Annotated in this window: 56 protein-coding genes (2 of these 56 cut by a window edge); all 56 read right to left on the bottom strand. The window is 41.0% G+C overall.

Translation table 11 applies throughout. From position 1 onward, the window contains the following. Nucleotides 1–1,189 carry the 5' portion of a translation initiation factor IF-2 gene (gene infB, locus ACQKMF_RS16850; RefSeq protein ID WP_101224678.1) on the bottom strand. 962 nt of this gene lie to the left of the window's left edge, so 1,189 of the gene's 2,151 nt are visible here — the first part of the coding sequence; its start codon is at nt 1,187–1,189; its stop codon lies off the left edge, out of view. A 19-nt stretch (nt 1,190–1,208) separates the two neighbouring features. Then, the gene (locus ACQKMF_RS16845) at nt 1,209–1,514 is read right to left on the bottom strand and encodes a YlxQ family RNA-binding protein (protein ID WP_034313614.1); all 306 of its coding nucleotides are present in this window, start codon (nt 1,512–1,514) and stop codon (nt 1,209–1,211) included. A 4-nt stretch (nt 1,515–1,518) separates the two neighbouring features. Continuing rightward, nucleotides 1,519–1,794 (bottom strand): RNase P modulator RnpM, encoded by a 276-nt coding sequence (gene rnpM, locus ACQKMF_RS16840; RefSeq protein ID WP_061462443.1) that lies wholly within the window; start codon nt 1,792–1,794, stop codon nt 1,519–1,521. Nucleotides 1,795–1,810: 16 nt separating this feature from the next. Beyond that, a complete protein-coding gene (gene nusA / locus ACQKMF_RS16835) occupies nt 1,811–2,941 on the bottom strand; it encodes a transcription termination factor NusA (protein WP_076366463.1) in 1,131 nt (376 codons plus the stop codon). A gap of 43 nt (nt 2,942–2,984) precedes the next feature. Continuing rightward, nucleotides 2,985–3,458: a ribosome maturation factor RimP gene (rimP, locus tag ACQKMF_RS16830; RefSeq protein ID WP_101224677.1), complete on the bottom strand. Its 474-nt coding sequence runs from the start codon at nt 3,456–3,458 to the stop codon at nt 2,985–2,987. Nucleotides 3,459–3,651: 193 nt separating this feature from the next. Further along, a complete protein-coding gene (locus ACQKMF_RS16825; protein ID WP_427574124.1) occupies nt 3,652–7,974 on the bottom strand; it encodes a PolC-type DNA polymerase III in 4,323 nt (1,440 codons plus the stop codon). Between the two features lie 165 nt (nt 7,975–8,139). After that, the gene (locus ACQKMF_RS16820) at nt 8,140–9,840 is read right to left on the bottom strand and encodes a proline--tRNA ligase (protein ID WP_101224675.1); all 1,701 of its coding nucleotides are present in this window, start codon (nt 9,838–9,840) and stop codon (nt 8,140–8,142) included. Between the two features lie 266 nt (nt 9,841–10,106). Then, nucleotides 10,107–11,375 carry an RIP metalloprotease RseP gene (gene rseP / locus ACQKMF_RS16815; RefSeq protein ID WP_101224674.1) on the bottom strand — a complete coding sequence of 423 codons (1,269 nt, stop codon included), beginning with the start codon at nt 11,373–11,375 and terminating at the stop codon, nt 10,107–10,109. A gap of 7 nt (nt 11,376–11,382) precedes the next feature. Further along, nucleotides 11,383–12,543: a 1-deoxy-D-xylulose-5-phosphate reductoisomerase gene (dxr, locus tag ACQKMF_RS16810; RefSeq protein WP_402941851.1), complete on the bottom strand. Its 1,161-nt coding sequence runs from the start codon at nt 12,541–12,543 to the stop codon at nt 11,383–11,385. A 43-nt stretch (nt 12,544–12,586) separates the two neighbouring features. Then, entirely contained in the window at nt 12,587–13,384 is a 798-nt protein-coding gene (locus ACQKMF_RS16805; protein ID WP_260357096.1) for a phosphatidate cytidylyltransferase, read from the bottom strand. Nucleotides 13,385–13,409: 25 nt separating this feature from the next. After that, nucleotides 13,410–14,183 carry an isoprenyl transferase gene (locus tag ACQKMF_RS16800; protein WP_101224672.1) on the bottom strand — a complete coding sequence of 258 codons (774 nt, stop codon included), beginning with the start codon at nt 14,181–14,183 and terminating at the stop codon, nt 13,410–13,412. Between the two features lie 399 nt (nt 14,184–14,582). Further along, entirely contained in the window at nt 14,583–15,140 is a 558-nt protein-coding gene (gene frr, locus ACQKMF_RS16795) for a ribosome recycling factor (RefSeq protein WP_101224671.1), read from the bottom strand. Between the two features lie 3 nt (nt 15,141–15,143). Beyond that, complete coding sequence (pyrH, locus tag ACQKMF_RS16790) at nt 15,144–15,866, bottom strand: UMP kinase (RefSeq protein WP_034313639.1); 723 nt, start codon at nt 15,864–15,866, stop codon at nt 15,144–15,146. A gap of 125 nt (nt 15,867–15,991) precedes the next feature. Further along, nucleotides 15,992–16,876 (bottom strand): translation elongation factor Ts, encoded by an 885-nt coding sequence (gene tsf, locus ACQKMF_RS16785; RefSeq protein WP_101224670.1) that lies wholly within the window; start codon nt 16,874–16,876, stop codon nt 15,992–15,994. Nucleotides 16,877–17,171: 295 nt separating this feature from the next. Then, a complete protein-coding gene (rpsB, locus tag ACQKMF_RS16780) occupies nt 17,172–17,885 on the bottom strand; it encodes a 30S ribosomal protein S2 (protein WP_053345349.1) in 714 nt (237 codons plus the stop codon). A gap of 154 nt (nt 17,886–18,039) precedes the next feature. After that, the gene (locus ACQKMF_RS16775) at nt 18,040–18,678 is read right to left on the bottom strand and encodes a hypothetical protein (RefSeq protein ID WP_427574120.1); all 639 of its coding nucleotides are present in this window, start codon (nt 18,676–18,678) and stop codon (nt 18,040–18,042) included. Between the two features lie 199 nt (nt 18,679–18,877). Beyond that, nucleotides 18,878–19,642, bottom strand: a complete 765-nt coding sequence (locus ACQKMF_RS16770) for a FliA/WhiG family RNA polymerase sigma factor (protein ID WP_101224668.1) — start codon at nt 19,640–19,642, stop codon at nt 18,878–18,880. A 126-nt stretch (nt 19,643–19,768) separates the two neighbouring features. Beyond that, complete coding sequence (locus tag ACQKMF_RS16765) at nt 19,769–20,272, bottom strand: chemotaxis protein CheD (RefSeq protein ID WP_427574118.1); 504 nt, start codon at nt 20,270–20,272, stop codon at nt 19,769–19,771. Continuing rightward, nucleotides 20,272–20,904: a chemotaxis protein CheC gene (locus ACQKMF_RS16760; protein WP_427574116.1), complete on the bottom strand. Its 633-nt coding sequence runs from the start codon at nt 20,902–20,904 to the stop codon at nt 20,272–20,274. The genes ACQKMF_RS16765 and ACQKMF_RS16760 overlap by 1 nt, the downstream gene beginning before the upstream one ends. 4 nt (nt 20,905–20,908) lie before the next feature. After that, complete coding sequence (locus ACQKMF_RS16755; RefSeq protein ID WP_402941844.1) at nt 20,909–21,364, bottom strand: chemotaxis protein CheW; 456 nt, start codon at nt 21,362–21,364, stop codon at nt 20,909–20,911. 108 nt (nt 21,365–21,472) lie between these two features. Next, complete coding sequence (locus ACQKMF_RS16750) at nt 21,473–23,515, bottom strand: chemotaxis protein CheW (protein WP_402941842.1); 2,043 nt, start codon at nt 23,513–23,515, stop codon at nt 21,473–21,475. A gap of 21 nt (nt 23,516–23,536) precedes the next feature. Then, nucleotides 23,537–24,634 (bottom strand): protein-glutamate methylesterase/protein-glutamine glutaminase, encoded by a 1,098-nt coding sequence (locus ACQKMF_RS16745; RefSeq protein WP_402941840.1) that lies wholly within the window; start codon nt 24,632–24,634, stop codon nt 23,537–23,539. Between the two features lie 10 nt (nt 24,635–24,644). Further along, entirely contained in the window at nt 24,645–25,511 is an 867-nt protein-coding gene (locus tag ACQKMF_RS16740) for a MinD/ParA family protein (protein WP_427574113.1), read from the bottom strand. Beyond that, nucleotides 25,495–26,652, bottom strand: a complete 1,158-nt coding sequence (gene flhF / locus ACQKMF_RS16735) for a flagellar biosynthesis protein FlhF (RefSeq protein ID WP_402941836.1) — start codon at nt 26,650–26,652, stop codon at nt 25,495–25,497. Before flhF ends, ACQKMF_RS16740 begins: the two co-directional genes overlap by 17 nt. Further along, nucleotides 26,649–28,685, bottom strand: coding sequence for a flagellar biosynthesis protein FlhA (gene flhA / locus ACQKMF_RS16730; RefSeq protein WP_260357091.1), 2,037 nt, complete (start codon nt 28,683–28,685; stop codon nt 26,649–26,651). The genes flhF and flhA overlap by 4 nt, the downstream gene beginning before the upstream one ends. 40 nt (nt 28,686–28,725) lie before the next feature. Further along, nucleotides 28,726–29,808 (bottom strand): flagellar biosynthesis protein FlhB, encoded by a 1,083-nt coding sequence (gene flhB, locus ACQKMF_RS16725; RefSeq protein ID WP_101224660.1) that lies wholly within the window; start codon nt 29,806–29,808, stop codon nt 28,726–28,728. Nucleotide 29,809: 1 nt separating this feature from the next. After that, a complete protein-coding gene (fliR, locus tag ACQKMF_RS16720) occupies nt 29,810–30,586 on the bottom strand; it encodes a flagellar biosynthetic protein FliR (RefSeq protein WP_402941832.1) in 777 nt (258 codons plus the stop codon). A 3-nt stretch (nt 30,587–30,589) separates the two neighbouring features. Then, complete coding sequence (gene fliQ / locus ACQKMF_RS16715) at nt 30,590–30,859, bottom strand: flagellar biosynthesis protein FliQ (RefSeq protein WP_101224658.1); 270 nt, start codon at nt 30,857–30,859, stop codon at nt 30,590–30,592. A gap of 14 nt (nt 30,860–30,873) precedes the next feature. Further along, on the bottom strand, nt 30,874–31,539 hold the full coding sequence (gene fliP / locus ACQKMF_RS16710; protein WP_101224657.1) for a flagellar type III secretion system pore protein FliP: 666 nt from the start codon (nt 31,537–31,539) through the stop codon (nt 30,874–30,876). After that, the gene (locus ACQKMF_RS16705; protein WP_402941829.1) at nt 31,536–32,195 is read right to left on the bottom strand and encodes a flagellar biosynthetic protein FliO; all 660 of its coding nucleotides are present in this window, start codon (nt 32,193–32,195) and stop codon (nt 31,536–31,538) included. Before ACQKMF_RS16705 ends, fliP begins: the two co-directional genes overlap by 4 nt. Nucleotides 32,196–32,210: 15 nt before the next feature. Further along, nucleotides 32,211–32,573 (bottom strand): response regulator, encoded by a 363-nt coding sequence (locus ACQKMF_RS16700; RefSeq protein WP_063231856.1) that lies wholly within the window; start codon nt 32,571–32,573, stop codon nt 32,211–32,213. Nucleotides 32,574–32,590: 17 nt separating this feature from the next. After that, nucleotides 32,591–33,808, bottom strand: coding sequence for a flagellar motor switch phosphatase FliY (fliY, locus tag ACQKMF_RS16695; RefSeq protein ID WP_427574109.1), 1,218 nt, complete (start codon nt 33,806–33,808; stop codon nt 32,591–32,593). Further along, nucleotides 33,798–34,796 carry a flagellar motor switch protein FliM gene (gene fliM, locus ACQKMF_RS16690; protein ID WP_260357085.1) on the bottom strand — a complete coding sequence of 333 codons (999 nt, stop codon included), beginning with the start codon at nt 34,794–34,796 and terminating at the stop codon, nt 33,798–33,800. Before fliM ends, fliY begins: the two co-directional genes overlap by 11 nt. Nucleotides 34,797–34,849: 53 nt before the next feature. Further along, nucleotides 34,850–35,278, bottom strand: a complete 429-nt coding sequence (gene fliL, locus ACQKMF_RS16685; RefSeq protein WP_101224653.1) for a flagellar basal body-associated protein FliL — start codon at nt 35,276–35,278, stop codon at nt 34,850–34,852. Beyond that, nucleotides 35,275–35,487 (bottom strand): flagellar FlbD family protein, encoded by a 213-nt coding sequence (locus tag ACQKMF_RS16680; protein WP_397315036.1) that lies wholly within the window; start codon nt 35,485–35,487, stop codon nt 35,275–35,277. Before ACQKMF_RS16680 ends, fliL begins: the two co-directional genes overlap by 4 nt. A 52-nt stretch (nt 35,488–35,539) precedes the next feature. Then, on the bottom strand, nt 35,540–36,805 hold the full coding sequence (locus ACQKMF_RS16675; protein WP_402941823.1) for a flagellar hook protein FlgE: 1,266 nt from the start codon (nt 36,803–36,805) through the stop codon (nt 35,540–35,542). 461 nt (nt 36,806–37,266) lie between these two features. Then, entirely contained in the window at nt 37,267–37,902 is a 636-nt protein-coding gene (gene flgD, locus ACQKMF_RS16670; RefSeq protein WP_101224649.1) for a flagellar hook assembly protein FlgD, read from the bottom strand. Between the two features lie 8 nt (nt 37,903–37,910). Then, nucleotides 37,911–39,215 carry a flagellar hook-length control protein FliK gene (locus tag ACQKMF_RS16665; RefSeq protein ID WP_427574105.1) on the bottom strand — a complete coding sequence of 435 codons (1,305 nt, stop codon included), beginning with the start codon at nt 39,213–39,215 and terminating at the stop codon, nt 37,911–37,913. 25 nt (nt 39,216–39,240) lie between these two features. Further along, nucleotides 39,241–39,849, bottom strand: coding sequence for a MotE family protein (locus tag ACQKMF_RS16660; protein WP_427574103.1), 609 nt, complete (start codon nt 39,847–39,849; stop codon nt 39,241–39,243). A gap of 4 nt (nt 39,850–39,853) precedes the next feature. Next, nucleotides 39,854–40,300: a flagellar export protein FliJ gene (gene fliJ, locus ACQKMF_RS16655; protein WP_230177503.1), complete on the bottom strand. Its 447-nt coding sequence runs from the start codon at nt 40,298–40,300 to the stop codon at nt 39,854–39,856. A gap of 2 nt (nt 40,301–40,302) precedes the next feature. Next, nucleotides 40,303–41,622, bottom strand: coding sequence for a flagellar protein export ATPase FliI (fliI, locus tag ACQKMF_RS16650; RefSeq protein ID WP_427574101.1), 1,320 nt, complete (start codon nt 41,620–41,622; stop codon nt 40,303–40,305). A 2-nt stretch (nt 41,623–41,624) separates the two neighbouring features. Next, nucleotides 41,625–42,398: a flagellar assembly protein FliH gene (gene fliH / locus ACQKMF_RS16645; protein WP_427574099.1), complete on the bottom strand. Its 774-nt coding sequence runs from the start codon at nt 42,396–42,398 to the stop codon at nt 41,625–41,627. Next, entirely contained in the window at nt 42,382–43,401 is a 1,020-nt protein-coding gene (gene fliG, locus ACQKMF_RS16640) for a flagellar motor switch protein FliG (protein WP_101224644.1), read from the bottom strand. Before fliG ends, fliH begins: the two co-directional genes overlap by 17 nt. A gap of 13 nt (nt 43,402–43,414) precedes the next feature. After that, nucleotides 43,415–45,013, bottom strand: a complete 1,599-nt coding sequence (fliF, locus tag ACQKMF_RS16635; protein WP_427574097.1) for a flagellar basal-body MS-ring/collar protein FliF — start codon at nt 45,011–45,013, stop codon at nt 43,415–43,417. 93 nt (nt 45,014–45,106) lie between these two features. Beyond that, nucleotides 45,107–45,415: a flagellar hook-basal body complex protein FliE gene (fliE, locus tag ACQKMF_RS16630; protein WP_101224642.1), complete on the bottom strand. Its 309-nt coding sequence runs from the start codon at nt 45,413–45,415 to the stop codon at nt 45,107–45,109. A 23-nt stretch (nt 45,416–45,438) separates the two neighbouring features. Then, complete coding sequence (flgC, locus tag ACQKMF_RS16625) at nt 45,439–45,897, bottom strand: flagellar basal body rod protein FlgC (RefSeq protein ID WP_427574095.1); 459 nt, start codon at nt 45,895–45,897, stop codon at nt 45,439–45,441. After that, nucleotides 45,897–46,292, bottom strand: coding sequence for a flagellar basal body rod protein FlgB (flgB, locus tag ACQKMF_RS16620; protein ID WP_101224640.1), 396 nt, complete (start codon nt 46,290–46,292; stop codon nt 45,897–45,899). The genes flgC and flgB overlap by 1 nt, the downstream gene beginning before the upstream one ends. A 755-nt stretch (nt 46,293–47,047) precedes the next feature. Next, nucleotides 47,048–47,827: a GTP-sensing pleiotropic transcriptional regulator CodY gene (codY, locus tag ACQKMF_RS16615; protein ID WP_057278408.1), complete on the bottom strand. Its 780-nt coding sequence runs from the start codon at nt 47,825–47,827 to the stop codon at nt 47,048–47,050. A 107-nt stretch (nt 47,828–47,934) separates the two neighbouring features. Then, the gene (hslU, locus tag ACQKMF_RS16610; RefSeq protein ID WP_048684871.1) at nt 47,935–49,344 is read right to left on the bottom strand and encodes an HslU--HslV peptidase ATPase subunit; all 1,410 of its coding nucleotides are present in this window, start codon (nt 49,342–49,344) and stop codon (nt 47,935–47,937) included. Nucleotides 49,345–49,356: 12 nt separating this feature from the next. Continuing rightward, nucleotides 49,357–49,884: an HslVU peptidase proteolytic subunit gene (hslV, locus tag ACQKMF_RS16605; protein WP_048684874.1), complete on the bottom strand. Its 528-nt coding sequence runs from the start codon at nt 49,882–49,884 to the stop codon at nt 49,357–49,359. A gap of 20 nt (nt 49,885–49,904) precedes the next feature. After that, the gene (gene xerC / locus ACQKMF_RS16600; protein ID WP_048684877.1) at nt 49,905–50,807 is read right to left on the bottom strand and encodes a tyrosine recombinase XerC; all 903 of its coding nucleotides are present in this window, start codon (nt 50,805–50,807) and stop codon (nt 49,905–49,907) included. 59 nt (nt 50,808–50,866) lie between these two features. Then, complete coding sequence (trmFO, locus tag ACQKMF_RS16595; protein ID WP_427574092.1) at nt 50,867–52,174, bottom strand: FADH(2)-oxidizing methylenetetrahydrofolate--tRNA-(uracil(54)-C(5))-methyltransferase TrmFO; 1,308 nt, start codon at nt 52,172–52,174, stop codon at nt 50,867–50,869. 404 nt (nt 52,175–52,578) lie between these two features. Beyond that, complete coding sequence (topA, locus tag ACQKMF_RS16590) at nt 52,579–54,654, bottom strand: type I DNA topoisomerase (protein WP_230177515.1); 2,076 nt, start codon at nt 54,652–54,654, stop codon at nt 52,579–52,581. A 267-nt stretch (nt 54,655–54,921) separates the two neighbouring features. Next, a complete protein-coding gene (gene dprA, locus ACQKMF_RS16585; RefSeq protein ID WP_230177517.1) occupies nt 54,922–55,788 on the bottom strand; it encodes a DNA-processing protein DprA in 867 nt (288 codons plus the stop codon). A 118-nt stretch (nt 55,789–55,906) separates the two neighbouring features. Next, nucleotides 55,907–56,809 (bottom strand): succinate--CoA ligase subunit alpha, encoded by a 903-nt coding sequence (gene sucD, locus ACQKMF_RS16580; RefSeq protein WP_101224637.1) that lies wholly within the window; start codon nt 56,807–56,809, stop codon nt 55,907–55,909. 18 nt (nt 56,810–56,827) lie between these two features. Next, nucleotides 56,828–57,671 carry the 3' portion of an ADP-forming succinate--CoA ligase subunit beta gene (gene sucC / locus ACQKMF_RS16575; RefSeq protein ID WP_230177519.1) on the bottom strand. The gene runs 317 nt beyond the window's last position, so only the last 844 of its 1,161 coding nucleotides appear in the window; its start codon lies beyond the right edge, outside the window; its stop codon occupies nt 56,828–56,830.

Here is a 57,671-nt window from a genome sequence, read left to right as displayed (position 1 = left end):
CAGTTCCATTTGCTTTACGAGATGGATTAGCTTTATACTCTTCCACTTCACTGACAAGAAGAATCATTTCAAGCAAGCTGTCGATGCCTTCACCGTTTTTAGCTGAAATTGGTACGAAGATCGTATCTCCTCCCCATGCTTCAGAAACTAAACCGTGCTCTGTCAATTCTTGCATGACACGGTCCGGATTGGCAGCTTCTTTATCCATCTTATTGACAGCGACGATGATTGGAACTTCTGCCGCTTTAGCATGGTTGATCGCTTCAATCGTTTGAGGCATAACGCCATCATCCGCAGCGACGACAAGGATGGTGATATCGGTAACTTGTGCACCGCGGGCACGCATTGTTGTAAACGCAGCATGGCCTGGTGTATCCAGGAATGTTATTTTCTTATCGTTAACTTTAACTTGATAAGCACCGATATGCTGAGTGATTCCGCCTGCTTCGCCTTCAGTCACTTTTGTATGGCGTATAGAATCAAGCAATGTCGTTTTACCATGGTCGACGTGACCCATGATCGTCACGACAGCCGGACGTTCAATCAAATCTTCAGAAGCGTCCTCAGTTACAAGTGATTCCAGGTCTGTTAGGTCGATACGAATCTCTTCTTCGGCCACTACACCGTATTCCGCACAAATCAATTCAATTGCATCTTTATCCAAAGTCTGGTTGATTGTTGCCATAACACCAAGCATAAAGAGTTTTTTAATGATTTCAGAAGGTTCACGGTGAAGTTTTTTTCCAAGTTCCATAACCGTCAAAGACTCATAAAACGTAATTTTCTCCGGAAGTTCCCTTTCTTTACGTTTTGTTACAGGTGCCTGAGGCGCTTGTTGTCTTTGTTTATTATTTTTATTCTTGTTATTGCGACCTTTGTTGAACTGACCTGTTGGTTTTTTCGTCCCTACAGGTTTAACTGGTGGTTTCTTCTTCAGTTTTTCTTTATTGACTGTGCTCTTTTCATCCGCCTCAGCTTCGTACTTCGCAACCGTAGCGTTAGCTTTTGGTTCTTGGCTTTTATCTTCGTTTTTAGGTTTGATTGAATCGTTTAATTTATTTACAGTTGAATCGTCTAATGCTGTCATATGGTTTGTTACCTCTATATTCATTTCTTTAAGTTTATTTATTACATCCTTGCTTGAAACGTTCTTTTGTTTTGCATATTCATATACACGCAATTTTGTCATACGTTCACCCCCGTAAAATTTAATCGAGCAGCGTTCGGAGTTTTTGTGCAAAACCTTCATCCAGAACTGCGACGGCAACTCTAGCATCCTTGCCTATCGCATGGCCGAGCAATGACCTGCTTTCGACTCTTTTTAAAGGAACCTGATAAAATGCGCACTTATCAGATATTTTTTTTTCAGTGTTTTTTGAAGCGTCCGCGGATAAAATAACAACTTTGGCATTACCGCTTCTAATCTCTTTAACCACTAATTCTTCACCCGAAATTAGCTTGCGTGCTCGATTGGCCAAACCTAATAGAGACATCCATTGTTGTTGTTGGGTCATGGTGTTAGTTTTTCTCCTTATTCACTAATTCAAGCAATTGTTCATAAAGGGAAGAATCGATTTGGGTACTAAGGTGATTAGCCAGCACATTTTTCTTTTTGGCCAGCTCGATAACATCCCGATCAAGAGTCAAATAAGCTCCCCTTCCAGATTTCTTTCCGGTAGGATCAAGGCTGACTTCCCCTTCTTTAGATCGAACGATGCGAATGAGTTCTTTCTTCGGCTTCATTTCGCCTGTAGCCACACATTTACGCATCGGGATTTTTTTTCGGCTATTCATCTTTTTTCACCTCGAATTACTCGTTATCCTCTTCGAAATCTGTTTCCTCTTCAGTAACATAACTATCTCTGCTCAAAAGGAATTCCTGTTCTTCCACAGGATAAATACCTGCTTCGCGGGCTTCCGTTTCACTCTTGATATCAATTTTCCAGCCTGTAAGCTTGGCAGCTAAACGGGCATTCTGTCCACGCTTACCAATTGCCAGGGAAAGTTGATAATCCGGAACGATTACAGTCGTCGCCTTTTCCTCTTCTTTAACAATAACTTCAAGTACTTTTGAAGGGCTTAAAGCATTCGCAACGAAAATGACCGGATTCTCCGACCATTTAACGATATCGATTTTTTCACCTTTCAATTCATTGACGATGGCCTGGACACGCTGTCCTTTTTGGCCTACACAAGAACCGACTGGATCTACTTCTTCGTTATCGGAATGCACGGAGATTTTTGAACGGTCGCCTGCTTCGCGGGCAACTGACTTAATTTCTACTGTTCCATCAAAAATTTCAGGCACTTCGATTTCGAATAAACGTTTTAAAAGGCCAGGATGTGAACGGGATACAAAAATTTGCGGGCCCTTGGAAGTCTTTTCAACTTTAGTGATGAAAACTTTAATGCGATCATGTGGCTTATACTGTTCATTCGGCATTTGCTCATTCACCGGGAGCAAAGCTTCGATTTTACCTAGGCTCACATAAATGAATCGGGAATCCTGGCGTTGAACGATACCAGTCATGATATCCTCTTCACGATCGATGAATTCGGCATAAATGATGCCCCGTTCCGCTTCACGCACCCTTTGAGTGACGACTTGTTTTGCTGTTTGTGCAGCAATACGGCCGAAATCCTTAGGTGTTACTTCCATTTCGACAATATCCTCTAACTGATAGTTGGGATCAATTGCTCTTGCTTCTTCAACAGAAATTTCCAGACGTGAATCGAACACTTCGTCAACAACGTCTTTTCTGGCAAATACACGCATAGTCCCTTTACCAAGATTCAAGTCGATACGAACATTTTGTGCTTGGTTAAAGTTACGGCGATATGCCGATATAAGGGCAGATTCAATCGCGTCGATCAAAACCTCCCTGGAAATTCCTTTTTCGTTTTCTAAAATATAGAGAGCATCCAATAACTCATTGCCCATGGTGATCCCCCTTACGGATATTTAAATTAATGATTTGCTTGACTTAAGCGAAGGTAATCGCCAATCTTGCTTTCGCTACCTTTTCGAATGGTATGACGATCGTTTTCTTTCTTGTCTTGATTCTGACTTCGAGTGTCACTTCTTCACCATCGAAACTGGTTAAGATTCCTTCGAATTCTTTTTCATCTAAAATGGGCTCGTATGTTTTTATGTAAACATTTTTACCGATAGCATTAAGGAAATCCTTCTCTTTTTTCAGAGGCCTTTCAGCTCCGGGTGATGAAACTTCGAGAAAATAATTTTGTGGAATCGGATCAACCTCATCAAGCTTTTCACTGAGTTTTTCACTCACATTTCCGCAATCATCAATATCTACGCCTGTTTCTTTATCAATGTACACTCGAAGGAACCAGCTTTTACCTTCCTTCACATACTCCACTTCGACTAATTCAAGCTGCAATTCTTCAAGAACTGGTAATGCTAATTCCTCTACGACTTCCGTTACCTTTTTACTCATTTGTTTCCTCCATACGTGCGTTGTATGCGCTTGGTTTCGGATTCAAAATTAAATGGTCAATACAACACGAAAGAGTGGGTTTCCCCACTCTTTCCATTGGTTCCTCTTAGTATTTCCAATAAAAATATACCATAATCAAGATATTTATGCAAATATCATGTCTGTTTCTTCCTTTTTGAAATCAGTTTCCCCTTTAAAATAATGATAACTGATTTTGTTCAGGCAATGATTCCAGACAGCCTTGTTTATCAAGGTATTCAAGGATGGTCTTCGAAACCTTCCCACGTTGCTGAAGATCTTCTTTGGAGAGGAATTCACCATTTTTCCGTGCATTGACAATATTGATCGCCGCATTCGTCCCAAGACCCGGTATCGAATTGAAAGGCGGTATCAAAGTATTTCCTTCAATTAAGAATTGATCTGCACTGGATTTGTACAAGTCAACTTTAGCGAAGGAATATCCGCGTTCACACATTTCCAAAGCAAGTTCGAGAACCGTCAATGTATTCTTTTCCTTGGTGGATGCATCCAATCCCTTTACCATGATTTCTTCCATTTTTGCTTTGATGGCCTGCGATCCCCGTGTCATGGCGTCGATTTCAAAATCATCGGCACGCACTGTGAAATAGGCTGCATAATACAATAAAGGCAGATGGACTTTAAAATAGGCAATCCGGACAGCCATCAAGACGTAAGCTGCAGCATGGGCTTTCGGGAACATGTATTTAATCTTCTTACATGAATCGATATACCATTCCGGTACCTCATTTTTCCTCATTTCCTCTTCGAATTCCTCAGAGAGCCCTTTCCCTTTACGAACAGATTCCATGATTTTAAACGCCAGGGAAGGATCAAGACCTTGATAAATCAAATAGACCATAATATCATCCCGGCAGCCTATAACCTCACTTAGTGTACATATCCGGTTGTGAATCAGTTCCTGTGCATTGCTCAGCCATACATCCGTACCGTGGGAAAGCCCCGAAATCTGAACAAGTTCGGAAAATGTCGTAGGTTTCGTATCTTCAAGCATTTGCCGGACAAAACGCGTACCAAATTCCGGGATGCCAAGCGTACCCGTTTTACACATGATCTGTTCCTCGGTAACTCCTAAAGATTCAGTGCTGCTGAATATTTTCATTACTTCCGGATCATCGGTAGGAACGGTCTTTGGATCGATGCCGCTTAAATCTTGAAGCATCCGGATTACAGTCGGATCATCGTGTCCAAGTATATCAAGTTTCAAAATATTATCGTGAATGGAATGGAAATCAAAGTGAGTAGTTTTCCACTCGGAATTCCTGTCATCCGCAGGGAACTGAATAGGTGTGAAATCATAGATATCCATATAATCCGGAACAACGATGATTCCGCCCGGATGCTGTCCTGTCGTCCGTTTCACACCAGTACAGCCGGCAACAAGGCGATCAGTCTCGGCTCCACGCATATGGATGTTATTATCGGAGGAATACCCCTTTACATATCCATAAGCCGTTTTTTCGGCGACCGTACCAATCGTCCCTGCACGATATACATATTCTTCACCGAATAAGACCTTCGTATAGTTATGGGCCTTCGGCTGATATTCACCGGAGAAGTTCAAGTCGATATCGGGAACCTTATCCCCTTTAAACCCAAGGAAAGTTTCAAACGGGATATCATGCCCGTCTTTTGTATAAGCAATGCCACAATCGGGACAGTCTTTATCGGGCAGGTCAAACCCGGAACCTACAGAACCGTCATTGAAGAATTCGGATTTCTTGCACTCCGGACATACATAATGCGGCGGAAGCGGATTTACCTCTGTAATTTCAGTCATGGTGGCAACGAAAGATGATCCAACCGATCCCCTTGAACCAACTAGATAACCATCATTCAATGATTTTTTAACAAGTTTGTGAGAAATTAAATAAATAACGGCAAAACCGTGGCCAATGATGCTTTTCAATTCTTTTTCAAGACGGGCTTCCACGATTTCAGGCAGGTTCTCTCCATAAATCTTCCTTGCCATGCCATAACTCATTTCACGCATTTCTTCATCTGCACCTTCAATTTTAGGTGTGTATAGCTCATCCTTGATTGGCTTGATTTCTTCAATCATATCAGCGATTTTATTCGTGTTGGTCACCACGACCTCTTTGGCTTTCTCGGAACCGAGGAAGGAGAATTCCCGCAGCATTTCATCTGTTGTCCGAAAATGTACGTCAGGCAGCTTATGACGATTCAGCGGATTGGCGCCGCCTTGTGAATTCACAAGGATTTTGCGGTAAATTTTATCATTCGGCTCCAAATAATGCACATTTCCCGTGGCTACGACTGGCTTATCCAATTTTTCACCAAGCTTGACGATATTGGAGATGATCGTTTCTAATGATTTATCATCCCGTACATATTCAAGCTCAATCAAATGCTGATACACTTCCTTCGGATGAATTTCAAGATAATCGTAGAATTCGGCGATATCGACGACTTCCTCAAAACCCTTCTGCATCATCCCTTCAAAAACTTCCCCTTTATCGCAACCCGATCCCACCAAGATTCCTTCACGATACTTTTTAAGTTGTGAGCGCGGTAACCGGGGCACACGATAGAAATAATCGATGTGTGATATTGAAATTAATTTGAATAGGTTTTTTAACCCAGCCTGTGTTTGCGCGATCAGTGTACAATGTGACGGCCGGGAACGCTGATAAGCATTTCCTTTACCCATATTGTCATTAAGTTGATCATGATGGGTAATCTCCTTTTCCATTGCATCCTTCAGCATCTTCAGCATAAGGTAACCAGTAGCTTCGGCGTCATAAATGGCCCTATGATGCTGGGTCAAATCAATATCGAACTTTTTACATAATGTATTTAACCGGTGATTTTTAAACTCTGGATATAGGAAACGGGCAAGTTCCAATGTATCAAGAACTGGATTGGAAGCTTTAGGATAACCCAAGTTTTTATAACCTATATTCAAAAAGCCCATATCGAAGGCTGCGTTGTGGGCAACCAGGATTGCATCGCCTGCCCAGTCCTTGAACTTTTCCAGTACTTCCGAGACTTCTGGAGCATTTTGTACAAGATCATCAGTTATTCCAGTCAATTCTATCGTCGTATTTGATAGTGGGTGATGCGGATTCGCAAATGACTCGAATCGATCAATGATGTCACCGCCACGAATTTTCACTGCAGCAAATTCAATGATCGTATCATAAACAGCTGACAGGCCTGTCGTCTCTACGTCAAACACAACATAGGTGGCATCTGCCAAAGCGATATGCGCCTCATTATAAACAATTGGTACACCATCATTTACAAGATTCACTTCTACGCCATAAAGGATTTTGATACCATTCTTTTTCCCGGCACTATAAGCTTCAGGAAATGATTGTGCTCCCGCATGATCTGTAATGGCCACAGCCTTATGTCCCCACTTTGCAGCCTGGGCAACAAGCGCAGAAGTAGGTGTCACTGCATCCATCGAGCTCATTGGGGTATGCATATGCAGTTCGACACGCTTTTCCCCTTCTGGAGCCTTATCCTGCCGTCCTTGTTTAGAAATTTCATTTATATCATTTGCGATCATTACAAGGTCACGTACGAATGTATCATTTTGAATGCTGCCTTGGGCACGTACCCACATCCCTTTTTTCACTCGGGCAAGTATGGCGGCATCTTCTTTATCACGCGAAAACATTTTGACCAATATCGAGCTCGTATAATCGGTGACTTTAAAGGTCAGCAGGCTTCGTCCGCTGCGTAACTCACGCACTTCTGCATCAAATACGAAGCCTTCGATGGCAATCCTGCGCTCTTCATCGATAATCTGTTCGATTCTGCGGAAATCCGCATCTTCTTTAATCGTATAGCCAATTTTAACCGGTCCTTCGTAGACGCCATCGTCGCCGCCTTTTTCCGATTCTTTCTTCTGCATTTCCACTAGGGCGGCAAGTCCCTTTTCCGCGTCTTCCTTTTGTTTCTCTTCTAAAAACTTCTGGTAATCAGGATTCGAAACCGTTTCCTTCACTTCCGCTTCAAGTGTCAACGGAGGAAAACCGAATGTTTGGTAGATATTCGAAATGATGCCGGAGTATTTGCGTTTTAACTGACCAGCCTCCGTATCATTTCGGGCGCTTACGATAAGCTTATATCCATTCACCGTTGGCACTTGTTCATTCAGAAGTGATAAAAGTGCTGGAGACATGCCTTCAAGCTCGCCAATGCAGTTTTTCCAATACTCTATCACCAATTGTTCCGTCACCTGCGGATTGGCCACATTCAAGTTGAATGTGACCTTTGCAATATGGGAAAACGTACTTGCTAGATGAGTAGCAAGTCTTGTATGAACACTGCAAGGAATTAATGCAGGTATATTAAAGGCAAAATGCCATGTTTTGGACTCCCTCTCGATCGAGAGTTTATCAATTTCGGCACCTATGAAATAATTCACAAAGGCATCCTCAGTCAAGTCCATTTGCTGGAGCAAGAGTTGAAATCTCTCTCTACCGCTATTTGGATTTTGATCCATTCCCTCTCTCCCCTATCTTCTATCTCTTTAGATATTATTCACTATCATTTTCGTTTTGATATCAGAGGCTATTATAACATATCATGAATGTTTCACTAGTATCCAAATCCATGAAAAGGAAAGGCATCATCCAATTGAATGATGCCTAATACCCCTATTTTTAAATTACCCCAGTATTTCGTGAAGCTTTTGAGTTAATTCAGCTCTTTCAATTTCAAGAACCTCACCCGTTTTACGGATTTTCACTTCGACGATTCCGTCGGATGCCTTTTTACCTACAGTCACCCTGACAGGAAGACCGATCAAGTCGGAGTCTGCGAATTTCACGCCCGCACGTTCTTGACGATCATCCATTAGAACTTCCATGCCTTGTGCCTTTAACTCATTATATAAATCTTCTCCCAGGGCAGCCTGAGACTCATCCTTCATATTGATTGGTATCAAATGGACTTGGTATGGCGCTAAATTCGCTGGCCAGACCAATCCTTTTTCATCGTTGAATTGTTCAGCAACAGCTGCAAGTGTACGGGAAACCCCAATACCATAACATCCCATGATCATTGGCTGCGACCGTCCATTTTCATCTAGGAATGTCGCATTCATAGCTTCGGAATATTTAGTTCCTAGTTTGAATACGTGGCCTACCTCAATCCCTTTGGCAAATTTAATTTTTCCGTTTCCGTCCGGTGATGGGTCACCCTCTTGGATGAAACGTAGATCTATATAATTGGCCACGTTAAAATCACGAGCGGGATTTACGTTCACATAATGGTGGTCTTCCTCATTTGCACCACAAACTCCATTAACCATGGCTTCGACGGCAAAATCCGCAATCACTTCAACCTCGGAAGTGACATTGATTGGTCCGAGAGATCCAATTGTACATCCTAAGACTTCCTTCGTCTCATTTGGATCGACCAAATCAACGATTGAAGCGTTATAGAAATTCTTCAGCTTAATATCATTGACCTCATGATCTCCTCGTACCAAAACAAGCACATACTTTTCATCCACTTTAAACAATAACGATTTTATTAGTTTCTCTGCATCGGTATTCAAGAATGATGCAACTTCTTCAATCGATTTTTGGCCAGGTGTATGAATTTTTTCAAGTGCAATTTGTTCTTCGGAGCTTTTTTCATAGTTTACACTCACAGGTGCCATTTCAATATTAGCTGCATAATCGGAAGTATCCGAATATGCGATGGTATCCTCCCCTATGTCAGACAGGACCATGAATTCATGTGTATCTTTACCACCCATCGCCCCAGAATCGGCAATGACGGCACGGAAGTTCAACCCACAACGGCTAAATATATTGGAATATGCCGCATATAAATTTTTATAAACAGCATCCAGGCTTTCTTGATTAGCATGGAAAGAATAAGCATCCTTCATGATGAACTCACGTCCACGCAGCAATCCGAAACGCGGTCTTTTTTCATCACGGAATTTGGTTTGGATTTGGTAAACCGTTAATGGAAGACGCTTGTAGGACTTCACCTCATCACGAACTAAGCTGGTTATCACTTCTTCATGTGTGGCACCAAGCGCAAATTCACGGTTGTTACGATCCTTAAGACGCATCAACTCTGGACCATAGGTATACCAGCGTCCAGATTCCTGCCAGAATTCGGCTTGTTGTAAAGCCGGCATCAACAATTCTACTGCACCAGCATTCTCCAGCTCTTCCCGAACGATCGCCTCAACCTTTTGAAGCACCTTTTTTCCAAGCGGCATAAAACTATAAACACCGCTGGAGTTTTGTCTCATAAATCCTGCACGTAATAGCAGCTGATGGCTTTTGATTTCAGCATCTGCAGGCACTTCCCTCAATGTAGGGATCAACGTCATACTTTGTTTCATATCTGCACCTCTTCAATATTTCCTATAAATTACTTGCAGCTACGGTAATTTTAATACCGCAACATTAATACGGTCATTTCATACAAAAAAGACTTTCCGCGTTATTCAGAAAAGCTAATTTAATATACTCATTCTCGATTATACTTACGATTTCCCTAGAAAACAAACAATTTCCCCAAAACGGTTAAAAAACTAGGAAATCCTTCAGATAAGAAAACGGCCAACAGATAATTCTGCTGGCCTGTTTTGCGTTATCCAAACATGTCTTACAGGAAGAAGCGCTGGATGTCATTCCAGGTAACGACAATCATCAATAACATCAACAAAGCAAAGCCGATGAAGTGGACCATTCCTTCTTTTTGACGATCGATCGGTTTCCCTCTCAAGAATTCGACGACAAAGAATAACAGTCTTCCTCCATCCAATGCCGGTAGCGGAAGCAGGTTCATGATTCCCAGGTTAATGCTGAGCAGCCCTGCCCATTTCATTAACGTGAATAAACCTTGTTTCGCCACTTCCTCAGTTGATTTATATATTCCTACAGGACCAGATAAACTGTCGATCGTAAACCCACCCGTTACGAGGTCACCAAGGATGATGAAGATTTGTTTTGTCCAAAAATACGTTTCTGTAAAACCATATTGTATAGCTTTAATCGGTGCTTTTTCAACTGGAGGGTAGACACCGATAATCCCGATTTTCTTCCCTTCCCTCTCCACTTCTTGCGGAACAACCGGAACTTCTAATGTTTTCCCGTCCCTATCAACGACGAACTCGATCTCTTGCCCAGGGTTCTTTTGAATGCTTTCCTGAACATCTCCCCAAGTGGAGACTTCCGTCCCTTCTATGGATTGAATGACATCCCCCGATTTTAAACCGGCATTTACTGCCGAGCCGTCCGGTGTCAATTCACCAAGTTTCGCTTCATCCACCACGACTCCTTGAAACAGGCCGATCAATACAAAAATGACAAAAGCCAAAACGAAATTCATTGCCGGTCCAGCCACAATCGTTAGAAAACGGTGCCCAAGCGACTTTGAGGCAAATTGCCGGTCAAAAGGAGCTATCTGGTTCTCTACACCATTTTCAACAATCACCGCTTCTTTATGAATGGCAAACGTTTTTAATGTTTCTTCCTCGCCCTCTTCATAACCAGTAAGGATCAGTTTATGATCAAGGTCGATCACTTCAACTTCCACAAGACGAATATCAGGATATTTATCTTTATTGTTCAAAATGATTTTTGTAACATTCTCTTCATTATCAAACATTAATCCCACTCGATAGCCGGGCTTCAATTCTATATTCTCTGCATCTTCACCAGCCATACGGACGTACCCGCCAAGAGGAAGCAATCGAATGGTATAAACGGTTTCCTTCTTTTTATATGTGAATACTTTTGGCCCGAAACCGATTGCGAACTCACGGCATAAAATTCCTGCTCGCTTAGCAAACACTAAGTGCCCAAGCTCATGGAAAAATACTAGAGCTCCAAAAATGATGATGAACGCTATAATCGTTTCTAAAGTCTGCATGTTCCGGTCACCTATCTTTCACTAAAGATTCTATATACTGCCTTGTCATATAATCGACTTCCTGAATCGTTTCTAAATCTGGAAGGGCTATGACGGAATGCTGATTCAGCGCTTTTTCAATCAATGTTTCAATATCAAGGAAGGTTACCTTTCCAGATAAGAATGCAGATACTGCGGCTTCATTGGCGGCATTCAGCACAGTAGTCATCGTTCCGCCCATTTTACCCGCTTTATAAGCGAATTGCAAACAAGGATATCTGGTGAAATCCATATCGCTAAAATGCAGTTTGCCTGCTTCAGCAAGGTTAAGCCGTTTGCGCCCTGCCAGCGGAATACGGTCTGGATAAGTAAGCGCATATTGTATAGGCACCCTCATATCCGGTGTCCCCAGTTGTGCTATCACGCTGGAGTCATGAAACTCAACCATGGAATGGATGATGCTCTCCTTATGTAGCAATACATCAATTTTATCGTAGGGGAGATCGAATAGCCAGTGGGCCTCAATTACTTCCAATCCTTTATTCATCATTGATGCCGAATCGATCGTGATTTTGGCTCCCATTGACCAGTTCGGATGGTTCAATGCCTCTTCCACCGTTACATCCTTCAATTCTTCCCTGGTTCGATCTCGAAAACTGCCTCCTGAAGCAGTAATGACAAGTCGTTCTATATTTTTTTCCTTTTCACCTTGCAATGCCTGAAAAATAGCGGAATGCTCACTGTCAACCGGCAGCAGTCTAACCCCCGCTTTTTTTGCTTCACTTATGACCAAATGACCTGCCGTCACCAAAGTCTCCTTGTTGGCGATCGCAATATCCTTTTTAGCCTTTATTGCTTGAAGTGTAGGATATAGACCCACGCTTCCGATTACAGCATTGACCAATATCGTCGCTTGACCATAAACGGCAACAGCAGTCAAACCCTCATCACCATACATGAACTCGATATCTTTGCGGCTGGAGAATTCACTTTTCAAAACATGATAATCTTCTTCCGTCTGGACTGAAACCAGTTTCGGTTCAAACTCTTTTATATAAGTCCTGACCAATTCTATATTCTTTCCAGCAGAAAGCGCCACGATCTTGAATTGATCTGGATGGGACCTTACTACATCCGCTGTTTGTTGACCAATCGATCCTGTCGCGCCCAAAAGGCTGATATTTTTCAAATTGTTCATCTCCTAATTCAGATAACACTTGCCTATATTTATATTATAAAACGTGCAATAAATGCAGAATCGGTAAAATGAATATCACGCTATCAAGCCTGTCCAAAATCCCACCATGTCCCGGGAGAAGCGTTCCTGAATCCTTGACGCCATAATGACGTTTATACGCCGATTGGACGAGATCGCCCAATTGGCCGAATACCCCAATGATTAATGAAATCAATAATAATTGTAATAACGTGTAATCCAGGCTGGAGAAGGCGTAAAATAGAACCCCCACTACCATCGCGGAAAATAACCCGCCGATAAACCCTTCCACCGTCTTGTTTGGACTTATTTCTGGCCATAGCTTTCTTTTACCAAGTGATTTACCTATGAAGTATGCCCCGGAATCGGTTGCCCAGATCGTAAATAGGGTAAGCAGGATATAGATCAGCCCCAACCCCAATGAGTCACGTGTTTCAAATAGGTAATAGAAGCCTATCCCCAAGTATAGGATTGAAATCACTAGAAAGCCTGCGTCATCAAAAGTAAAACGGTTTTTTGAAACGACTGTATAAAGCAATAGCAGCAAAACCCCGATTAAAAAGACTTGAACTTTATCGTAATTTATTTCTGCTAAAAAAGCAGTATGCTCATTAGGCAATAAAAGCACCCACAATAATATGTAGGAAAGAAATGCTTCAAAAGACAGTACACGTAACTTTTTCATTTTCATCAGTTCATACAAACCAATTGACCCTAACAGATATACCGTCAGTAAAAAGGGAGTGCCCCCTAAAATGACTAGTGGAATGAAGATAGCGGCAACTACGACCGCCGTAATAATTCGTTGTTTCATTATTCCATTTTCCTCGCCTTCTACATTAAACGCCACCGAATCTTCGTGAACGCTTTTGATACTCCTCAACTGCCTGTAATAAATGCTCTTCACTAAAATCCGGCCATAGCACCTCAGTAAACCACAGCTCAGTATAAGCCGACTGCCAAAGCATGAAATTACTTAAACGGATTTCACCGCTTGTACGGATCAGTAAATCAGGATCCGACAAATGTTTGGTCATCAGGTAACTGGATAGCATTTCCTCAGTTACATTTTCCTTTATTATACCATTCTTAGCATCTTCAATGATGCTATTCACTGCAGATACAATCTCCCCACGGCTTCCATAGTTCAGGGCAAAATTCAGAATCATCCCATCATTGTCTTTCGTGTCCTCCATGGCCCGTTTAACGGCACCTTGAGTATGTGACGGAATGAGTGACAAGTCCCCTATCGTTTCAACTCTTACATTTTCTGAAATGAGCTCTGGTAAAAATGTCCCCAGAAATTCCTGGGGAAGCTTCATCAAAAAGTCGACTTCACTTTTCGGACGTTTCCAATTTTCAGTGGAAAACGCATAGACTGTCAAAGTTTTGACCCCTAATTTATTGGCAACTTTCGTAATTCTACGAACGGTTTTCATTCCTTCATGATGCCCCGCCACACGTGGCAATGCACGCTTTTTGGCCCAACGGCCGTTTCCATCCATAATGATGGCGATATGCTGAGGAACATCAAACTGTTTAATATGCTGAATCCTATTTGTTACATCGGAAGAAGCATCTTTTTTAACGAAACGCTTCCAAAGTGAATACATATGTTAGTCCCCCATCAGGTTGTACTTATCTCTCTACAAAGGCAAAGTTTTCGTGCACTATGTATATCAAGCTTTCTGCCGCTTAAAAAGAATCTATATTATAATATCAAAAAAAAACTGGTTCTCATATTATTTATATGAAAATTATTTCTTCATTAGAAGCTAGAAAGGGAGAAATCATTACTTCTTTTTTTCTAAAACCGGTTATGATTACCATGAAAAATGCAAAAAAAGGACCACCTCCAACGTTTGCATGCAACATACTAACTCAAGGAGTAATCATTATCGGAGAAACCTTATTATAACAGTTTTCTCCTTTAAGCACACCTATATGTTAGAACCAAGACATGACCCAGTATGGATTCGGCCCTCTTTATTTAATCAATTCTTCAGTGGGAATTATACTTCCATAATTTCTTTTTCTTTATCTTTTGTAATTTCATCAATTTTCGTGATGTTGCCATCTGTCATCTTTTGGATGTCATCTGCATAGCCACGTAAATCATCTTCAGTGATTTCACCACTTTTTTCAAGCTTTTTCAAATCATCATTAGCATCGCGACGAACATTACGGACAGCTATTTTCGCTTCTTCCGCTTCTTTTTTAACGACTTTCACAAGCTCTTTTCTGCGCTCTTCCGTTAGAGCTGGGATGGCAATCCTGATGACCGAACCATCATTTGAAGGATTTAATCCCAAGTCTGATTTCAAAATCGCCTTTTCGATTTCACCCAAAACCGTTTTATCATATGGTTGAATGACTAATAGTCTAGCTTCCGGGACAGAAATTCCTGCCACCTGATTGACTGGTGTCGGCGATCCATAATAATCGATCGAGATTCTATCAAGCAATGAGGCATTTGCCCTTCCGGCACGGATGCTTGCTAATTCACGTGTGTATGCTCCAATGGCTTTTTCCATTTTCGTTTTCGCATTCGAAATAACTTGTTTCGGCATCTTTTATTTCCCCCTTACAATAGTACCAAGCGTTTCGCCTAATACGGCCCGTTTAATATTACCTTTTTCCATGATCGAGAAGACGATCAATGGAATATCATTGTCCATGCATAGTGAGGACGCAGTTGAATCCATTACTTCTAACCCTTCTTTAATCACATCAAGGTAGGAAAGTTTATCATACTTCACCGCATTTTTGTCCTTAACCGGATCTGCATTGTATACGCCATCCACATTATTCTTCGCCATCAAGATGACATCAGCTTCAATTTCAGCAGCACGCAGGGCGGCAGTGGTATCCGTTGAGAAGTATGGATTACCTGTACCAGCTGCAAAAATCACCACTCTCTTTTTCTCTAGATGCCTGATAGCACGGCGTCTAATGTATGGCTCAGCGACTTGCCTCATCTCAATGGAAGTTTGCACGCGCGTTTCAATTCCAAGCTGATCAAGGCTGTCTTGTAATGCCAATGAGTTCATGACTGTAGCCAGCATCCCCATATAATCGGCATTAGCACGATCCATGCCCATTTCACTGCCTATTTTCCCGCGCCAAATGTTTCCGCCGCCGACAACAACAGCCACTTCTACATCAAGCTCAGCCACTTCCTTGACTTGTTCAGCAATAGATTTAATTACTGCAGGGTTAATTCCAAATCCTTCTTCACCGGCTAATGCTTCGCCACTTAGTTTTAAAACGACACGTTTATATTTAGCGTTACTCATGAGAACCTCCAACTATGTAATCTTTTCATTCGTTCATCATGCTTTCTTGCAATACTACCAAAAATTCATGACATTTCAAAAAATAGGGAACACCAGAGTGTTCCCCATTATTAATTATCTGACAATTAGTCTTTTTTAACTTGGTTCATTACTTCTTCAGCAAAGTTTTCTTGACGTTTTTCAAGACCTTCCCCTACTTCATAACGAACGAATGATAGGATTTTTCCGCCTTTTGATTCAACGAATTGTCCCACTTTTTGATCTGGGTTCTTAACGAAAGCTTGTTCGTTTACGCAGATTTCTTCGTAGAATTTATTGATACGTCCTTCAACCATTTTTGCAACGATTTTTTCAGGTTTGCCTTCATTAAGCGCTTGTTGAGTAAGAACTTCGCGTTCGCGTTCTAATTCGCTAGCATCTACTTGGTCGCGAGAGATATATTTAGGGTTGATTGCAGCGATATGCATTGAAACGCCTTTAGCTGCCTCTTCGTCAGTTGTACCTTCAAGAACTGATAGCACGCTGATACGTCCACCCATGTGAAGGTATGCACCAAATGCGTCGTTATCTGTTTTAGAAACAACTTGGAAACGGCGTAGAGTTAATTTCTCCCCAATTTTAGCAACTGCAGCATTGATATGATCTGCTACTTTTACTCCATTTTCCATTGTTTGCTCAAGAGCAGCTTCAACGCTTTCAGGTTTGTTAGCAAGAAGGAATCCAGCCAATTCTTTAACAAGAGTTTGGAATCCTTCGTTTTTAGCAACGAAATCAGTTTCTGAATTCACTTCAAGGATTACCGCTTGGTTTCCTTCCACAACGATTGAAGTTAGACCTTCAGCAGCAATACGGTCGCCTTTATTAGCAGCTTTTGCAATTCCTTTTTCACGTAGGAAATCGATTGCCTTTTCCATATCGCCTTCTGTTTGTACAAGTGCCTTTTTACAGTCCATCATACCGGCACCAGTTTTTTCACGCAATTCTTTAACTAATTGTGCAGTGATTGCCATAATATATATCCTCCTCAAATTAAATGCAGTTTATTCAATCTTTACCCATTATTGCCAAAAAATACTTGTTATCATCAAACAAAATAACGAGTCTTGACAATACTTCTGAAAAAACATCCACTTACTCAGTCAATATGACGGAACATTTTCATCCCTGAAAAATCGCCCATACCTTTTTAAAAAGTCATTACGTACAGTGATTTTATGTATGCTTATTTAGTGCAAAAAAAAGGGATAAAAGGCATTATCCTCTTATCACCTTTTTTCTTACTGAATAAGCAACCTTTTTTACTTATTAAGCAGTAGTTGTTTCAGTTGCTGTTTCTTCGCCTTGTTTAGCTTCTAAGATAGCATCTGCCATTTTACCTGTTAATAATTTAACAGCACGGATTGCATCGTCATTCGCAGGAATAACTACATCGATTTCATCCGGATCACAGTTTGTATCAACGATACCAACAAGTGGAATGTGTAATTTGTGTGCTTCCGCAACAGCGATACGCTCTTTGCGAGGGTCGATAACGAAGATCGCATCTGGAAGAGTCTTCATATCTTTAATACCGCCTAAGAATTTCTCTAAGCGATCCCATTCTTTTTTAAGTTGGATAACTTCTTTTTTAGGAAGTACTTCGAAAGTTCCGTTTTCTTCCATTTTTTCGATATCTTTAAGACGAGTGATACGTTTTTGGATTGTTTCAAAGTTTGTTAAAGTTCCACCTAACCAACGTTGGTTTACATAGTACATACCAGAACGGATAGCTTCTTCTTTAACAGATTCTTGAGCTTGTTTTTTAGTTCCAACGAAAAGAACAGTACCACCGTTAGCAGCTAGTTCTTTCACGAAGTTATAAGCTTCTTCAACCTTTTTAACTGTTTTTTGAAGGTCGATGATGTAGATGCCGTTACGCTCAGTGAAGATATATTTCTTCATTTTTGGGTTCCAGCGACGTGTTTGGTGTCCGAAATGTACACCAGCTTCAAGCAATTGTTTCATAGAAATGACTGACATTTTAGTTCCTCCTAAATGGTTTTGTTTTTCCTCCGCACCGATCATTTTCATACAGAAACTGTCATAACAGCACCATCTGCAAGAATCACGGGGCGTGTGTATTAACACCATTTCATAATATATCATAATGGCACTGCACAATCAAGAGATAACTTTATCTATTCATGCGAAACTTTAGTAAAAGCTCTATCTCGGTTTGACCGCAACCTAACTTTTTTGCGATTTCCTCTACTGAATGTCCTTGATCCGCTAACATATCCACTTTTGCATTTAATGATCGTTCATTTAACGAAGCCTGCAGCATGTCCGAAAATTCCATGCCAGCCGGCTTCCCTTCTTTTTTTGGAGAAGCGACTGCCGATGAAAGCTCCAATTTGTCCTCGACTTTTACTGGTAAAGCATTGGTTTCATTTTTTCCAGGCATAATTTTATAGGCGTTGATTGCCTGCTTTTTAGCACCGGCACGGCTTCCCTCTTTATACTCTAGCAGCATGTTTTGTTCCTGTTTTTCTTCTTTATCTTCCTTTGTTTCTTTGATCGAGCCATGTACTTGACCTTTTTGACCATGCTCGTGATTCATTGCCACCGAATTGGTGAATGCCTTTACCAATGCCTCATTATCCTCTTTCATCTCCATTAAATAACCAGACAAAAGTTGTTCCATTTCTCCAATGATGGCTTTTTGGTCTTTTTCCAACTTACTTAAACGATTTTGCCGAAGATATAAAACGATGATGGCGAAAATGGTGAATATGTTTAATACAAACAACAGAAATATAAAAAATGCTGTCATGTTGCCTCCTAATTAACCGAAATAGTCTATCTGTTGCTTTGCTCTTATTGACTAAGTACAGTTCGTACATTCTGTGATTTCGAAGCATTTATTGATGCGGGTACCTTATCAATTCTTTCAAGCTTGCAGGGGGCTTCTTCGTTCAATTGGGATTTTATACTTCCCAAACTCCGTAGCCCTCTTCATTAAACTATCATGATTAATTTTTTTGATCTTGCATCGTGTTTCTTAATTTATATATCGCTTTTGAATGAATTTGGGATATCCGGGACGTAGATAGGCTCATCACTTGCCCGATTTCGGTCAATGTTAGTTCTTCTTTATAAAAAAGCTGTAAAACCAACTGTTCTTTTTCATTAAGAGTTTCTATGACTTTGGCTAATTCAACATACAATTCATCCCTTAACACATGTTCCTCGGGTAAATCCGCCTTTTCATCTTTAATATGAAAATTCGCGCTTTCTTTATCGTCTTCTTGGGGATTTTCATCCATTGATAGTACATTGGCAAAGAAGTTCTCATTTAATGCAGCATATACTTCATCTTCCGGAATATTCAATTCAGCGGCAATCTCGTTTGGCGAAAGGTTCCTCATGTATTGCTGCTCCAGCTTTTCTATTGCAGCTTCAATTTTCTTGGCTTTATCTCTTGCGCTCCGCGGAAGCCAATCCTCTTTTCTTAATCCATCTAAAATAGCACCACGTATTCTAAATGATGCATATGTGTCAAACTTCAGGTCACGCTTCGTGTCGAAACGTTCCAGGGCATCGAATAACCCCATCATTCCTAAACTCCTTATATCATCCCGGCTCACATTTTTAGGAAGACTTACTGAAATACGTTGAACATGATACGATACGAGAGGTATGTATTTCTTCACCAAAATGTCCCCGGCTAGCGGATCTCTGCGATCCACCCAATTCTTCCAACATAACTGCTCTTCTTCGATGGTCAGATGAGACATTGGACATCCTCCTAACATTGTTATACGATTTGTGATCGATACGGCCCCTAAAGCCATAAATGCAATAATAATTCGATTGCAAGTGTACCTGTCATATTTTTGGCTTTTCAAAAGCCAAATCCGATCCTATATGTTTTTAGTCCCTTTTGTAACGGTCCGTATATTTAGCAAACAATCACTTAAATTGAAATCAATCGTTCTTCCGCTATTCCCGCCAACATCTTCAGCGACGACTCTAATGCGCAAGTCAGATAACACCTTTCGGACAGCTTCCACATTCCGTGGTCCTATTCTCATTAAATCCCCTCCGGAGGCAAATTGGAACATTTGTGCTCCGCCAGCCAACTTCGCTTTTAGGAATGGCATTCTTGCGCCTTCTTTGACTAAGAGCTGCACCAATTCCTTTATCGCCGTATCTGCAAATTTGGCAACGTTGATCGGCCCCGATTTAGCTAATGAAGAGTCAGGCAGCATAATATGTGCCAAACCCGCAATCTCTTTTTTCTCATCATAAATCACAACACCAACACACGACCCCAGCCCGGCAGTGCGAATCGTATAGGGAGGTTTTATAATATTCATATCCGCTATTCCAACCTTAACAACCTGGACCTTTAACAATTCAGTCATTAGGTGGACACTCCTAAAGCGGAAAAAATGATATCAAAAAATTCGGGATCAGGTAATAAAAAGAAATGACCATTAATGGATTCAGCGAAAAGCTGGTCTTTTTCAAGCACAGTATCAATGACGATGGCTGCGTCACTTACTTTTGATAATTCCAATAATCCGTAACTGATCGTTGCCCCTACCATATCGATGCTCAAGGATGGAACGGATGGATAGATATTCAATCGGGTGAAATCAGAAAGAGAAGAGAGGTAGGATCCCGATAAGATATTCCCTAATTCCTGAAGGCAAGAAAGCGCCAATTCAGTATGGGGTGCGGATTCCATCAAAAAGGTCTCATCACCAGTCATCTTACGAATCAAGTATTGGGCTACAGGAAGCGAAAGGATAAAAAACATACTCCCTGAAGCATCACCTTCTATTCTAAGGAAAACGCTGGCAACGACTTGATCGGCCACGCCAGCCATTTCCATCATTTCATCAAAGGAAACGATTCTGACATTAGGAACATTCATATCAATTTTCCTATTAAGGATGGCAGAAAACGCAGTTGCTGCGTTCCCTGCACCTATATTGCCGATTTCCTTCAAAATATCGAGTTGAAAAGGGTTGATTTTCTCAATGAACGACATATGATTATCCTTCTCTTAACATATTTTCAGTCATTTCCAGACTTAGAGCCTTCTCCAAATTGATTAGGACGAGCAGTCGCTTGTCAATTTTAGCCACTCCGCTAATGTATTCTGAAGCCAAATGTCCCACAACTTCAGGCTGAGGTTCGATACTCTCCACTGGAATATCCAAAACATCATTGGCAGAGTCCACTATTAACCCAACTTCCATATCATCCAGAATGACGATGATAATCCTTGTTGATTCATTGTATTCCATCTCTTCGAAACCAAAACGCACCCGCAAATCAATAATTGGAGTGATTACACCCCTTAGATTTATGACTCCCTTAACAAACTTTACAGCCTTTGGAACTCTGGTAATATGCAGAATCTTTTCGATACCGCTGACTTTATCCACTGGTATTGCATATTCTTTATCTTTAATTTGAAATACGATTACTTTCATATCCTCCGACATCTATTCCCCTCCTTTTAATAAACTCCTGATTGTTGTGCAGTCTTAACGAAAACTTGAATCGAAACGGTTGAACCAACGTCCCATTCCCCTGTCCCGCTTATCTATCATTCAATGAATCAATGTGTTGCAATCTATAATTAAAGCAACTTGACCATCACCAAGGATCGTTGCCCCCGATATTGCAAAAGCGCTATTTAAATAATTACCTAGTGATTTCAGAACGATTTCCAGCTGCCCGATGAATGAATCAACGACTAATCCGGCTAATTTATCACCTTTTCTTACAATGACCACAGAGAGGGACTCTTCTTCTTCCAGACTGATTGGCACTTCAAATATATCTTTCAAGAACAGAAGCGGCAGGATCTTTCCCCTGAAGTCAATAACCTGTTGATTATGGGCATTCAAGATATCTGCTTTTTTTATGATCGCTGTTTCTATTATCGAAGAAAGAGGTATGGCATATTTTTCGTTTTGGATTGCAACCAGCATGACAGAGATAATGGACAATGTAAGCGGAAGCTGAATAAGGAAGATGGATCCATCATTCTCTTTGGAATCGATCGTGACAGATCCACCGAGAGACTCAATAGTATTTTTAACCACATCCAGTCCAACACCGCGCCCCGATACATCTGAAATGGTTTCCGCTGTTGAGAAACCAGAAGCGAATATCAATTCATAGATTTGCTTATCCGTTAGGGTGTCGGCAGCTTCCTTGGTTAATATCCCATTGGAGAGCGCCTTGTTCAAGACTCGATCTTTATTGATTCCTGCACCGTCATCCTCAATTTCAATGAAAACATGATTGCCGCCGTGGTAGGCTTTTAACAGGATTTTACCTTCTTCTTTCTTTCCTTTCGCCAAACGTTCTTCAGGTGTTTCAATTCCATGATCCATGGCGTTTCTTAATAAATGGACGAGAGGATCACCGATTTCATCAATGACTGTACGGTCAAGTTCCGTTTCTGCACCGTTGATTTCCAAATTGACTTTCTTGTTTAAATCCCTTGCTAATTGACGAACCATTTTAGGAAAACGATTGAATACAGTTTCAACGGGCACCATCCGCATATTCAAAACGATTGTTTGTAAATCACTTGTTATACGGGACATTCTTTCTACTGTTTCATGCAATTCTTGATTATTCAAATCACTGGAAATTTGGTCAAGTCTGCCTCTATCGATTACTAGTTCCTCGAATAGGTTCATTAATATATCAAGCCGCTCAATGTTCACCCGAATGGTCTTGCTTGATGCAGGCTTAACGAGTGCCTGTTTTTTCTTATCATCATTATCAGTTGGAAGCACGGCTTTAATTGTCGCTTGTTCCGGTACTTCAGCAACTTGATCCTCTATAGAATTGGCTGCATGCCTCAAGCCCTCAAGATCAAGGGCATTTACCACAACTTGATCCACTTCGGAAACCTTCATGATTTTTTCCTTTATCTCATCACTCGATTCTGTTGTTACCATCGTGACCGTAAATTGCTGATCGAATTGTTCTTCTTCCAAAAGTTCGACCGGTGGGTGTGACTTGATTACTTCACCTGACTTTTCAAGCACCTCGAAAACCATAAACACCCGGGCAGCTTTTAAAAGACAGTTCTCTCGCAACCCTATCGAGATTTCGAAGCTGTTGAAGCCTTGATCTTTGGACTGCTTAAGCACTGTCCATTCAAATTCATCGTACTCTCCCACAGTCATTTCCTCTTTACCAAAGACGGCAGAAGCTGCTGCAATCTCTGCAATGGTGGAAGAAACGGGCGACTCCCCTTTTTCAATCACTTCCAGCTGATGGACAACCTCTTCCACATTTCTTTTTCCATCTCCACCTTCTGCAATGGACATGACCATCGCTTCTAAATCATCAACCGCTAAAAATATCACATCAAATAATTCTGGAGAGAGGGCGATTTGACTATTTCGGATTGCATCCAACACATTCTCCATTTTATGGGTTAAATTGGTTAAATCCTCATACCCCATAGTCGCCGACATCCCTTTTAAGGTATGGGCGGAACGAAAGATTTCGTTTACGATCGAGAGGTCTTCCGGGTTCTTTTCGAGTACCAGCAACTGTTCGCTGCACGTTTGAAGATGTTCTTTACTTTCTTCTATAAAAACCTCTAAATACTGATTCATATCCATACAATCTCACACCTCCACGTGTTAACAATAGCTCATTATCGTTTTAGCTATTTTTTCTACATCCTCTATGCTATCTATTAACTTGGTATTGATTGCCGCCTTAGGCATACCAAAAACGATTGATGTCTCCTGTGATTCGGCTATCGCTTTTAAAGGACCCTCCTGTTTAAGCTTCATGAGTCCCATCGCCCCGTCCATTCCCATCCCGGTCATGATAACGGCTATTTTCGCAGAATCATTCATTTCACTTACCGATTCAAATAGCACATCAACCGACGGGCGATGTCCATTACGCAATTCGGATTGATCCAAAAGGATTGCCCAGCTCATTCCGACTTTCCTCACTTTCAAGTGAAAACCTCCCGGTGCGATATAGGCGACACCTTTTTGAATCAGTTCCCCCTCTTCAGCTTCCTTCACTTTAATCTTGCACAATGAATCCAGGCGTGTTGCCAAGGATTTTGTGAAACCGGGGGGCATATGCTGGACAATGAGTATGGGAGCATCAACTTCTTCCGGGAGTCCTGCCAAGACGGTCTGCAGAGCTCTCGGGCCTCCTGTTGATGTACCAATGACTATTATTTTTTTGTACCCATAGGACCACTTTTTTTGATTTTTTTTAATTTTTGACGATTCTTTTGAATCTATTTTACTATATTTTTCCCAAACGGATGGGCTTCTTTCAATATTCATCGCATTTTTTTCTAGTTTGTGAACATTTGCCCTGCTGGCAGCCATAACTTTTTCATGGAGTTCTTTCTTGATTTTATGTAAATCCAATGAAATGGCACCAGAGGGTTTAGCCACAAAGTCAAAGGCTCCACTGTTCATGGCGGAAAATGTATTTTCCGTTCCCTTTTTCGTTGTGCTTGATAACATGACAACAGCAGTTGGACATTCATTCATGATCCGGCTTAATGCTTCCAATCCGTCCATAATCGGCATTTCCACATCCAAAGTCACGACATCGGGTTTTAAAGCCTTTATTTTGTCTATGGCATCTCTACCATTCCTCGCAGTCCCGATGACTTCCATCCTGCTATCTTCTGCAAAAAACTCTGAAATTAACTTTCTCATAAACGCAGAATCGTCCACTATCAGCACTTTTACTTTACTCATATAAGGAGACCTACTTTCCAAAAAAATATCTCTTCATATTTTGGAGGAAATGGCTTTTTTGCAAAGTCAATTCTTCCCCAAATGAATGATTTGCATATCTCGAAGCAATGTCCATAATGGCTTTGGATACATCGGCTTCAGAATCGAAAAGAAGAAAGGGCATTTGTTTGTTAACAGAATTGGGTACGGTTCTATCATCTGGCAAGTACCCAAGAGCTACAGTTTCCAATCCCAAAAATTCCACTAATGCATTTTGGAGCCGCTTAATCGTATCTCTGCCGTCCTTACTCGTGAAAACCCGATTGCAAACCAGGAACAATGATATCTCTTTATTTACTGAATGGATATATTTCATTGCGGAATATGCATCCATGATAGAAGTGGGTTCAGGTGTCGTTATAACGACTAATTCATCCACACATAACAGGAATTTCATGGAATCCTGAGTGATGCCAGCACCCATATCAAATAAGATATAATCGTAATTCGCCAACAATAAACCGAACTCCTCATTAAACCGGGTATATTTTTCCTCATCAAGTGAAAAGAGAGCCGTCAACCCCGTTCCACCTGTAATGATTGAAATGTTTCCCGGTCCTGCCATGATGATATCCTTCAAACTACAATCGTTTTCAAAAAAATCAATTATGCTGCAGGGAGATTGTTCCCCGATCAAAATATCAATATTCCCCATACCGATATCCATGTCGAACAACAGTACTTTTTTGCCTCTTTTGGATAAGGCAATCGAAAAATTCAAGGAAAAGTTTGATTTTCCCACTCCACCTTTCCCGCTTAAAACGGCAATCGTTTTGGCCATTGATCGATTTTGGCGGGCTTCCAATCTTCTTCGTAAATTCTCAGCTTGATCTTTCATATTTATTAGCCCCAATAGCCATTTTCAATAGCTGTGAAGATGTAGCTATTTCAATATCGTCTGGCACATTTTGTCCATCTGTTATATAGGCGGCTCCTAATTTATGAGTATGTATAAAATTGAATATTTGCCCGAAAGTGGAGGTTTCGTCCGCTTTTGTAAAAATGACCTGTTTAATAGGTATGGCAGCAAACTGTCGATAAATATCTTCCATATCCTTTTGTTTAGAGGTCAATGACAATACTAAATAGGTTTCCATCTCATCTGTAAAATGGATGATTTCATTAAGATCCTTGACATATTGCGGGTTACGGAAATTCCTTCCGGCCGTATCAATAAAAACAAAATCATAATGGGAGAAGCGTTCAGCAGCCCTTTTGAAGTCTTCCAAATTATAAGCGACTTCAATTGGAACGTTTAAAATCTTGGCATATGTCTTAAGTTGATCTATTGCAGCAATCCTGTACGTATCCGTCGTAATGAAGGCCACCTTTTTATCATGCTTTAACATGGTTTCCGCAGCTACTTTTGCTAAGGTCGTTGTCTTTCCCACACCTGTTGGGCCAACAATATTAATATATTTTTTTTGCAGCCCGGGTTTTCCGTTTCCAACTTCTTCTAAAATCCCGAGCATGGCTTCTTCCAACCAAACTTGAACCTCTTCATCAGTGGATTGCTGTTTAAAAACGAACCATTTTTCAAGCAATTCATCCATGATTTGGGATCGAAGTGATATATCCACTTCCTGCTCGGTTAGGTATTTGTGGATTTTCTCCAGCTTCCCCGGATATTTTTTATCAGTTGAATAGATTTGCAAACTCTTTATCATATCTTTCAAACCTTCGATTTCTTTTAATAAGTCAGCACTTTCCCCATTCCCTTCATTGGGTTCAGGGGCATGACTTGCCATTTCCAGCTTTGATGGCAACTTCTTCGATTTTTGCTTGGTTACGGCTTGGATAGGCTGGGACACAGGGTCTATGGCTGCAATGACTTCAATATTCCTCTTTTTGAATAATCCTAAAAAACCACCATTATATACAGCCTTCGAACTTAAGATTACTGCATCACTGCCTAGTTCCGTCCTTATTCGCTTCATTGCCTCGTTCATTGATGGCGCCAAATATTTCTTTACCTTCAATCGATATTCACCACCCCTACACTTTGTACTTCCACATTCGATTCTAGTTCATTGTATGAAAGAATCGGTACATTAGGAAAATAACGTTCAGTTAATTGCCGGGCATACATCCTTACTGCTGGAGAGCAGAGTAGGATCGGTTGGTGATCCATTAGGGTCAGCTCTTCCAATTTGGCTGCAACTGCCTCCAATATGGATTGCGATAGAGTTGGATCCAATGATAAAAAATTACCATGTTCAGTTTGCTGTACACCATCAGCGATGGTCTTTTCAACTTTCCCCGATAATGTTATGACTTTAATTCTATTTTCATCCGCAATAAAAGAATTTGTTATTTGTCTCGCTAAGTTCTGCCTTACATATTCGGTAAGCAAATCTGTGTCAGTCGATAACTTGCCATAATCAGCAAGCGTTTCGAAAATGATCGGTAAATTCCTTATCGAAACCTTTTCCTTCAATAATTTTGCCAATACCTTTTGTACATCTCCTATAGACAAGGGATTCGGAGTGACCTCCTCTACTAGTATAGGTGCCGATTCGTGAAGATGATCGATCAATTGTTTCGTTTCCTGCCTGCCCAATAATTCCTGCGCATTGGACTTTATGACTTCCGTCAAGTGGGTGGATACAACACTTGGCGGGTCCACAACTGTATAACCCAGCATCTCGGCATGTTCTTTCATATCATCCATAATCCACTTGGCCGGTAAACCGAAAGACGGTTCTATCGTATCGATTCCTTCTATTGAATCATCTTCCATCCCTGGACTCATGGCCAAGAAATGATTTAGGAGCAATTCCCCCTTTGCCATGACACTTCCCTTAATCTTCAGCCGATACTCATTAGGATTCAACTGAATATTATCACGTATTCTGACGACAGGGATCACGAGCCCCAACTCAATTGCAAGCTGCCGGCGGATCATGACGACCCGGTCCAGTAGGTCTCCCCCTTGATTGGCATCCGCAAGCGGAATCAATCCATATCCAAACTCAAATTCGATCGGGTCGACACTTAAAAGGTTAACGACGCTTTCTGGACTTTTCATTTCATCGGTTTCCAGCACTTCCTCCATTTCTTGTATTTCACTTTCGTCCTGCTTCGGTATCCTTGAAATTGTATACCCTCCAACGACTAATAAAGCAGCGATCGGAATGGTGAACAAGTCGGAAATGGGAGTGAATAACCCTAAAAGGAAAATGGTTGCTGCTGTTAGGTAAAGCATTTTGGGAAATTGAAATAACTGTTCAACAATATCCGCTCCGAGGTTTCCATTCGAGGCTGCCCGGGTTACGACAATTCCCGTAGCTGTAGAAATCAATAAAGCTGGTACCTGACTCACGATTCCGTCACCAACCGATAACATGGAAAAATGGACGGCTGCTTCTCCAAAGCTCATGTCCAATTGCATGACGCCAATGATCATACCGAAAATCAAGTTAATGATGACAATGATGATGCCCGCAATGGCGTCCCCTTTAACAAACTTACTAGCCCCATCCATGGATCCATAAAAGTCTGCTTCGTTACTAATTTTTTCCCTTCTGGCACGTGCTTCGTTTTCGGAGATCATCCCAGCATTTAAATCTGCATCGATGGCCATCTGTTTCCCTGGCATCGCATCCAGCGTAAACCTTGCCGCTACCTCCGAGACCCGTTCGGAACCTTTCGTGATGACGATGAAATTGATGATGACCAAAATGATGAATACAACTAATCCTACAAGCACGTTACCGCCGACTACAAACGACCCAAAGGTTTCTACAACTCCCCCAGCATCACCATAGGTCAAAATGGCACGAGTCGTCGAAACATTCAACCCCAGCCTGAACAATGTCAGTAAAAGGAGCAAGGAAGGAAAGATTGAAAATTCGAGAGGTTCTTTCATATTCATCGTAGTCAATAGAACCAGCAGCGCAAGAGAGATATTTAAAAGGAGTAAAATACTTAACAACCATGTTGGCAATGGAATGACCAACATGGCAACGATCATGATGACGCTCGAAATAACAACTAAATCTCTTGCTCGCATGTTTTTTCTCTCCTAACTAGCGGGTTACCCTATTACTTCTTTACAGTTTACCTTTGGTTTTATATACAAAGGCCAGTATTTCAGCGACCGCCTTAAAGAACTCTTCAGGTATCGCTTGGCCTAATTCAGCTTGATCATATAAAGACCTCGCCAAAGGCCGATTTTCCACCATGATCACATCATTTTCTTTGGCAATGAATTTAATTTTCTGGGCAACAAAATCAACGCCCTTTGCCACTACATACGGAGCCTCAGCTTTTTCTTCATCATATTTTAAAGCAATAGCAAAATGCGTCGGGTTAGTGATGACGACATCCGCATTGGGAATTTCCTGCATCATTCTTTGAGCGGCCATCTGCCTCTGCTTTTGCTTTATCTTGGATTTGATGAGCGGGTCCCCTTCGGAATTTTTATATTCATCCTTAATATCCTGTTTGGACATCCGGATGTTTTTTTCAAAGTCATATTTTTGATACAAATAGTCTAATAGAGCAATGAACAATAAAGCCACGGCAGCATAAAATCCTACTTTAATCGTAATATCCGCCAATGTTGCCATCGCTTCTTCCACAGAAATCTGTGATAAAATCATAATCTCGTCCATGCGCTGCCATAGTACATAAAAGGCAACAAAACCAACAAATGATATTTTAAGAATGGATTTCAATAACTCAACAATGGCCCTCATTGAAAAAATACGTTTGAATCCTTTAATGGGATCCAATTTATCAAGTTTGAACTGTATGGATTCAGTCGAAAACAGAAACCCGACTTGCATGACATTAGCCAATATCCCAGCGACTATCGCTGCTGCAAAAACGGGTCCTAGGATAAGGCCCATCTCCTTTAAAACCTCTATCATGATAATTTGCATATTCTCCTCACTGAATCCAGCCAAGGTAAAATGTTGCAGATATTCTTTCGTAAGACCGAGCAAATGATTATACATGTACGGTCCCATAAGCAATAACACAGAAAACACGGCAATTAAATTCACAGAGGTATTTACATCCTGACTCTTTGCCACCTGACCTTTTTTCTTCGAATCCTGACGTTTTTTGGGAGTCGCCTTTTCGGTCTTTTCACCAGCGAAAAACTGCAAATCCAGCTGAAACCTCACCATATCATGCGCCTCCAATCAACTGCATTAGGTTACGCATCGTCAAAAGCAAGAAATTGAAGAGTTGGGTGACAACCGTCATCATCATCCCCATTACCAGTATGATAACCGCTAAGCCGGCAATGATTTTCACTGGAATCCCAACAACGAATACATTTAATTGAGGAACTGTCCTGGCAAGTATCCCTAACGTGACATCCACTAAGAAAATACTTCCCACCACAGGTATGGACATTTGAAAAGCAATCATGAAAGCTTTGCTGAAAGCTTTGGCCAAGTATTCTATCAGCGCATGATCTCCGAATGGTACAAATAATTGGTCAATCGGGATGAACTGATAACTATAAAAAATTCCATCCAAAAGCAAATGATGGCCATTAGTACTCAATAGGAATAATAGAGCGATTGTATAAAGATATTGTCCCATCAACGGGCTTTGTGCCCCCGTTTGGGGATCGATGACATTCGCTATTGAAAAACCCATTTGAAAATCAATCAATCCGCCAGCCATTTGAACGGCCGATAAAATCATATACGCTGCAAACCCAATGAAAAGGCCAACAAGCGCTTCCTTCATGATCAATAAATAAAATGTGACATCCAATTCCAGAACCGGAGCATCAATGGTGTAGTACATGATCCAGGCAAGGAAGATTCCAAGCCCGACCCGATGTTGTACCGGTATAGAACGGTACGAAAAAATCGGCATGGCCACGAAAAACGTAGTGACCCTTACCACAATTAATAAAAAGGCGGGAAAGTGCGGAAATAATTCCTCCATGCCCTACCCTACAAATCGATTCAGATTACCGAATATTTCATTTGCATATGATAATAGGTGGCTCAACATCCATGGAGCCAATAAAATGAGTCCCAATAAGACTGCGACGATTTTCGGAACAAATGCCAAGGTTTGTTCCTGAATCTGTGTAGTTGCCTGAAAGATGCTTACTAATAGTCCTACAATAAGAGCGATTACCATCAATGGGCCAGCGATAATCAATACCATATAAATTCCTTTTTCTGCTATATCAATAACAAAATCTGCACTCATTTTTTCTCACCTGCTTAAAAACTCTGTAATAAAGACTTCACCACTAAATACCATCCGTCTACAAGAATGAAAAGGAGGATTTTAAATGGCAGGGAAATCATGACTGGCGGCAACATCATCATCCCCATCGACATCAGGACACTTGCAATCACCATATCAATAACCAAAAAGGGAATGAAAATCATGAAACCTATTTGAAAAGCTGTTTTGATTTCACTGATTGCAAAAGCAGGTACAAAGGCCGTCAAGGGAATGTCCTGTATCGTTTCAGGCTTATCCACCTTGGCATATTCCAAGAATAGCTCAAGGTCCTTCTGTCTTGTATGGGCACTCATGAATTCCTTAAATGGTATCGAGGCCTGTACATATGCTTCTTCTAAATCTATCTCTTCATTAAATAACGGGGTTAATGCCTTTTCATTCACTTCCTGAAAAGTCGGAGCCATTATGAAAAATGTCATGAAAAGTGCCAGGCCGATCAACACCTGATTCGGCGGCATCTGCTGTGTAGCTAGCGATGTTCTCACAAAGCTCAGGACAATGATGATTCTAGTAAAACAGGTCATCAGGATCAATATGCTTGGAGCCAGCGATAAGACAGTCATCAGTAGAACAAGTTTGACGGAAGTAGAGACATTAGTGGGATCACTGTTATTAAAAAACTCCATGAACTCATTCATTCATTGTCTCTTCCTTTCCTATCAAGCTCCTTTAACAGCTTTTTCCTGCTAGCAGACAATTGATCAAGTTGATTTTTGAACTCTGCAGAGAAACTGGAGGCTTCGGATCCGCTTTTCTTCAACCAATTATTTTTTAACTTCATTGCAAGTTCCCCTGGCTGGATCATTTGATCGATCTTATCGTTGTGATCTTTCAAAAGCTGTTCATATTCCTCTGGATCATCTATTTCTTTCAAGAGCTGAATATTTTCACCGACCCCGATCACCAATATTCTCCCGCCGACTTTAACAAGCTGGACAGAACGATTTGCGCCAAGGCTCGTACCGCCTAAATTCTCCACTGAATTTGCCTTTTGATATGATTTACTTTTTTTATTGATGAACTTTAATAGGATATATAGAAGGGCCACTACAAAAATAGTAGCAAATATCATCCTCAGAAACTCCCAAACGGTTATCCCCACTTTGTCAGGATTCGTTGTCTGTTTGGTAGATTTCGAGCCTTTTGATTCACCTTTATCCACCTTTAAATCATCTGGCTGTTCATAAACATCCTTCACTGTTTTTTCAAGATCTTCCGCATGGGCCTGTATCGCCCCAGAGAAGAATACTGCTATCATCAGTGAGACCTGAAGCCATTTTTTAATTAAAAACAATATGAAGACACCCTCTTAACTTAATGCTTTATTTATGGCTTCCAAAACACGGTCTGCCTGGAATGGCTTCACGATAAAGTCCTTTGCACCCGCCTGGATTGCATCAATGACCATTGCTTGCTGTCCCATCGCTGAACACATGATGACCTTAGCTTGAGGATTTACCTTTTTAATTTCCTTTAATGCTGTAATTCCATCCATTTCAGGCATGGTAATATCCATCGTTACAAGATCCGGATGAGTTTCTTTATATTTTTCCACCGCTTGGGCGCCATCTGCTGCTTCCCCGACTATTTCAAAGCCATTTTTTGAAAGGATATCCTTAATCATCATTCTCATAAATGCTGCATCGTCCACAATTAAAATTCTATTAGCCATAATTTTCGTCCCCCAAATTATCTTATTTTATTTAATCGGTCACTCTGACTCATGATATCCGTAACACGCACTCCAAAGTTTTCATCAATAACCACTACCTCGCCTTTTGCTATCAAGCGGCTGTTTACCAGGATATCCACTGGCTCTCCCGCTAATTTATCCAATTCGATGATCGATCCGGAGGACAGCTCCAAAATATCCTTGACGGAGCGTTTCGTTCTCCCAAGCTCCACAGTTACCTGCAAAGGGATATCCATCAGCATGCTGAGATTTTTCGTTTCAGACTCCTGAAGCTGATAAGGCTGAAAACTGGTGAAACTGGCAGGCTGAACATTTACCGGCTGTCCTGTTGGTACGGATGAAACACCAAAATGTTGTGGTACATTCGGTATTTGGTTCATAGGTTGGGTTTGGTGATCGCCTTGTCCATAAGTTTCATTTGCCGATCGATCAGACCGGCTGTCCTGTAATGGTGCCCGCTCCTGAGTTGGAATGTTTGTTACTGGTTCACTTAGTACTTTTTGCGTTTTCATCTCGTCAGGATCGCTTTCGCCCGTTCCATTTAATAATTCGGAAACTAACCCTTTAGCAAACTCTAACGGCAGCAATTGCATGATACTGGAATCAATTAAGCTGCCGACACGGAGACGGAATGAGATTTTTGCAAATAAATCCTCGTCCGGTATCGCATTTTCACCTTCACCATTTAAAAAGTTAAGTAAATCTATGCTAGGTGGAGAAATATCCACTTTTTTACTGAAAATGGTCGACATGGAAGTCGCAGCAGAACCCATCATTTGGTTCATGGCTTCCTGAACAGCACTCAATTGAATTTCCCCAAGCAGGTCAGAAGGATTCTCCCCATCTCCCCCAAGCATCAAATCCGCAATGATAGCAGCATCACTCTGCTTGATGACCAGCATATTTATACCTGAAAAACCTTCTGTATATTGCACTTGTATCGCTACATACGGATGCGGGAATTCTTCCGCGATCTGTCCCCTTTCAATCAATGTAACCGTCGGAGTGGTGATATCCACTTTCTGATTCAACAAAGTGGATAGGGCAGTGGCCGAACTTCCGAAGGAGATATTACCGATTTCACCGAGGGCGTCGAGTTCCATCATCGATAAATAATCGTCAATCGAGAGAGGGAACACCTCATCTTCTATATCACTTGTACCTTTTAAAAGGGCATCTATCTCGTCTTGCGAAAGCATTCCATCACTTACCATCCTCGTCTCCCCCTTTCAAAATATCAAGAATCTGGATAGCATGTTTTTTTCCTACTTTTCCTGGCTGCCCGCTGTATTTTGGAATCCCTCCAATGGTAATCGTCAAAGGTTCATCGATTGCCTTATTTAAATCGATGACATCGCCAACATCAAGCAGCAAAAAATCCTCGATGGTGATGTCCGTGGAACCAAGTTCGGAAATAATGGGAAGATCTGCGTTTCGGATACGCTTTTCCAAAATCATGATTTCCTCCGGGATTTTTTCCTTTTGGGAATTTTCCATCCAATAATGAGCGGATAACTTTGGTATGATCGGTTCCAATACGACGTGAGGAATGCAAACATTAATCATTCCACTCGTTTCGCCGATTTGTGTATTCAAGGAAATGACCACAACAGTATCGTTGGGTGAAACCAGTTGTAAAAATTGTGGATTCACCTCGAACTCTGTCATCACCGGCTCGATTTCAACAATCGTTCCCCAAGCCTCCTGTAAATTTTCAAAAGCTTTCTCGAATAAATTCGACATGATCTTCGTTTCTATTTCCGTTAAACTATCCACCTTATTCTCGCTTATGCCCCGCCCGCCCAAAACGCGATCCATCATGGAATAAGCGATATTCGGGTTGACCTCAAGAATGATCCGGCCATCCAAGGGCGGCACCTCAAAAACATTCATGATGGTCATTTTAGGAATCGATCGGATAAACTCTTCGTAAGGTATTTGATCTGCCGAAGCAACGGATATTTGGACATATGTTCTAAGCTGAGCAGAAAAGTATGTGGTCAGCAGCCTTGCAAAGTTCTCGTGTATCCTGGTCAAACTCCGGATTTGATCCTTAGAAAACCGAAGCGCCCTTTTAAAGTCGTATACTTTCACTCTTTTTTCTACTTCTTCTTTTTTTAAATCATCTGCATCCATTTCACCTGTGGAAATGGCCGATAACAAAGCATCAATTTCATTTTGCGATAATATTTCCCCGGACATTAACACTCACCTCCAAAGCTTCTCCTTCTTAATTTAATGAAGCAAGGATGTTCTTATTGCAGAATCGAGGAGGTTATATAAACCTTTTCAACTTTTCCTTCTTCCATTAATTCATTCATTCTAGTCTTTAACGCTTCTTGAAGCTTTTCCTTGCCTTTTTTACCGGTTAACTCTTCCGCTTTCATTTCTGATAGTTCGGTAATGATGATATTTTTCACTTGAAAATTTCTTTTTTCCAACTCTTCTTTTGCTTTTTTATTTTCTGTTTGGACCGTAAATGAGATTTTGATATAATCATTGCCGGCAAGATTCGTAGTAATTTCAGGAATCTCAACTGATGATTTGATAATTTCGTCAATGCTAGGTTTATCTTCGGCAGATGTGGGCTCAGATAACTTTGTCACAACTACGACCGCTATGACACCAACAAGCGTTATAGCCACGAGTATAATCAACATAATGGTCAATAGATTTTTTTTCATGAACTTTCCTCCACATCCTTACGAAAACCGAGAATATTAACAGTACGATAAAATTGTATAATACCTTCAACCAGTTCCTCTTCCTTCTCTAGCACAACGATTTTCTTACCATTTGTAAAGGTAATGGTCGTATCTGGCAATGACTCGACTGTGTCTATGTACAATGCATTGATATAAAAGCATTTTCCATTTAGCCTTGTGACTTTGATAATGATATTTAGGAGCTAGGGCAAAAAGCACCTGGCTCCTCCCTCCCTTAACCTATCGTTTTAAGTTAACCAATTCCTGTAGAATTTCATCCGACGTCGTGATGATCCTCGAATTTGACTGGAAACCACGTTGAGCAACGATCATTTCAGTAAACTCTTCGGATAAATCCACATTGGACATTTCCAAAGAACCTGATGCAATCACACCGCGCCCCTCACCTGCGATATTGATATTTGCAGTACCTGAATTTATTGATTCCTGAAAAGTATTGCCACCGGTTTTCGTCAAGCCAGATGCATTGGAAAACTTGGCGACGGCAAGTTGGCCTAAGGTAGTGATCAGACCGTTGGAATAAACGCCATTTATTTCCCCTGATGAACCAATATTAAAACTTTCCAGTTTACCTTCTTTATTACCATTCGGATTTACAAGAGCAGTGGTGGAACCTTTAACTTGAGTAAGATTCGAGAAATCAAAATCCAAATTAACTTTTTGTACGCTTTCATCGACTGCAGTATCCGAGTCATCCTCTTTGCCGCTTGAAATGTTTATGGTTTGACCAGCCTGGGTTTTATCAGCTGCCACTATCTGACCATTAGCGTCGAAATTTATCGTAGTGAACGGTTTTGGTTTAGTAGCTGATGTATCCCCCAAAGGACCAGGTTCTTCATCAAAAACCTCCCATTTATCATCACCGTTTTTTTGGAAAAAGATAGTTGCCGTTTGTTCTTTACCCTTGTCATCCACAACTTTCATTTGCTGGCTAAATACGGTACCATCAATTGCGTCAGCAGCTAGATTTCCACTTACTGATATTTTAGTGGTGGTAATGGCAGGTAAAATCGCATTGACGTTAACAGCAACATCGCCAATCGTTTTTGATCGTTTCCCGTTTTCATCAACCTTGTAAGCCTGCACTTTCAAACCATTCGCGTTGACAAGGGTACCATTATCATCCAGGTAAAAGTTTCCTGCGCGTGTATATGAAAGAGAATCGCCTTGCTTGACGACGAAATAGCCATCACCGGATATTCCTAAATCAAGATCGCGGCCGGTGGTTTGCAGGCTTGACTGTGTATGGATCGTATCAATTGTAGCAATCGTGGACCCCAATCCAATTTGTTTAGAATTGGTTCCTCCTTTATTGGCTGTTGCTGCACTTGCACCAGATACCGTTTGGTTCATTGCATCGCTGAATGTCACACGGCTTTTTTTGAAACCATATGTATTGACATTGGCGACGTTATTACCGATAACATCCAATTTTGTTTGTAAGTTTTTTAATCCGCTTATTCCCGAATACATTGAACGAAGCATGATAAAGCTCCCCTTTCATATATAGACTGCTTCCGTCATTCCACAGTCCAGGCTCCTCTTTCAGGTCCAGCCTATTTATCTAAAATTATGGTTCCGTTGATGTTCGTGAAAATTTGAACGTCGCTTCTTCCCTGTTAGACTTGTGATGACCATATTGTTTTTCGGGCTTACTATCAGTGCCGAATTCTTTGTAATGATAAGAAATTCGGTTACACCCATTTTTTTGGCCTCATTGGCTTTAAGAGCTATTTGTCCCAGGTTTATGACGCTAATTCTCCTTTGACTCATCCGAAATTGAGCATGTTTACTGATGGCCAATTTTTGATTTTGTGCAGACAGCAGCTTGAAAATGCTGTTGGAAGCCTTGCTGGAACATCCGCCTTTGCCTTAACGGCAATTTTCTTGTGGCATCAGCTGAGAGGAATTTGCTTGAAAACCAAGTTTATTCATATTCCCGCCCCTTAAGCTTCAGCGATTTTTATCAATTGCTCTGATGATAACTTGGTTTTGTTTTCATCATCCACTTCAATTTGCAGTTTGCCATTACTCATGGATACCGAGATTACTACAGCTGATGTCTCTCCATTTTTTTCATCCATCCAGGAAACGCGCTTGCCTATTAATTCACTTGCCGCCGTCAAGCTATTCGACGTGGAACTTGTTTGTTTCATTGCCGAGATATTTGCGGGTTCAAGCTTTGTGCCATCTTCTAAAAGAAAATAAACGCCATCACCCTTATATTGGATCGATTTAACCATGCCTGTTCCTTCTTCTATCGCAAGGTCATCATCGCCTTCATCCAGTTTATGCCAAGTGACTTCCTTTCCGACAAAAGAGTTATAGTTCATTAAACTATTTTGTTGATTGATCCCGATTATTTCTTCCATTTGGGCTCCCATATTCATCATCTGTTCCAGAGAAGAAAAAGTGGCCATTTGGGCGATGAATTCCGTATTGTCCATCGGGCTTGACGGATCTTGGTTTTGAAGCTGGGTAAGCAGCAATTTCAAGAAATCATCTTTTCCCAATGCATCCCCGGTTTTTCTGTTTTCAGTTTGAGATTTTGATAATAATAGTGACGTATCGATGGTCGTCATTTTTTCACCTACACTTCCAGATTTAACAAAGCATCGGCAAGGGATCCCGTAAATTCGCTTTCCGTCTCATCATTGCTTTCTTCCTTACTCTCCTGTTGTTCATTATGTTCATCCGCATCTTTCTGGCTGAATTTCTCAGAAAAAGCATTGAAGGTCTGTGATATTTCAATTCTTTCAATTTGAATGTTTTGTCCGCTAAACGCTTGTTTTAAACCATGAATCTGATTCTCCAGCATATCTTTGGCCTGTGCAGTAGTAGCTAGAATCTTGGCTGAAAGCATACCATCCTTTTGAATCAGCTCGATTCTTAGGGACCCTAAATGTTCAGGATTCAATCTGATCAACAGTTTATTTACACCGTTAATTACGCTAAAGTTCGCCTTACTTAGAATATTTTCAAATTGCTTAACGAACTCTCCTTGACTGGCAGTTTGCTCAACTTTGGGAGCTGCCAAGACGAATTGCTCCAGCTTTGTCATGAAAAAAGGCATACCAGACCCTTGATGTTTACCGCTATCCAGGCTTTGCAAAGTCACACTGCTAGCGACTGCTCCGTCTTTATTTACCTTGTCAATCCCAGATGAATGAGGGAATGCGCTTTTAAATGTTTCTATTGCTTTAGTTTGCCCTGTCTCCAAAGTGTTGGATTGGTCAGGTTCTGTTTTTGATTTTGGTTGAATGGACAGCCATTTCTCCAGCTTCCCCGTTATCCCTTCAAGCAGGTGTTTCATTTGTTTCTGCATGGCCGCTTCATCTTGTGTCATGTGCTTATTCTCCGAGAGAAGATCTTGAACTTTCACCAATTTCAAGAGATTCACCACACCAGATAATGGTAGGTCATGCCATTCTTCTTCGCTCAATAAAGTAATTTTTTTCAGGGTGGTATACAGTTCCATCACATTGGCTGATAACAAACTTTGTGGCTTCAGGCTGAAGTCATCACCTTCTTGTTCTAAATCCAGTTCCTCGATGCTCGCAAAGAAATCATCCAGCGCACCCTCATCATTTCCAACTATATTTTTTAGGGCCTGTAAAATAAGGTTGCTGTCTTGTTTGTTTACTGAAGGGTCAACGGCTGGACTCTCTTCCCCTGTATCACTTAACCTTTCAAGCTTCAAAAAACCAAGCAAATTGTTTATTTCAGACATTCGTCCTTCAGGGTTGCCGCCTATATCCGATGGAATGGGAGGTTCTGCCCCTATCGCTGATTGAAGGACTGATCCAAACCCTGAATTAGTTTGCTGATTTGGCTTAATTGGTACCTTTAGACTTAATGATGCCAAGGGAAGTAAAGAATTAATGGCAGAATTCATATATTCACCTCCTAACTCTTTCCACTTAAGGACTTTGTTCCGTTAGTTTCTTCGTTAACCTTGCAGCATCAGCCGTTGTCATTTGCTCCAAAACCTTAGCTAAAGTGGCTGCTTTCATACTTGAGAGAATCTCCAATGCATCTTCATCATTCATTTCGGTAATGATAGGTGCAGCCTTCTTCGGAGCCATGGTTTCATAAGTACGAATTATATCCTTGAACGCTTGTTTACTATTATTCTGACTATCTTTAAGTTGATTCATTTCTGTTTGAAGCTGCTGTTTTTCTGCTTCTGCCTTTTCAATGGCCTTGTCGCGTGTATCGATGATGCTCTCAAGCTTGTCTATCTCTTTTTCCTTGTTTTCAATCTCGGTTTCTAATTTTTCGAGCTTCATGGAAACTTTCTCATCACTCTTGGCTGGTTTATCTTTCTCTTCATCCTTTTGATCCGATTCAATGAAGGGTATTCTCGCAGACATATCCTTTGCCTTTTCCATTACATTCACCCCTGCAACTGTAAAAACGATCAACGCTACAGTTACCGCAAAGATTAATGGAATGAAGATGACAAGAAACCATTGAAACTTACTTATCTTGCTTTCTTCCAATCCATTAGATTCACTTTTTTTACGCATTCCATCACCTTACGCCTTTGCTTAAGAATTGCCGGATTGATATTTCATCCATTTGTTTGTTCTCAGCTTCCTTAATAACATCGAGGAATTTAAGAAAATCATTTTCTTTCATTTTCTCGTACTTTTTAACCTCGATATTTCTTTCCATTAATATATCCCGTTGAATATTCATCTTGTATCGCGCTTCAATGACTTCCTGTTGACAGTGGTTTAAGAGTTTTTCCAAGTTGTCCATAAATAACTGATGATGACGAATTTCCTGTATGGATAATCCATTTCGCAGCTTTTCCTGTTGAAACTCAAGCAACTCTTCTTTTTTCTTTAAAAGCTTATATAACTTTTCTGCCACTTCTTCAAATTTTTTTAAAGCAGCATTATATTTAGCTAGTGCATCGTTTTTTTCTTTTTCTTTGATGGTCAGGATCTTCTCGAATTTATATTGATAAATCATTATTAATCACCTTTCTCCATCAATTCGACAAGGGCATTGATACTATTATCTTTGGTAGCTTTTTCATGGGTTCCTTGCTTCAAAAATGAAATGATTTCCGGATAGCGTGTAATCGAGTTATCAATTTGTTTGGAAGAACCCTTCTTATAAGCTCCTATATTAATCAAATCTTCCGACTCCATATAGGTTGATAAACTTGCCCGTAATTTTTCCGCGGCGTTTTTATGCTTGTCACCAACTATATTATTCATTACACGACTAATGCTCTTTAATACATTGAGCGCTGGAAACTGTCCTTTATTGGCTAAGTTTCGGTCCAGTATGAAGTGACCATCCAAAATTCCCCTGACAGCATCAGCAATCGGTTCATTCATATCATCACCGTCGACGAGTACCGTATAAAAAGCTGTAATGGTACCGAGCTGATTTGTACCCGTTCTTTCGAGTAACCTTGGCAGGATGGCGAAAACGGAGGGGGTATACCCTTTTGTCGTCGGCGGTTCCCCGATGGCAAGTCCAATTTCCCTCTGGGCCATCGCAACCCTCGTGACCGAATCCATCATCAGCATCACATTCAATCCCTTATCACGAAAATATTCCGCGATGGCAGTTGCCGTCAAAGCACCCTTTATCCTCATCAACGCTGGCTGATCAGATGTCGCCACTACAACGATTGATCGTGCCAGTCCTTCCGGTCCAAGATCTTTCTCAATGAATTCACGAACTTCACGGCCACGTTCTCCAATAAGACCGATTACGTTTAAGTCAGCCGTCGTATTCCTTGCTACCATACCAAGCAACGTGCTTTTCCCGACGCCGCTTCCTGCAAAGATACCAACACGCTGTCCTTTACCAACTGTTAATAAACTATCAATCACCCGGACTCCTACATCTATCGGTTCATTAATGGGAGGTCGTTTCATCGGTTTCGGCGGATCTTGATCCACAGAAATTGTCGCCAGACCTTTTGGAAGGAGTGAGTCATCAATGGGATGTCCCAATGGATCGACTACTTTGCCAATGAGCCCGCTTCCCGCCTTTATCTCAAGGCTCCGTCCGCTCCCTTCCACGATACAGCCCGGAGCAATATCACTAACTGCTGTAAAGGGCATTAAAACAACCATTTCATCACGGAAACCGACCACTTCGGCTAAGATTCGATTTTTCTTTTTTTGTATGCCTGTATGGATATAACAAACATCACCTACAGAGCTTTCAGGGCCTTGAGATTCTATCATTAACCCCACGACACGTTTGACCCGTCCATAATGTTTGAATGAATCAACTTCATCAACCAAGGGCAATAGGTCTCTAGTTTTCATCTTTATTCCCCTTCCAGCAATTCAGTTAGTTTCACTTTTATTTCCTGCAGCTGACTGTCGACACTCGCATCCATCCTTCCGTTATCGGATTCGATGATACAGCTGCTTTCTTCAAGCTCATCATCCGGAAAGATATACAGCTCAGTATCTTTCGGAAAGATTGCCATCAACTCATCTTTATGAGAAAGAATCGATTGATATCGGATCGGATGGATATGCAATTGCACTTCACGGCAATCCCTCACTTCTTTGATGGCTCTTTTGACTATGGATAAAAAAGACTCTTCATCTCTTTCAAGCTGTTGCCCGATAATTTTCTCTGCCACCTTCAGGGCAAGATTTAAAATAACGGTTTCAGATGATTCGATATGGTGCCGATAATCTTTTTTAGAGGACTCCACCACTTCTTTTGCGAAAGCTATATCCGCGGCAATCTCGCTATAACCCTTTTGGATCCCATCTTCGACTCCCTGCTGATACCCTTCTTTTTGAGCTTGTTCGATAACCATTGCTTTTTCTTGATTCTCCCATTGTTCTCGGTCTTGCTGGATTTCAGCAGCAATCGCTTGGGCTTTTTGCTTAGCATCGAGCAATAACGTTTCCGCTTCCTGTTTGGCATCTTTGAGAAATTCATCAGATTGAATATAATGAAGTTTTTTTCGCTCATCTGCATCATCATTTTGAAGAAAGTCAAAAGGGCGAACTTTTATCGCTATCTTTTTGCTTTTCTCCTGGTTAGCCTGCTGGGATTTGATAATCCTAGACAATGATATCATCCCCTCCGCCGCGGGCAATCACGATGTCTCCAGTTTCCTCCAGTCGGCGAATGACGGCAACAATTCTTGATTGCGCTTCTTCTACATCACGCAAACGTACCGGCCCCATATATTCCATTTCTTCCTGGAACGTTTCAACCATACGTTTTGACATGTTTCGGAAAACGATTTCCTTCACTTCATCACTAGCCACTTTAAGCGATAGCTTAAGATCTTCGTTATCGGATTCCCTGACAACACGCTGAATCGCTCTGCCATCAAGGGTCACGATATCCTCAAAAACAAACATTCGTTTCTTTATTTCCTCAGCAAGCTCCGGATCTTGGATTTCAAGTGCATCCAAGATCGTTCTTTCCGTTGAGCGATCAACACCATTCAACACATCTACAACGGCTTCCACTCCACCAGTCTGTGTATAATCTTGGGTTACAGTCGCTGAAAGTTTCCTTTCGAGTATTTGCTCCACTTCATTGATGATTTCCGGAGAAGTGCTATCCATTAAAGCAATCCTTCTTGCAATATCGGCCTGCACCTCTTGCGGAAGCTCAGACAATATTTGTCCAGCCTGTGTGGGATCAAGATAGGACAAGATCAATGCAATGGTCTGCGGATGCTCGTTCTGAATGAAATTCAAGATCTGTCCAGGATCTGCCTTTCGAGCAAAGTCGAATGGACGAACCTGCAAGGAAGATGTTAAACGGTTAATGATGGCGGTTGCCTGATCAGTCCCTAATGCCTTTTCAAGTACCTGTTTGGCATATCCTATCCCTCCCTGGGAGATGTAATCCTGTGCTAAAGCAATATTATGGAATTCTTCCAGAATTTCCTCTTTATCTTGGGAGTCCACTTTCCTCACTCCCGAAATTTCAAGTGTCAATCTCTCAATTTCCTCTTCGGAAAGATGCTTATAAACGGACGCAGAAACATCCGGGCCTAAGGAAATAAGGAGGATGGCAGCTTTCTGTTTGCCAGTCAATCCGGCTTTTTTTTTTCTATCTGTCATTTTCTTAAGCCTCCTATTCTTCTGCTATCCAGCTTCTTAATAATTTTGCAAATTCATCCGGCTTTTCTTTTGCCAGCTTCTCCAGTTGTTTTCTTTTTAAAGATGCTTCTGTTTCCTTCTCTTTGTTCAGATCCGGAACATCGAATACGACTTCTTCCTCTTCAACCACGTACTCCTCTTCCATTTCAGCTTGCTTTCGGGAACGGAGGAATAAGATTAAGAGAATGATAATGGCAAGTATTAGCACTCCGCCGACTATGTATGCCCATATTGGTAACGAAGGTTTCGTTTCATCTTTTTGCAACTTCATTTTTCCATTAAACGGCTGAACGGAAATCGCAATTTTATTATTAAGCTCCTCGTCCGTCAGCTCTTCCCCTTCAGCTTTTTTCTCGATTGTCGTGCGTATTATCGTACCTAGGATTTGTGTAATATCATCCATACTCTGTTGAGATAAAGAATTTGGATCGTCAGCTGTGGGCGGTTCGACCATGACCTGAATACCTAAATCTTTGACTTTATATGGGCTTTCGACTATTTCTTTCTTGATTCGATTCACTTCACTATTTATCGTTTCATCCACTTTTTCATAATCACCGGATCCGTTTGTGCCTTCAACGTAACTCGATCCCAATGAATCCGAGGAATCCTCACTTTGCGGAACGCCTCCTGCACCTGCTGCGTCCCCGCTATACGATTCGTTGATCCTTTGCGCAGAAATCTCAATTCCAGCCATATTTTCTTCATCGACCGGTTCCACTAAATTCTCTTCCCGATTTTCTTGAGTGAAATCAATGTCTGTCGTGACTGAAACAACCACCTTGTCTCTCCCCATTATCGTTCCAAGCATATTTTGTACCTGTCTTTGAATATCGCGTTCTATTTCTTTTTTTATTTCGTTTTGGGTAGCAAATGCGGATGCGAAAGAAGAATTTTCATTTTCATAATCGAAGTACTCAAACTCTTGGTTCATAATGACGATATTATCTGTAGGGAGATTCGGAACACTTTTTGAGACCAGATGATAAAGGGAATTGATTTGACTTTCTTCAAATTTATAACCGGGTTTCGTATTCAATACAATGGATGCTGACGCTTCCCCAGCTGAATCACTGACAAAAACTCCTTTATCAGGAAGGGTGATCATAACACTGGCATCTTCTACCCCATCAATCTTTTTTATTAAACTTGCCAATTCCGTTTGCATCGAGTCCAGTTTAATGACATTGAATTCATTTTCAGTCATTCCGATACCGGCACTTTGACTAAAAAAGGAATAGTCGATACTGCCTGATTCCGGAATTCCTTCAGCTGCCAGTTCCACTTTAAGTGAATCCAGTTTTTCTTCTGGAACTTTTATGGTCGTCCCATTTTCAGAAACTTCATTCATAATCCCTTGACTGTCTAAATTTTCTTTAATGCTCCCCGTTTCCGAAGGAGTTAAGTTGGAATATAAGGGCACCAGCGTCGTACGCGTGGTTAAAATTGAAACTGCCGTAATGATGATGATAATTAATGCCGCTGAACCAATCATCATGAATTTTTGTTTTTTACTGCGGCTCGTCCAGTAAGCAGTTATTTTGTTTTTATAGTTCACTAGTACTTCATTCATTTAAATCCCCCGGTCAGTCTATGAATTTATGATTGGGGGACTTCTTTTCCCCCTGGTCATTTTTCTCTATATAATGAGGTTAAAAAATGAATGCTATATACTCATTCTCATCATTTCCTGGTAGGCTTCCACAACCTTATTCCGAACCTCTAATGTAGCCTGCATGGTAACACTGGCTTTTTGTGAAGCTATCATCACCGAATGAAGCTCAACATTCTCCCCATTAACCAATTTGGTTGTAAGATCATCAGATGCCACTTGTGCTTCGTTAACTTTATTCATTGATTCTTTTAATACCGACGCAAAATCTTGCTGCGATTCGTATGGTGTATTAGTATTGTTTTGCTCTTTTTTCAGAACATTACTTGCATTGTTCACTGCTGAAAGAGAAATCCCCTCCATATCAACAATCCCCTTTCAAACTTTCATTTCCCGATTTCCAAAGCTTTCATCATCATTCCCTTTGATGCATTTAATACTGTCACATTTGCTTCGTATGAGCGTGTGACACTCATTAAATCAACCATTTCCCGAAGTGGGTCGACATTTGGCATTTCAACATAACCATCTTCATTGGCATCAGAATGTTCAGGATTGTAATCCAGTTCAAAAGGTGTTTTATCTTTTACTATTCCAGTCACCTTCACTCCATTCCCTACCTCGCTCGTTTTTCCTGATGCTGCGTTTAAGAAACTCGAAAAACCGTTTTCCTTACTTTGCAGCACAACCGATTTTCTTGTATATGGCTTCCATGTTTTTGATTCGGCGTCATATTCCGCCCTGGTAGTATCGGCATTAGCCATATTAGCTGAGATTACGTCCATCCTTACCCTTTGACTCGTCAGGCTAGATCCGGTCATGTTTATACTTTGGAAGATTCCCATCACTTACCTCCTCTAATTACATTCTGCAATGATTGAAACTTACCTGAAAGCCTGTCGGTTACTGCATTATAATAAATCTGGTTGGCAGCAAGATCAGTCATTTCCTTATCAACGTCCACGCTATTGCCATTATTGTTATATCGGACATTTTTCTGCGTCACGATGTTAGAAGCATTACTCCCCTCTGATTTGAAGGTGAAATGTCGTTCATCGGTACGATATGACTCCAGGGAAGATTCCAGTTCTCCCTTAAAGGATTGTGTTTTGTCGACTTCTTTAGCTTTATAATTAGGCGTATCCGAATTGGCTATGTTCTGTGAAATGACTTTTTGTTTGGCATTAGAATAATCAAGGGCATTTTCAAGCGATTGAAAAGTATTCGAAAATAATTCCACATCGATCACCTCTTTCTATAATTAACAAATAATTACTTTATCAATAAATTAACCCAGCGCATTTACGTTTTAATTTTAAAGAAACATTATAACTATGTCCATAAACAATACATAGACTTTAGACCTATTATCGTCGAAAATTGTCACAAATTGCTCAAATTTGTCGTTTTTATTAGTAAAATTACAGGGTTAATATGACGTTATATTACATTTTATTATGATATTCTACATATTAACCAAATTTTACTTCTATTAGCTTATATATCATATCGAAAAACAAATCTATATACCTGATACTTTAGAACTAATTTTCGATTTTACTTTAAATTATTTTTTTCATTTTAGTTGATTTAACCCTTTTAAATAAAGGGTTCTTAAGAAAAATAAATGATTACTGCATTTTTTCTTTTTTTGAAAAAAAGCGGTTTTTTTAACGTACCGATCCATTCGACAAAATTCCCAACTGACTGTACCCCGTTATCCATAGTATTTTTTAAAATCTAAAAGTACATCATCATTCATTTCCATCATATCGACAGTTATAATAATATAATTACCCTTTCAAGAAATATTCAACTATCTTTACTGCTTCTAATAGAAAACATGCCTATATTCACATTTCCATTTAATCCTTATTACCTTTTTTCCTTTCTACACCTGCCATTCACCTGCGTTTGCCTGTTAGTCCCAGAACAGCAACAGATCCAAATATCACAAAAAAGGCAGCCCTTTTTAAGGACTGCCTTTTTAGTATGTTAATTATTTTTAAGCTTTTCTAATTCAAGTAGGAATTTATCGTTCAATACTTTGATATAAGTACCTTTCATTCCAAGAGAGCGTGATTCAATGACTCCTGCACTTTCCAGTTTCCTTAGTGCATTTACGATAACGGAACGCGTGATGCCGACACGGTCTGCAATTTTGGATGCTACAAGCAGACCTTCATTACCTTTAAGCTCCTCAAAGATGTGCTCAATTGCTTCCAATTCGCTGTAAGATAACGAGGATATCGCCATTTGAACGACAGCTTTACTACGAGCTTCTTCTTCTATCTCTTCTGATTTTTCACGCAGGATTTCCATGCCGACTACAGTCGCACCATATTCAGCCAAAATTAAATCATCATCGTGAAATTTTTCTTGTAATCGGGCAAGTACTAATGTTCCTAAACGCTCTCCACCACCCATAATCGGTACGATCGTTGTTAATCCAGTTGCGAAAAGCTCTTTATTTTCGACTGGGAAAGCAGTATATTCGCTTTCGATATCAAGGTTCGAAGAGGTTTCAGGAATATTGAAAAGGTTTTTTGTGTACTCTTCAGGGAATTGTTTATCTTCCAACATTTTGTACATGCGTTCGTTTTCAATTTGCTGGCTCACCGCTATGCCAAGTAATTTTCCGCGGCGGCTGACGACGAATACATTCGCTTCGATAACTTCACTTAAACTTTCAGCCATTTCCTTGAAGTTAACTGCTTTACCTGCTGCTTTTTGGAGCATTGCATTGATTTTTCTTGTTTTTGCTAATAAGTTCATTTGATTTGTTCCTCCTAAAAATACCATGGTTCACAATAACTATGAAGTTGTATTTCCGTAATTTTATGTTCATTGCGTAGGCAAATCATTGCCAAATTGTTTCTTAATTAAAGGATAAACTGGCTTAAATCTTTGTTCCGGGCGATAGAACCAAGCTTACCTTCGACATATTGGGGGGTAATTGTAATCTTCTCCATCGTTATTTCCGGAGCTTCAAACGATAAGTCTTCAAGCAACCGTTCCAAAATGGTATGAAGTCTTCTTGCACCAATATTGTCAGTGTTTTGATTTACTTCGAAGGCCACTTCAGCTATCTTACGAACAGCATCGTCAGAAAATTCAATTTCTATACCTTCAGTTTCTAATAAAGCAACATATTGTTTTAACAAGGCGTTATCCGGTTCATGAAGAATCCGTACAAAGTCGTCTACAGTCAGTTTGTTCAATTCAACACGAATCGGGAATCTCCCTTGTAATTCAGGGATAAGGTCGGATGGCTTAGCCATATGAAAGGCCCCTGCAGCAATAAATAGGACATGATCCGTTTTAACTGACCCATATTTAGTCACTACTGTCGAACCTTCAACAATTGGCAGGATATCCCTTTGGACACCCTCTCTTGATACATCCGCTGATGAACTTCCAGATTGCTTACTTGCAATTTTGTCTATTTCATCAATAAAGATAATCCCATTTTGCTCAGCCCCGTATACTGCATCGGAAGTGACCTCATCCATATCAATCAATTTTGCCGCTTCTTCATTTGTTAAAACGGTTCTCGCTTCACTTACTTTCAATTTGCGCTTCTTGCTTTTTTTCGGCATCAAGCTTCCTAAAGCGTCCTGCATGTTCATCCCCATTTGTTCCATTCCCGAACCTTGGAGCATATCAAACATCGAAGCAGCCTGTTCTTCCACTTCGACCGTTATCATTTCACTTTCCAACTCACCATTAGCCAGCTTTTCAGCGACGATTTTTCTTTTTTCCTGCAAACTTAAATCTTCGGAATTTTCTTCCGGGTCCTGTTCGTCTTGATTGTTATTGCCTCCAAAAAAGACTTCAAGAGGATTCTTGAAATTACTCTGTTTTTTAGTGGATGGCACTAATAGCTCTATTAAACGGCGATTTGCATTTTCTTCTGCCCGTTCCTTTACACTGGCCATCTTTTCTTCCTTCACGAGGCGGACGGAAGTCTCCACCAAGTCACGGACCATGGACTCTACATCCCGGCCGACATACCCGACTTCCGTAAATTTCGTTGCTTCAACTTTTACAAAAGGAGCACCTACCAATTTAGCCATTCTCCGAGCTATTTCTGTTTTCCCAACACCTGTCGGTCCAATCATTAATATATTCTTCGGAACGACTTCGTCACGAAGTTGATCCGAGAGAAGGGAACGTCGGTAGCGATTCCGAAGAGCCACTGCCACTGCCCGTTTTGCCTCACGCTGCCCTACGATATACTGATCCAGTTTTTCAACGATTTGCCTCGGTGTTAAATTAGCTTTTTTTGACATTTGCGCTCCTCCTTACAACTCTTCCACGATTATATTCGTATTTGTAAATACACAAATTTCCGCTGCAATTTGTAAAGATGATTGAGCGATTTCCTTTGCCGATAAGTGGTCGCTGGAAAACCGCATTAATGCCCTGCCGGCAGCCAATGCATAATTCCCTCCCGATCCTATGGCGAGAATCCCGTCATCCGGTTCAATTACTTCCCCGGTGCCAGAAACGAGCAGTAAATGGTTCTTATCCATCACGACTAGCATGGCTTCAAGCTTTCTCAATACATTGTCACTTCTCCATTGCTTTGCCATTTCAACGGCAGCGCGCTGAAGATTGCCATTATACTCTTCAAGTTTAGCTTCGAACATCTCAAATAAAGTGAAAGCATCTGCAACGGAACCTGCAAAACCTGCAAGGACATTACCATTAAAGATTTTTCTTACTTTCCTCGCTGTATGCTTCATCACTACTGAATTTCCTAAAGTAACCTGCCCATCACCGGACATGGCACATTCACCTTTATGATGCACTGCAAATATCGTTGTCATAAAGTGTCCCCTTTCAACATTTAAGGCCGCGGATGTGATGCATTGTAGACTTTTTTCAATTGGTCTTTTGTAACATGCGTATACACTTGCGTTGATGAAATTTTTGAATGACCAAGCAATTCCTGAACCGTGCGAATGTCCGCCCCATTATTCAATAGGTGTGTAGCAAACGAATGCCTTAGCATATGGGGATGAAGACTTCCATCTGCGGCTGACTTTTTAATCAATTCATTCAATATATAGCGAACTCCCCTAGGTGTCAGAGGGTCTCCACGAAAATTAACAAATAAATAAACATGCGCCTTGGCGTCAGACGAAGTCAATTCCATCCTGGCTGTACGTATGTATAAATCTATCGCTTCCTGTGCATATCTACCAACCGGAACGTAGCGATCCTTTTTTCCTTTTCCATGGATCAGTACCGTCCCCAAGGAAAGATCGATATCCTGCAGTTTAATATCACAACATTCACTTACGCGAATGCCTGTAGCATACAATAATTCCAGTAAGGCATTGTTCCTTATTCCTATCGGTGAATCTTTCTTTAAAGAAGAAAACAACTGATCCATTTCCTTCTCATAGAGAAAACGTGGCAGTCTTTGATCCTTTTTAGGTAAAGAAGCAAGGGAAAAAGGATTATCCTTCACATCACCTTCACGTAGTAAAAATTTATAAAGGCTCCGCAAACAAGAAGTTTTTCTTGCTACAGTGCGCTTAGAAAGTTTTTTCTCATATAAATTCGTTAAATATAACCGGACATCAAGATATTCAACGGACGTGATGTCCTCAATGCCCTGTTCATTAAGGAACAGAAAAAATTCGTGAATATCACGTTTATAATTTTCAATGGTGTAATGTGAACTGTTCTTTTCAATTTGTAAATATTCGATGAAGGATGATAATGCCTTTTTTTGATTAATCATGGAAACACCTCGCAAAGGCTAATAAATAGTATCATACTTTAAAACAGCAGGCAAATATTTTACAAATTTTTCACAAAGTTCTGAATTGTGTCTAAAGCGCGTTTAGCATGCGTTTCATTCCGCTCTTTTTTGGATTTGATTCTCACTTCAAGGTCTGGAAGCAATCCAAAGTTGGCATTCATCGGCTGGAAGCTCTTACCATTCGTCGAAGTTATGTACCTTGCCATGCTGCCCATCGTCGTCTCTGCAGGGAAAATGATAGGATCCAATCCTTGGACGATCCTTGCAGCATTGATACCTGCAACCAAGCCCGATGCAGCCGATTCTACATATCCTTCGACGCCAGTCATCTGACCGGCAAAGAATAAATCATCCCGATTCTTGAATTGGTACGTAGACTTCAAAACATTAGGTGAGTTTATGAAAGTGTTTCGATGCATAACTCCATAACGGACAATTTCCGCATTTTCCAATCCAGGTATGAGCTGCAATACTTCTTTTTGCGGACCCCATTTCAAATGTGTCTGAAAACCAACAATATTGTAAAGTGTTCCTGCCGCATCATCTTGACGCAATTGAACTACAGCAAAAGGACGTTTTCCCGTTTTTGGATCTTCTAAGCCAACTGGCTTCAATGGACCAAATAACATCGTTTTCTTCCCGCGTGATGCCATTACTTCAATGGGCATGCAGCCTTCGAAAAAGATTTCTTTTTCGAATTCTTTAAGTGGAACTGTTTCAGCAGCAATCAAGGCTTCATAAAAGCGGTCAAACTCTTCTTCCGTCATCGGACAGTTCAGATAAGCTGCTTCACCTTTATCATAGCGGGATTTCAAATATACTTTCTCCATGTTGATGCTGTCTTTTTCCAGAATTGGTGCGGCAGCATCATAGAAGTACAAGTATTCTTCATCCATGATTTGCTTTAAGCTGTCAGATAGTGACTGACTTGTAAGCGGACCGGTTGCAATGACGGTAGGACCTTCCGGAATTTCCGTCACTTCTTCATTGATGACCGTTACATTTGGATGATTTTTGACCCTTTCCGTAACAAGACCGGCAAATTCATGACGATCAACAGCTAAAGCGCCGCCAGCCGGTACAGCACAAGCATCTGCTGCGGACATGATGACCGAATCCAGAATACGCATTTCTTCTTTTAATACACCAACTGCATTTGTTAACGTATTTGCCCGAAGTGAATTGGAACAAACAAGTTCAGCGAATTTATCGGTATGATGGGCTGGCGTTTGTTTTACAGGGCGCATTTCATATAGATCGACTTTAATTCCTCTTTTTGCTAACTGCCACGCCGCTTCACTTCCAGCAAGCCCAGCACCGATTACACTTACTTTTGTTTCTTTCATTTTTCGAACCTCCATGTATAGATATGATAAGACAGGATCATTTATCATTAAAACTGCTTTCATAAAAGTTTCATTTTTAACGATATCTATGTATTTATACCCGAAATACTCATTCCTGCTAAAGATAATTTAAAGAATATGCCAGATAGCGGCATTCTTCCTGCAATCCATTTCTTCTAAAAAGGATAACGGACACAAATAGGAATTATATCTTTAAAAGAATGTACTTGTCCACTGAATTTTACATCACATGGCTTAAATAAAAAAGTTTCAAGCTTTATCCATTTTCTTCTTGGAAGTAAGTCCACATACTATCATGATATCATACTTTCCTGAACATAAAGAAACTCGGCAGATGCCGAGTCAATTTATATTTAGAACAGTAAACGATTTCACGGTCTTTTCTATGCTTGGGGCAATTCTTTGAAATCACAATCCATGCACTGTACCTGGACGCCTTTTTTGAGTTTTTTCTCAACAAGTGTACCTTCACATTTTGGACAACTCCGCGGCAGCGGTTTATCCCAAGATATGAAGTCACATCCAGGATAGGTATCACACCCGTAAAATATGCGGCGTTTTTTACTTTTCCTTTCAATGATGTTTCCTTCTTTACATTTTGGACATTTAACACCGATTTCTTTAACGATTGGCTTTGTGTTACGGCAATCCGGGAAATTACTGCATGCCATGAACTTTCCATAACGCCCCATCTTAAAGACCATCCCATGTCCGCATTCCACGCAATCTTCACCTGCAGGTTCATCTTTGATTTCAATTTTCTCCATCTCGACTTCGGCTTTAGCCAAATGAACTGCAAATTCCTTATAAAATTCATCGATGACCTTTATCCATTCGATACTGCCTTCCTCGACGCTGTCGAATTCCTGTTCCATCTTGGCAGTGAACTCTGCATCAAGAATATCCGGGAAGAATTCGCGTATCAATTCAAGAACGATCTCACCAAGCTCTGTCGGGATGAACCGTTTATTATCCAAGGTAACATAGCCCCGTTTTTGAATCGTATCCAAGGTAGGAGCATATGTAGAAGGACGGCCTATTCCCAGTTCCTCTAGGGTTTTGACAAGACGGGCTTCAGTATATCGGGGCGGAGGCTGTGTGAAATGCTGCTTCGGCTCGATATCTTTTGAAAAGAATTGATCCCCTGTTTTCACATCCGGAAGTGCATTTTCCTTTTCTTCCACCGAGTCATCGGACCCTTCAACATATACCTTCATGAAACCCGGGAATTTAATTTTTGAACCATTTGCCCTGAAGATGACATCCCCGTTATGCAGGTCGATGCTCATCGTATCCATGACCGCCGAAGACATTTGACTAGAAACGAATCGTTCCCAAATCAATTTATAAAGACGGAATTGATCTCTGGATAAGAACTCCTTGACTACACCCGGTTCACGTAATGTGCTTGTTGGCCTGACCGCTTCATGGGCGTCCTGGGCATTGGTCTGTTTTTTCTCTTTGCGCTGTTCAACCTGAACATACTCTTTACCATAATTATTTTGGATGAAGGTATGGACTTCCTCTTTCGCAACATCGGAAATCCGGGTCGAATCGGTTCTCATATAAGTGATTAACCCGACTGTGCCTTCCTTGCCAAGTTCGATTCCTTCATAAAGCTGCTGAGCGAGCATCATGGTTTTCTTTGCACGGAAATTCAATTTACGTGCCGCTTCCTGTTGCAGGGAAGAAGTCGTAAAAGGAGCGGCTGGATTGCGCCTTCTTTCTTTTTTAGCTACAGCTCCTATCGTAAATTCGCCGCCATTTAAAGAAGCCAGCACTTTTTTGACGTCCTCTTCGTTATTCAACTCCTTCTTCTCACCGCCAATGCTGAAGAAGGAACCTTCAAATTGTTCTTTTCCTTTTACAAAATCAGCCTTGATTGTCCAATACTCTTCAGGGATAAAATCTTTGATCTCCTTCTCCCGGTCAATGATCATCCGTACAGCAACCGATTGGACCCGTCCCGCGCTTAAGCCTTTTTTCACCTTTTTCCACAAAAGCGGACTTATATTGTATCCGACCAAACGATCCAATACCCTTCTTGCCTGCTGGGCATCAACCAATTTCATATTTATTGGCCTCGGTGATTTAAATGATTCTTTGATAGCCTCTTTCGTGATCTCATTGAAAACCACGCGGCAATCTGAGTTAACGTCAACATCAAGACTGTGAGCCAAGTGCCAGGCAATGGCTTCCCCTTCCCTGTCGGGGTCAGCCGCGAGATATATTTTTTTCGCTTTTTTTGCAGCGGTTTTCAATTCTTTTAAAACCGGGCCTTTGCCGCGGATAGTTATATATTTAGGTTCATATTCATGTTCAACATCGACACCCATTTGACTTTTAGGCAAATCGCGTACATGCCCCATGGAAGCCTTTACTTTATATTTTTTTCCCAAGTAACGTTCTATTGTTTTCGCCTTTGCCGGCGATTCCACAATCACTAAGTATTCTGACATCCAATAAATCCTCCTCAAAGAGGTAATATAAATCTTCACTATTATTAATCATTCAAAATTCATTTGTCAACACCTCTTTACTTTTCAAAGCAGGCTGATTCATTTATTTATAGGTATTTTGACAAGAGGTGCCATTTGCAAAACTTATAACAGTTTTACAATATTTTCAACCTTTTTGTCTAATAATTCAACCCATCCTTTAAAAAAACCACCTTTTTTTCTTTATTTTCCCTTTTGATTCTCCGTCTATCTTCTATATTATATTGTTCAAAACTCTTCCTCGATCTGCCTGGCACTCAAAACAAGTTTGGCACCATCAGAAATCAATTGATTGGTCCCCAGCGATTCAGGGCTCGTAACATTACCAGGAAGCGCAAACACATCCCTGCCGTGTTCCAAAGCAGCTTGTGCCGTAATAAGGGATCCGCTTCTTTCTTTTGCTTCGACCACGAATACTCCTTGTGATAATCCACTGATGATTCGATTCCGAAGCGGAAACATCCAAGGTTCCGCCCTCATTTCCGGTGGAGTCTCAGATATAAGCAAGCCTTTTTTGATGATTTCTTCAGCAAGGGGTACATTGGATTTTGGATATATTTGCATAAGCCCCCCTCCTAAAATCCCAATCGTATCTCCGCATTCGCTTAATGTGATCTTATGTGACTCTGCATCGATTCCAGCCGCCACTCCACTTATGATCACGAACTTTTTCTTTACAAGCGGTAATAGAATCGTTTTTAAGGCCTCCAGACCATACGAGGTTGGCTTACGTGTTCCAACTACACCTAGCGTATTCTTCCTTGTTAAAAGCCTCTTATCGCCTTTAAAATAAAGAACCCACGGAGGATCGAATATTTGCTTCAGCAAAAAAGGGTATTCATCATCGAAGATCGTCAAACAATGAATTTGACTATCTTTGTATATTTTAAGTTTATCGATGGTATTGAGTGAATGTAAATCTTTGAGAAAGAGGTTGAGCTTATTTGAAGGGATAGGGAGCATTTTTGCCCATTCAGCGTGATTCGTCGTGAACAGGGAAGATAATGACGGGTCATTGGACATGATTATTTGGATTGTTTTCCAACCTGCTCCGCGGCAATGATGGAGATGGATTAACTTTTCTTTTTTATTCAATTGGAAACGCCCCTAATCGGATATTTTTTTAAGTAGGTTAATAGTTATCTACTTGGTGTCTCCCGAGGAAATTGGAGGGGAAAAAAGGCCGACCCAAAAAAGGTCGGCCCAGCTTGAATCAATGTGTTTTACAAGGTTCGTAAATATCCTTTTCTTTCAAGACGGAGATCAATGTTTCACCCATTACGGATGGAGTTTCGGCAACTTTAATTCCACATTCGTTCATAACGCGGATTTTCTCGTCAGCAGTCCCTTTTCCTCCTGAGATAATGGCACCAGCATGACCCATGCGTTTACCGGCTGGAGCCGTACGGCCACCAATGAAACCAACAACTGGCTTAGTCATATTTTCCTTCACCCAGATTGCTGCTTCTTCCTCTGCCGTTCCACCGATTTCCCCGATCATGATTACAGCATGTGTTTCCGGATCTTCGTTGAACGCTTTCAAAACATCAATGAAATCTGTTCCGTTAACCGGATCTCCACCGATACCGACAGCCGAAGATTGCCCAATGCCTGCTTGCGATAATTGGTGAACGGCTTCGTACGTCAAAGTTCCAGAACGTGAAACTACACCTACATGGCCTTTTTTGTGGATATACCCTGGCATGATACCAATCTTACACTCTTCAGGAGTAATGACACCTGGGCAGTTCGGTCCGATCAAGCGAGTTTTTTTGCCTTCCATGTAGCGCTTAACCTTGACCATATCCAAGACAGGAATATGTTCCGTGATACAAATGACAAGATCAAGTTCTGCGTCCACTGCTTCTAGAATTGCATCGGCAGCAAATGGAGCCGGTACATAGATAACAGATGCATTCGCTCCGGTTTCAGTGACAGCTTCGGAAACTGTATTGTATACAGGTACCCCTTCCACTTCTGTTCCACCTTTACCCGGAGTGACTCCTCCAACGATTTTCGTGCCGTATTCCAACATTTGTTTTGTATGAAATAATGCTGTTGCACCAGTGATTCCCTGAACGATCACTTTCGTATCTTTATTAATATAAACGCTCATTATGTTCCCCCCTGCCTATTATCCTACAAGTGATACTATTTTTTGTGCTCCATCTGCCATTGATTCAGCAGACGTAATATTTAAACCTGACTCTTTTAGAATCTTTTTGCCAAGGTCCACATTCGTTCCTTCAAGACGAACAACAAGAGGGACATCCAGGCCAAGCTCTTTAGCAGCAGCCACGACGCCTGTAGCGATGATGTCACATTTCATGATTCCTCCGAAGATATTAACGAAGATGCCTTTAACATTTTGATCGGAAAGGATGATTTTGAAAGCCTCTTTCACTTTTTCCTCAGTGGCGCCGCCACCAACGTCAAGGAAGTTAGCCGGATCTCCCATATAATGTTTAATGATGTCCATCGTCGCCATAGCAAGACCGGCACCATTAACCATGCATCCGATATTTCCGTCAAGCGATATGTAACTAAGGCCATGTTTTGATGCTTCAATCTCTTTCGCATCCTCTTCATCCAAATCACGGTACTCCGCGATGTCTTTATGGCGGTAAATCGCATTATCATCAAAGTTCAATTTAGCATCAAGCGCCATTACATCGCCGTCGCCAGTTACCACTAATGGGTTGATTTCTGCGATTGAGCAATCTTTATCAACGAAAGCTGTATATAAGTTAACCATCAGTTTGGAAGCTTTATTTATAAGTGAAGCCGGAATATTGATATTGAATGCAATCCTCCGTGCCTGGAAACCAGTCAGGCCGACAACCGGATCGATTACTTCTTTGAAAATTTTCTCTGGTGTCTTTTCAGCCACTTCCTCAATTTCCGTTCCGCCTTCTTCAGAAGCCATCAATACGACACTGTCCGTAGCACGGTCAAGGACCAGCCCGATATAATATTCT

Origin of the sequence: Peribacillus sp. NPDC101480 (genome assembly GCF_050277335.1) — a bacterium.
Lineage (GTDB): Bacteria > Bacillota > Bacilli > Bacillales > DSM-1321 > Peribacillus.
Note: the sequence above shows the minus strand (reverse complement) of the source record. Positions and strands in the feature narration are given on the sequence as shown.

Coding starts and splice junctions, on each gene's coding strand:
- flgC (WP_427574095.1), bottom strand. CDS start 45,897: ATGGGAATCTTCCAAAGTATAAACATGACCGGATCTAGCCTGACGAGT.
- fliL (WP_101224653.1), bottom strand. CDS start 35,278: ATGAAAAAAAATCTATTGACCATTATGTTGATTATACTCGTGGCTATA.
- fliM (WP_260357085.1), bottom strand. CDS start 34,796: ATGTCCGGGGAAATATTATCGCAAAATGAAATTGATGCTTTGTTATCG.
- hslU (WP_048684871.1), bottom strand. CDS start 49,344: ATGTCAAAAAAAGCTAATTTAACACCGAGGCAAATCGTTGAAAAACTG.
- nusA (WP_076366463.1), bottom strand. CDS start 2,941: ATGGGCAATGAGTTATTGGATGCTCTCTATATTTTAGAAAACGAAAAA.
- fliQ (WP_101224658.1), bottom strand. CDS start 30,859: ATGAGTGCAGATTTTGTTATTGATATAGCAGAAAAAGGAATTTATATG.
- fliF (WP_427574097.1), bottom strand. CDS start 45,013: ATGAATGAAGTACTAGTGAACTATAAAAACAAAATAACTGCTTACTGG.
- ACQKMF_RS16800 (WP_101224672.1), bottom strand. CDS start 14,183: ATGTATTCACTTTGGAAGCGTTTCGTTAAAAAAGATGCTTCTTCCGAT.
- ACQKMF_RS16770 (WP_101224668.1), bottom strand. CDS start 19,642: ATGTCTCATCTGACCATCGAAGAAGAGCAGTTATGTTGGAAGAATTGG.
- fliJ (WP_230177503.1), bottom strand. CDS start 40,300: ATGATTTATCAATATAAATTCGAGAAGATCCTGACCATCAAAGAAAAA.
- ACQKMF_RS16755 (WP_402941844.1), bottom strand. CDS start 21,364: ATGTCGGAGGATATGAAAGTAATCGTATTTCAAATTAAAGATAAAGAA.
- fliE (WP_101224642.1), bottom strand. CDS start 45,415: ATGGAGGGGATTTCTCTTTCAGCAGTGAACAATGCAAGTAATGTTCTG.
- ACQKMF_RS16665 (WP_427574105.1), bottom strand. CDS start 39,215: ATGAATTCTGCCATTAATTCTTTACTTCCCTTGGCATCATTAAGTCTA.
- codY (WP_057278408.1), bottom strand. CDS start 47,827: ATGAACTTATTAGCAAAAACAAGAAAAATCAATGCAATGCTCCAAAAA.
- fliY (WP_427574109.1), bottom strand. CDS start 33,808: ATGGTAAGTGATGGAATGCTTTCGCAAGACGAGATAGATGCCCTTTTA.
- ACQKMF_RS16820 (WP_101224675.1), bottom strand. CDS start 9,840: ATGAAACAAAGTATGACGTTGATCCCTACATTGAGGGAAGTGCCTGCA.
- frr (WP_101224671.1), bottom strand. CDS start 15,140: ATGCCGAAACAAGTTATTTCGAATGCGAAAACGAAAATGGAAAAAGCC.
- ACQKMF_RS16700 (WP_063231856.1), bottom strand. CDS start 32,573: ATGGCTAATAGAATTTTAATTGTGGACGATGCAGCATTTATGAGAATG.
- flhB (WP_101224660.1), bottom strand. CDS start 29,808: ATGGTGAGGTTTCAGCTGGATTTGCAGTTTTTCGCTGGTGAAAAGACC.
- rnpM (WP_061462443.1), bottom strand. CDS start 1,794: ATGAATAGCCGAAAAAAAATCCCGATGCGTAAATGTGTGGCTACAGGC.
- flgD (WP_101224649.1), bottom strand. CDS start 37,902: ATGACGACCATCGATACGTCACTATTATTATCAAAATCTCAAACTGAA.
- ACQKMF_RS16675 (WP_402941823.1), bottom strand. CDS start 36,805: ATGCTTCGTTCAATGTATTCGGGAATAAGCGGATTAAAAAACTTACAA.
- ACQKMF_RS16660 (WP_427574103.1), bottom strand. CDS start 39,849: ATGCGTAAAAAAAGTGAATCTAATGGATTGGAAGAAAGCAAGATAAGT.
- fliR (WP_402941832.1), bottom strand. CDS start 30,586: ATGGAGGAATTATTTCCGCACTTTCCCGCCTTTTTATTAATTGTGGTA.
- ACQKMF_RS16845 (WP_034313614.1), bottom strand. CDS start 1,514: ATGACCCAACAACAACAATGGATGTCTCTATTAGGTTTGGCCAATCGA.
- ACQKMF_RS16775 (WP_427574120.1), bottom strand. CDS start 18,678: ATGACAGCATTTTTTATATTTCTGTTGTTTGTATTAAACATATTCACC.
- flhA (WP_260357091.1), bottom strand. CDS start 28,685: ATGCGAGCAAGAGATTTAGTTGTTATTTCGAGCGTCATCATGATCGTT.
- ACQKMF_RS16740 (WP_427574113.1), bottom strand. CDS start 25,511: ATGAAAGATCAAGCTGAGAATTTACGAAGAAGATTGGAAGCCCGCCAA.
- fliH (WP_427574099.1), bottom strand. CDS start 42,398: ATGATATCATTGTCTAGGATTATCAAATCCCAGCAGGCTAACCAGGAG.
- trmFO (WP_427574092.1), bottom strand. CDS start 52,174: ATGAAAGAAACAAAAGTAAGTGTAATCGGTGCTGGGCTTGCTGGAAGT.
- rseP (WP_101224674.1), bottom strand. CDS start 11,375: ATGCAGACTTTAGAAACGATTATAGCGTTCATCATCATTTTTGGAGCT.
- rimP (WP_101224677.1), bottom strand. CDS start 3,458: ATGAGTAAAAAGGTAACGGAAGTCGTAGAGGAATTAGCATTACCAGTT.
- hslV (WP_048684874.1), bottom strand. CDS start 49,884: ATGACAACGATATTTGCAGTGCATCATAAAGGTGAATGTGCCATGTCC.
- ACQKMF_RS16805 (WP_260357096.1), bottom strand. CDS start 13,384: ATGAAACAACGAATTATTACGGCGGTCGTAGTTGCCGCTATCTTCATT.
- ACQKMF_RS16760 (WP_427574116.1), bottom strand. CDS start 20,904: ATGTCGTTCATTGAGAAAATCAACCCTTTTCAACTCGATATTTTGAAG.
- xerC (WP_048684877.1), bottom strand. CDS start 50,807: ATGATTAATCAAAAAAAGGCATTATCATCCTTCATCGAATATTTACAA.
- fliP (WP_101224657.1), bottom strand. CDS start 31,539: ATGAATGAGTTCATGGAGTTTTTTAATAACAGTGATCCCACTAATGTC.
- pyrH (WP_034313639.1), bottom strand. CDS start 15,866: ATGAGTAACGCTAAATATAAACGTGTCGTTTTAAAACTAAGTGGCGAA.
- ACQKMF_RS16765 (WP_427574118.1), bottom strand. CDS start 20,272: ATGACTGAATTGTTAAAGGTCCAGGTTGTTAAGGTTGGAATAGCGGAT.
- sucD (WP_101224637.1), bottom strand. CDS start 56,809: ATGAGCGTTTATATTAATAAAGATACGAAAGTGATCGTTCAGGGAATC.
- ACQKMF_RS16750 (WP_402941842.1), bottom strand. CDS start 23,515: ATGGATATGAATCAGTATTTAGAGGTTTTTATAGAAGAAAGTAAAGAA.
- fliG (WP_101224644.1), bottom strand. CDS start 43,401: ATGACAGATAGAAAAAAAAAAGCCGGATTGACTGGCAAACAGAAAGCT.
- ACQKMF_RS16745 (WP_402941840.1), bottom strand. CDS start 24,634: ATGAGTAAAGTAAAAGTGCTGATAGTGGACGATTCTGCGTTTATGAGA.
- rpsB (WP_053345349.1), bottom strand. CDS start 17,885: ATGTCAGTCATTTCTATGAAACAATTGCTTGAAGCTGGTGTACATTTC.
- ACQKMF_RS16825 (WP_427574124.1), bottom strand. CDS start 7,974: ATGGATCAAAATCCAAATAGCGGTAGAGAGAGATTTCAACTCTTGCTC.
- tsf (WP_101224670.1), bottom strand. CDS start 16,876: ATGGCAATCACTGCACAATTAGTTAAAGAATTGCGTGAAAAAACTGGT.
- topA (WP_230177515.1), bottom strand. CDS start 54,654: ATGTCAGAATACTTAGTGATTGTGGAATCGCCGGCAAAGGCGAAAACA.
- fliI (WP_427574101.1), bottom strand. CDS start 41,622: ATGAAAACTAGAGACCTATTGCCCTTGGTTGATGAAGTTGATTCATTC.